This window comes from Microcoleus sp. AT3-A2, assembly GCF_036705685.1.
GTDB lineage: Bacteria > Cyanobacteriota > Cyanobacteriia > Cyanobacteriales > Microcoleaceae > Microcoleus.
This window is the reverse complement of the sequence record NZ_JAUBVF010000027.1, coordinates 1-57671: the sequence shown is the minus strand read 5'-3', so window position 1 is coordinate 57671 and position 57671 is coordinate 1. Positions and strand designations below refer to the sequence as shown.

56 protein-coding genes, 2 tRNA genes and 1 pseudogene (1 of these 59 running past the window's edge) are annotated in these 57671 nt (G+C 45.5%); 25 read left to right on the top strand and 34 right to left on the bottom strand.

Annotation, left to right across the window (positions count from 1 at the left end; all coding sequences use genetic code 11):
- A protein-coding gene (locus tag QUB37_RS16660; protein ID WP_333163884.1) for a ketosteroid isomerase family protein crosses the window boundary here: on the top strand, positions 1-118 show its end. It extends 317 nt beyond the left edge of the window; only the last 118 of its 435 coding nucleotides appear in the window; its start codon lies off the left edge, out of view; the stop codon is at positions 116-118.
- A gap of 478 nt (positions 119-596) precedes the next feature.
- Here the strand turns inward: QUB37_RS16660 and QUB37_RS16655 are convergent, their stop codons facing one another.
- The 3 genes from QUB37_RS16655 to rsmH form a co-directional block, all read right to left on the bottom strand.
- Positions 597-1019, bottom strand: a complete 423-nt coding sequence (locus QUB37_RS16655; RefSeq protein WP_006633914.1) for an ATP-binding protein — start codon at positions 1017-1019, stop codon at positions 597-599.
- Positions 1020-1531: 512 nt separating this feature from the next.
- Entirely contained in the window at positions 1532-3205 is a 1674-nt protein-coding gene (locus tag QUB37_RS16650; RefSeq protein ID WP_333163881.1) for a SpoIIE family protein phosphatase, read from the bottom strand.
- A 565-nt stretch (positions 3206-3770) separates the two neighbouring features.
- The gene (rsmH, locus tag QUB37_RS16645) at positions 3771-4673 is read right to left on the bottom strand and encodes a 16S rRNA (cytosine(1402)-N(4))-methyltransferase RsmH (protein ID WP_333163879.1); all 903 of its coding nucleotides are present in this window, start codon (positions 4671-4673) and stop codon (positions 3771-3773) included.
- Positions 4674-4730: 57 nt separating this feature from the next.
- On the opposite strand from rsmH, the gene QUB37_RS16640 reads away from it, so the two are divergent.
- The 4 genes and pseudogenes from QUB37_RS16640 (at position 4731) to QUB37_RS16630 (ending at position 8481) form a co-directional block, all read left to right on the top strand.
- On the top strand, positions 4731-5915 hold the full coding sequence (locus QUB37_RS16640; RefSeq protein WP_333163876.1) for an NAD(P)H-quinone oxidoreductase subunit H: 1185 nt from the start codon (positions 4731-4733) through the stop codon (positions 5913-5915).
- A gap of 243 nt (positions 5916-6158) precedes the next feature.
- Positions 6159-7394 (top strand): class I SAM-dependent methyltransferase, encoded by a 1236-nt coding sequence (locus QUB37_RS16635; RefSeq protein ID WP_333163874.1) that lies wholly within the window; start codon positions 6159-6161, stop codon positions 7392-7394.
- Between the two features lie 242 nt (positions 7395-7636).
- Positions 7637-7867, top strand: a pseudogene (locus QUB37_RS29865) (DUF6766 family protein).
- Between the two features lie 383 nt (positions 7868-8250).
- The gene (locus tag QUB37_RS16630; RefSeq protein ID WP_333093183.1) at positions 8251-8481 is read left to right on the top strand and encodes a KGG domain-containing protein; all 231 of its coding nucleotides are present in this window, start codon (positions 8251-8253) and stop codon (positions 8479-8481) included.
- A 237-nt stretch (positions 8482-8718) separates the two neighbouring features.
- Here QUB37_RS16630 and QUB37_RS16625 read toward each other — a convergent pair whose 3' ends face one another.
- From QUB37_RS16625 to QUB37_RS16600, 6 genes are all read right to left on the bottom strand, one after another.
- A complete protein-coding gene (locus QUB37_RS16625) occupies positions 8719-9366 on the bottom strand; it encodes a hypothetical protein (protein WP_333163871.1) in 648 nt (215 codons plus the stop codon).
- Between the two features lie 113 nt (positions 9367-9479).
- Positions 9480-10580 carry a DNA cytosine methyltransferase gene (locus QUB37_RS16620; RefSeq protein WP_333163869.1) on the bottom strand — a complete coding sequence of 367 codons (1101 nt, stop codon included), beginning with the start codon at positions 10578-10580 and terminating at the stop codon, positions 9480-9482.
- A 96-nt stretch (positions 10581-10676) separates the two neighbouring features.
- Complete coding sequence (locus QUB37_RS16615; RefSeq protein WP_333163866.1) at positions 10677-11447, bottom strand: Uma2 family endonuclease; 771 nt, start codon at positions 11445-11447, stop codon at positions 10677-10679.
- A 197-nt stretch (positions 11448-11644) separates the two neighbouring features.
- Positions 11645-12919, bottom strand: a complete 1275-nt coding sequence (gene hisS / locus QUB37_RS16610; RefSeq protein WP_333163864.1) for a histidine--tRNA ligase — start codon at positions 12917-12919, stop codon at positions 11645-11647.
- Positions 12920-13028: 109 nt separating this feature from the next.
- Positions 13029-13310, bottom strand: a complete 282-nt coding sequence (locus QUB37_RS16605; protein WP_333163930.1) for a hypothetical protein — start codon at positions 13308-13310, stop codon at positions 13029-13031.
- A gap of 34 nt (positions 13311-13344) precedes the next feature.
- Entirely contained in the window at positions 13345-13620 is a 276-nt protein-coding gene (locus QUB37_RS16600) for a photosynthetic electron transport-dependent transcriptional regulator PedR (RefSeq protein WP_006633901.1), read from the bottom strand.
- A 60-nt stretch (positions 13621-13680) separates the two neighbouring features.
- On the opposite strand from QUB37_RS16600, the gene QUB37_RS16595 reads away from it, so the two are divergent.
- Entirely contained in the window at positions 13681-13878 is a 198-nt protein-coding gene (locus tag QUB37_RS16595) for a hypothetical protein (protein ID WP_333163862.1), read from the top strand.
- A gap of 185 nt (positions 13879-14063) precedes the next feature.
- Positions 14064-15041, top strand: a complete 978-nt coding sequence (locus QUB37_RS16590; protein ID WP_333163859.1) for a carbohydrate kinase — start codon at positions 14064-14066, stop codon at positions 15039-15041.
- Between the two features lie 445 nt (positions 15042-15486).
- On the opposite strand, the gene QUB37_RS16585 is transcribed toward QUB37_RS16590, so the two are convergent.
- The 5 genes from QUB37_RS16585 to QUB37_RS16565 all read right to left on the bottom strand — a co-directional run bounded on the left by QUB37_RS16585 (position 15487) and on the right by QUB37_RS16565 (position 20170).
- A complete protein-coding gene (locus QUB37_RS16585; RefSeq protein WP_333163856.1) occupies positions 15487-15975 on the bottom strand; it encodes a gluconokinase in 489 nt (162 codons plus the stop codon).
- A gap of 128 nt (positions 15976-16103) precedes the next feature.
- A complete protein-coding gene (aqpZ, locus tag QUB37_RS16580; protein ID WP_333163854.1) occupies positions 16104-16802 on the bottom strand; it encodes an aquaporin Z in 699 nt (232 codons plus the stop codon).
- Between the two features lie 341 nt (positions 16803-17143).
- Positions 17144-17908, bottom strand: coding sequence for an HIRAN domain-containing protein (locus QUB37_RS16575; RefSeq protein ID WP_333163851.1), 765 nt, complete (start codon positions 17906-17908; stop codon positions 17144-17146).
- Entirely contained in the window at positions 17905-18813 is a 909-nt protein-coding gene (locus tag QUB37_RS16570; RefSeq protein WP_333163849.1) for a hypothetical protein, read from the bottom strand. Before QUB37_RS16570 ends, QUB37_RS16575 begins: the two co-directional genes overlap by 4 nt.
- A gap of 34 nt (positions 18814-18847) precedes the next feature.
- On the bottom strand, positions 18848-20170 hold the full coding sequence (locus QUB37_RS16565) for a 3-isopropylmalate dehydratase large subunit (protein WP_333163846.1): 1323 nt from the start codon (positions 20168-20170) through the stop codon (positions 18848-18850).
- A gap of 101 nt (positions 20171-20271) precedes the next feature.
- On the opposite strand from QUB37_RS16565, the gene QUB37_RS16560 reads away from it, so the two are divergent.
- On the top strand, positions 20272-20859 hold the full coding sequence (locus QUB37_RS16560) for a Uma2 family endonuclease (RefSeq protein ID WP_333163844.1): 588 nt from the start codon (positions 20272-20274) through the stop codon (positions 20857-20859).
- Between the two features lie 116 nt (positions 20860-20975).
- Here the strand turns inward: QUB37_RS16560 and sfsA are convergent, their stop codons facing one another.
- Complete coding sequence (gene sfsA, locus QUB37_RS16555; RefSeq protein ID WP_333163842.1) at positions 20976-21698, bottom strand: DNA/RNA nuclease SfsA; 723 nt, start codon at positions 21696-21698, stop codon at positions 20976-20978.
- A 407-nt stretch (positions 21699-22105) separates the two neighbouring features.
- On the opposite strand from sfsA, the gene murJ reads away from it, so the two are divergent.
- Positions 22106-23719 carry a murein biosynthesis integral membrane protein MurJ gene (murJ, locus tag QUB37_RS16550; protein ID WP_333163840.1) on the top strand — a complete coding sequence of 538 codons (1614 nt, stop codon included), beginning with the start codon at positions 22106-22108 and terminating at the stop codon, positions 23717-23719.
- 78 nt (positions 23720-23797) lie between these two features.
- Here murJ and QUB37_RS16545 read toward each other — a convergent pair whose 3' ends face one another.
- From QUB37_RS16545 to moaC, 3 genes are all read right to left on the bottom strand, one after another.
- Positions 23798-24100 carry a DUF3181 family protein gene (locus QUB37_RS16545; RefSeq protein ID WP_333163838.1) on the bottom strand — a complete coding sequence of 101 codons (303 nt, stop codon included), beginning with the start codon at positions 24098-24100 and terminating at the stop codon, positions 23798-23800.
- A gap of 65 nt (positions 24101-24165) precedes the next feature.
- Positions 24166-24423: a 2TM domain-containing protein gene (locus tag QUB37_RS16540; RefSeq protein WP_333163836.1), complete on the bottom strand. Its 258-nt coding sequence runs from the start codon at positions 24421-24423 to the stop codon at positions 24166-24168.
- Positions 24424-24511: 88 nt separating this feature from the next.
- Positions 24512-25033, bottom strand: coding sequence for a cyclic pyranopterin monophosphate synthase MoaC (moaC, locus tag QUB37_RS16535; protein ID WP_333163834.1), 522 nt, complete (start codon positions 25031-25033; stop codon positions 24512-24514).
- Between the two features lie 78 nt (positions 25034-25111).
- Between moaC and QUB37_RS16530 the strand changes: the two genes are divergently transcribed.
- Positions 25112-25185 (top strand) — tRNA-Arg (locus QUB37_RS16530).
- 109 nt (positions 25186-25294) lie between these two features.
- Here QUB37_RS16530 and QUB37_RS16525 read toward each other — a convergent pair.
- From QUB37_RS16525 to QUB37_RS16515, 3 genes are all read right to left on the bottom strand, one after another.
- Complete coding sequence (locus QUB37_RS16525) at positions 25295-26539, bottom strand: MFS transporter (protein WP_333163831.1); 1245 nt, start codon at positions 26537-26539, stop codon at positions 25295-25297.
- Between the two features lie 180 nt (positions 26540-26719).
- Complete coding sequence (locus QUB37_RS16520) at positions 26720-27907, bottom strand: glycosyltransferase family 4 protein (RefSeq protein WP_333163828.1); 1188 nt, start codon at positions 27905-27907, stop codon at positions 26720-26722.
- Between the two features lie 250 nt (positions 27908-28157).
- On the bottom strand, positions 28158-29882 hold the full coding sequence (locus QUB37_RS16515; RefSeq protein ID WP_445300032.1) for a DUF2079 domain-containing protein: 1725 nt from the start codon (positions 29880-29882) through the stop codon (positions 28158-28160).
- Positions 29883-29935: 53 nt separating this feature from the next.
- Between QUB37_RS16515 and QUB37_RS16510 the strand changes: the two genes are divergently transcribed.
- Complete coding sequence (locus tag QUB37_RS16510; RefSeq protein WP_333163822.1) at positions 29936-31174, top strand: histidine kinase; 1239 nt, start codon at positions 29936-29938, stop codon at positions 31172-31174.
- A 67-nt stretch (positions 31175-31241) separates the two neighbouring features.
- Here QUB37_RS16510 and mutT read toward each other — a convergent pair whose 3' ends face one another.
- From mutT to QUB37_RS16475, 7 genes are all read right to left on the bottom strand, one after another.
- The gene (gene mutT / locus QUB37_RS16505; RefSeq protein ID WP_333163820.1) at positions 31242-31646 is read right to left on the bottom strand and encodes an 8-oxo-dGTP diphosphatase MutT; all 405 of its coding nucleotides are present in this window, start codon (positions 31644-31646) and stop codon (positions 31242-31244) included.
- Between the two features lie 226 nt (positions 31647-31872).
- Positions 31873-32214, bottom strand: a complete 342-nt coding sequence (locus QUB37_RS16500; RefSeq protein WP_333163818.1) for a DUF760 domain-containing protein — start codon at positions 32212-32214, stop codon at positions 31873-31875.
- Between the two features lie 230 nt (positions 32215-32444).
- A complete protein-coding gene (locus QUB37_RS16495) occupies positions 32445-33404 on the bottom strand; it encodes an RNA polymerase sigma factor, RpoD/SigA family (RefSeq protein ID WP_333163816.1) in 960 nt (319 codons plus the stop codon).
- A gap of 747 nt (positions 33405-34151) precedes the next feature.
- The gene (locus QUB37_RS16490; protein ID WP_333163814.1) at positions 34152-34928 is read right to left on the bottom strand and encodes an RNA methyltransferase; all 777 of its coding nucleotides are present in this window, start codon (positions 34926-34928) and stop codon (positions 34152-34154) included.
- Between the two features lie 73 nt (positions 34929-35001).
- Positions 35002-35083, bottom strand: a tRNA-Leu gene (locus tag QUB37_RS16485).
- A gap of 274 nt (positions 35084-35357) precedes the next feature.
- The gene (gene ald, locus QUB37_RS16480; protein ID WP_333163811.1) at positions 35358-36446 is read right to left on the bottom strand and encodes an alanine dehydrogenase; all 1089 of its coding nucleotides are present in this window, start codon (positions 36444-36446) and stop codon (positions 35358-35360) included.
- 103 nt (positions 36447-36549) lie between these two features.
- The gene (locus QUB37_RS16475; protein WP_333163808.1) at positions 36550-37395 is read right to left on the bottom strand and encodes a class I SAM-dependent methyltransferase; all 846 of its coding nucleotides are present in this window, start codon (positions 37393-37395) and stop codon (positions 36550-36552) included.
- 439 nt (positions 37396-37834) lie between these two features.
- Here QUB37_RS16475 and QUB37_RS16470 point away from each other — a divergent pair, with 439 nt between their 5' ends.
- The 6 genes from QUB37_RS16470 to QUB37_RS16445 all read left to right on the top strand — a co-directional run bounded on the left by QUB37_RS16470 (position 37835) and on the right by QUB37_RS16445 (position 42922).
- The gene (locus QUB37_RS16470; RefSeq protein WP_333163805.1) at positions 37835-39373 is read left to right on the top strand and encodes a DEAD/DEAH box helicase family protein; all 1539 of its coding nucleotides are present in this window, start codon (positions 37835-37837) and stop codon (positions 39371-39373) included.
- A gap of 320 nt (positions 39374-39693) precedes the next feature.
- Positions 39694-40155 (top strand): DUF3598 family protein, encoded by a 462-nt coding sequence (locus QUB37_RS16465; protein ID WP_333163803.1) that lies wholly within the window; start codon positions 39694-39696, stop codon positions 40153-40155.
- Between the two features lie 15 nt (positions 40156-40170).
- The gene (locus QUB37_RS16460) at positions 40171-41388 is read left to right on the top strand and encodes a DUF790 family protein (RefSeq protein WP_333163801.1); all 1218 of its coding nucleotides are present in this window, start codon (positions 40171-40173) and stop codon (positions 41386-41388) included.
- A gap of 178 nt (positions 41389-41566) precedes the next feature.
- A complete protein-coding gene (locus tag QUB37_RS16455; protein ID WP_333163798.1) occupies positions 41567-42286 on the top strand; it encodes a DUF2786 domain-containing protein in 720 nt (239 codons plus the stop codon).
- Between the two features lie 70 nt (positions 42287-42356).
- On the top strand, positions 42357-42590 hold the full coding sequence (locus QUB37_RS16450) for a DUF433 domain-containing protein (protein ID WP_015174497.1): 234 nt from the start codon (positions 42357-42359) through the stop codon (positions 42588-42590).
- Positions 42587-42922, top strand: a complete 336-nt coding sequence (locus QUB37_RS16445) for a DUF5615 family PIN-like protein (protein WP_333163795.1) — start codon at positions 42587-42589, stop codon at positions 42920-42922. The genes QUB37_RS16450 and QUB37_RS16445 overlap by 4 nt, the downstream gene beginning before the upstream one ends.
- Positions 42923-42991: 69 nt before the next feature.
- On the opposite strand, the gene QUB37_RS16440 is transcribed toward QUB37_RS16445, so the two are convergent.
- Both QUB37_RS16440 and QUB37_RS16435 read right to left on the bottom strand, forming a co-directional pair.
- A complete protein-coding gene (locus QUB37_RS16440; RefSeq protein ID WP_333163792.1) occupies positions 42992-44836 on the bottom strand; it encodes a tetratricopeptide repeat protein in 1845 nt (614 codons plus the stop codon).
- Positions 44826-46226, bottom strand: a complete 1401-nt coding sequence (locus tag QUB37_RS16435) for an ATP-binding protein (protein WP_333163790.1) — start codon at positions 46224-46226, stop codon at positions 44826-44828. The genes QUB37_RS16440 and QUB37_RS16435 overlap by 11 nt, the downstream gene beginning before the upstream one ends.
- Positions 46227-46442: 216 nt before the next feature.
- Here QUB37_RS16435 and QUB37_RS16430 point away from each other — a divergent pair, with 216 nt between their 5' ends.
- The gene (locus tag QUB37_RS16430; RefSeq protein WP_333163788.1) at positions 46443-46760 is read left to right on the top strand and encodes a hypothetical protein; all 318 of its coding nucleotides are present in this window, start codon (positions 46443-46445) and stop codon (positions 46758-46760) included.
- A gap of 150 nt (positions 46761-46910) precedes the next feature.
- Here QUB37_RS16430 and QUB37_RS16425 read toward each other — a convergent pair whose 3' ends face one another.
- From QUB37_RS16425 to QUB37_RS16410, 4 genes are all read right to left on the bottom strand, one after another.
- Positions 46911-47471 carry a Uma2 family endonuclease gene (locus tag QUB37_RS16425; protein ID WP_333163784.1) on the bottom strand — a complete coding sequence of 187 codons (561 nt, stop codon included), beginning with the start codon at positions 47469-47471 and terminating at the stop codon, positions 46911-46913.
- 229 nt (positions 47472-47700) lie between these two features.
- Positions 47701-48417: a GUN4 N-terminal ARM-like repeat domain-containing protein gene (locus QUB37_RS16420; RefSeq protein ID WP_333163782.1), complete on the bottom strand. Its 717-nt coding sequence runs from the start codon at positions 48415-48417 to the stop codon at positions 47701-47703.
- A gap of 233 nt (positions 48418-48650) precedes the next feature.
- The gene (locus QUB37_RS16415) at positions 48651-49223 is read right to left on the bottom strand and encodes a hypothetical protein (protein WP_333163780.1); all 573 of its coding nucleotides are present in this window, start codon (positions 49221-49223) and stop codon (positions 48651-48653) included.
- Between the two features lie 289 nt (positions 49224-49512).
- Entirely contained in the window at positions 49513-49716 is a 204-nt protein-coding gene (locus tag QUB37_RS16410; protein ID WP_333163777.1) for a hypothetical protein, read from the bottom strand.
- 1075 nt (positions 49717-50791) lie between these two features.
- Here QUB37_RS16410 and QUB37_RS16405 point away from each other — a divergent pair.
- From QUB37_RS16405 to aroF, 7 genes are all read left to right on the top strand, one after another.
- Positions 50792-53428 carry an AAA-like domain-containing protein gene (locus tag QUB37_RS16405; protein WP_333163775.1) on the top strand — a complete coding sequence of 879 codons (2637 nt, stop codon included), beginning with the start codon at positions 50792-50794 and terminating at the stop codon, positions 53426-53428.
- A 72-nt stretch (positions 53429-53500) separates the two neighbouring features.
- On the top strand, positions 53501-53755 hold the full coding sequence (locus tag QUB37_RS16400) for a type II toxin-antitoxin system RelN family antitoxin (RefSeq protein WP_333163773.1): 255 nt from the start codon (positions 53501-53503) through the stop codon (positions 53753-53755).
- Positions 53745-54110, top strand: a complete 366-nt coding sequence (locus tag QUB37_RS16395; RefSeq protein ID WP_333163771.1) for a type II toxin-antitoxin system RelE/ParE family toxin — start codon at positions 53745-53747, stop codon at positions 54108-54110. Before QUB37_RS16400 ends, QUB37_RS16395 begins: the two co-directional genes overlap by 11 nt.
- Before the next feature lie 21 nt (positions 54111-54131).
- Complete coding sequence (ruvA, locus tag QUB37_RS16390; protein ID WP_333163769.1) at positions 54132-54755, top strand: Holliday junction branch migration protein RuvA; 624 nt, start codon at positions 54132-54134, stop codon at positions 54753-54755.
- Between the two features lie 150 nt (positions 54756-54905).
- Positions 54906-55175: a 30S ribosomal protein S15 gene (gene rpsO / locus QUB37_RS16385; RefSeq protein WP_006633863.1), complete on the top strand. Its 270-nt coding sequence runs from the start codon at positions 54906-54908 to the stop codon at positions 55173-55175.
- Between the two features lie 95 nt (positions 55176-55270).
- A complete protein-coding gene (locus QUB37_RS16380) occupies positions 55271-55744 on the top strand; it encodes a PAM68 family protein (RefSeq protein ID WP_333163767.1) in 474 nt (157 codons plus the stop codon).
- 205 nt (positions 55745-55949) lie between these two features.
- Positions 55950-57011, top strand: a complete 1062-nt coding sequence (aroF, locus tag QUB37_RS16375; RefSeq protein WP_333163763.1) for a 3-deoxy-7-phosphoheptulonate synthase — start codon at positions 55950-55952, stop codon at positions 57009-57011.
- Positions 57012-57671 lie beyond the last annotated feature (660 nt).

Sequence of the window (57671 nt, the reverse complement as noted above, 5' to 3'; positions counted from 1 at the left end):
TGTCGGATGGCTGTTGTTGCTTAATTCTGACCAAAAAATTCTTTCTGTCACAGTCAAACTGTTAGCTTCTCCCCAAGAATTGCTAAATCTGCGGTCGCAGACGAAATTTGATGTTTGATAAGCTGTTTCACATTTAAATTGTCTATTTTGGTTTTACCTGTCGATCGCACGTAATAGCTAAAGTCGTACGATCGACAGGTTAATCGGCTTTTTATCGCCAGAATGAGGCAGAAACTGGGTTTTTCTCCAAATCTTTGGTGAAGTGCCACTCACGCTATAAAAATCCCGTTTCTGCGGTATTTGTGCGATCGGGACTGGGAGCATCTCAATGAAAGCAGCCAAGCCCAAAATTGGAGTTAGGAGTCAGGAGTCAGGAGCCAGGAGAAAAGAGAAGGAAGGAAGAAGGAAGGAGCCAGAAGAAATGTTTTTACAAATATGAGATGCTCCATCGGGACTTTACCCCTACAATCTTACAGTCTCGCCTTGGGCGGACGATACTGCACGAAAAATTGGCTGTCACCGCACCGTGCGACAGACAGCCAAAGCGAGTCAAAAAGTGCATTGCCAATCACTAATCACTCCTGACTAATGACTAATTAAGATTTTTCCGGCAAACTCGCTTCCAACTTTAGACAGTTGCGACCGTCTATTTGCAAAGTGTAGTCCACCCGATCCATAAGTCTGCTCATAATCAGCCAGCCGTAGCCGCTTTCCTGTTTAGCTTCCGGCCTCGGGGGATTGTAAGTATCCATTTCGTAACCTTTACCGTAATCCCAAATTTCTAAACCAATATCCCTATTTTTTAAATTCAAGCGAATTAACACGGGCAAATTGGGTTGATCTTTGTGAGCATGGCGGATCACGTTAGAATAGGCTTCTGCTAACACCAAGCGCAAACGATTCGACTGACGCGGCCAATCGACGTGCTCTCCTAGCTCTACTTCCAAACTGCTCAGCAACCAATTTTCAACAATTGTTAAAAACCGCAAGTCGCTTGGCACATGAAGCTCAGTATTCATAAAAAAATCCCGTAAGTTTGAAAACCCTGTGTCTTCACACCAGGTATGAAACACGACGCGCCGAATGGATTCGGCCTCAATACTTGTCGCTACTCGGAGGATACTAGCCTTTTCTGTTTAAAAATCAGGCATTCGTCATTGGGTAGAAGGCAGAAGTTAAGAGTATAGTTGAAAACTTTTGTTATGGGCCTAAAGCCCCTTAACAATTGATAATTACACCGAGACTGCAAGCAGCGAGGTATAAAAAATCTGTGTTTCAATCCTTGGCTTTTAAGCGTTGGTTTTTTCTGCTGACGAATGCCTTCTACCTTAACCCTTTACAGGTATTTAATCCCCCAGGAAAGCGATTCAGGAAACTAGCTGCGCCATCGCCGGCTAGGTTTTTTACTGTGGTTTTTGACTGTTGACGATAACGCCGTCCTTTGCAGGACTACTCTATGGGCCGTCAACAAGCAGGGCTTAAGTTTTTTCGGCTCTCACCCCCGACTATGCGTCGGGAGTCGCTGACAGATTCAAAGAACCTCCAGAGAGAGTATGGTTTGGTCGTCTTCCTGAACGGGATTATCGGCTCGGATGTGAGCCAACAAATTGTCCAAGTTGAAAGAACCAGGTTCCTGAATCAAGAGTTGCCAAAGCCCTTCTTGTTGTAGCATAGAACGGGTTGGTACACCCCCTGCGACCGCTTCAGTGGTCACGGTAGCTTCAGTAATCCCGTCACTCGTCAGCAGAAATACATCTCCTGACTTTAATTCGATCGTACCTGCTTTGCCTCTCCAAACTGGTAGTATCCCCAAGGGAATGCCACGAGCTTTCAGGAAATTCGGCTCGGCTGGCGTTTTACCGCTAGCAGCTTGAGCTTTGACCTCCGAGTGAGACCAAACAATCGGGTAAATGTGACCGGCATTAGCAAATGCCAGGTGTCCCGTTGACGGAGTGTAACGAGCTACAACCATTGTAATAAAATGGTTGTTGCCGATCAGGTCGTCAGACATACTGCTATTCATGTTCTGCATAACTTGATCTGGCTCTGGAGAAACTTCTTGGGAAAGTTCCCGCCGCATCACCGAAATCGCGCTCGCCATAAATAGAGCAGCCGGAACTCCCTTACCCGAAACATCTCCCACCGCTATCCAAATATCCCCTTGGGAGTGGACGTAGACTTCAAAAAAGTCGCCACCAACTTCCCGCGCGGGATAGCAGCAAGCCTGCACCCTGACAGTTTCAAAATCCGGCCAACTTTGACGCAACAAGTTTGTTTGGATTTGGCGAGCCACTTCCAACTCATTTTGCATCTGCTTGGCTAAATCCAGAGTGCGCTGGTAGAGCTTAGCTTGAGACAGGGCGAGAGCAGCTTGAGCTGCTACACCTTCTATTAACTCTATATCTTCTGCCGACCAAGGGTTAGTGCCGCCAATCTGGGACAAAGCCAGTACCGCCAGCAATTCTTGCTGGTAAGTCAAGGGCACGGCAATCTCAACCGAGTTACCATTCCCCCCACTGTTTGAGTTCACTTGAGTTTGGCGGGTGGCTACAGCTTGAACCAGCAAATTTTCATCAAAAGAAAAGTTACTGGCATCGTCGGTTTGGGCTTGGTAGGGGAAGGTACTGGGCAATAGTCGATCGGTCTCTACCGGCCGCAGCATACAATAGTTGGCCTCAAAAGTTTGACCTACGGTTTGAACAATAGTTTGTACCATACTAGAGTAATCTAGCGACCCGCGAATCACGCTCATTACCTCATTGAACAGAGATTCCTTGCGTAAAGCGCGGCGCAATGCAACGCTGCGCTGCTTGTAGTATTTGTAAGTATCTGAGGCTTGATTGATCACCAATTTGAGTTCTTCTGGATTCCACGGTTTGGTGATGTATTTGAAAACTTGACCTGAGTTGATGGCCTCAACCAAATCTTCAACATCGGTGTATCCCGTTAGCAGAATCCGAATCGTATCGGGAAATCGCTCGACAGTTTTCCCCAAAAACTCGGTGCCATTCATTTCTGGCATCCGCTGGTCAGATATAATCACCGCCATCTCGCCCTGTTCGTCTAGAACTTCCAGGGCGCTGAGGGCGCTATCTGCTTTGTAAACCTGAAAGTCGCGTCGAAACGTCCGGTACAATAAATCCAAGTTGTCGGGTTCGTCATCGACTACCATCAGTTTCAGCTTGCTTCCATCTCCCCGACTCATCTTTCTTCCCCCTTGAAAACCCCCACCATAGCTGTATTCAGCAAGGTGGCGGGAGGAAAAGGGGGGCTGGATATATGCAACATATCAGTTACGTCAAGTTGAGTTAAAGAAACCCGTTTTACCTTAAGGTGAGCATTCCTTTCGCACCATCTGTTCGCACAACAGATGAGAGGCTTTCGATACTGTAACCCGCCTCGGTAGGCCGCTTCAATAGGGAAAATTCCCGAGTCAGCTTTCGCGCTTTGATACGAGCAACGACCGTGTGAGCAGTCGGTACTTTTCTAAACACACCAGCCTCCCCAATGACTAATTAATCCTCTGATTGCAGAGTTCTTAACTAGCTGGGCACTGTCCTCGGTGTGAATTTTAACACTTACTACTAACGCAGGTATTGCTACCTAAGTCTGGTCAACACCGGCTATATTTCAAGCCCCACTGTACCCGGAGGGTTAGTGGTGGGTTGTTGGCGCTATTGCCTACATCTTTGCCGAATCGTACTTGATTGCTGCATACAAGTCTCCCTAATCTCTGAACTTTTTGCAGCAAGCATATTACTACTGCCGAATCAAGTTATTCTTTCTGCCAGTCTGAGCTTAGCAGAACGAGAGCGGGGATTTCTAGCTACTTCTTCGGATTGCGGCACGATCGGCTTTTTTGTCAGTACCTGCAAACTGGGTGTTCCTCTGAGTTGGTGCTTGACTGGTCGGTCTTCCAGACTGTGAAATGTAATGATTCCGATTCTCCCACCGGGTTTTAACCACCTTGGCGCCTGGTGGAGGAAAGTATCTAAAGACGCTAGTTCGGAGTTGACGGCTATCCTTAAAGCTTGGAAAGTACGGGTGGCCGGATGGATTCTGCCGTTGCGCTGCTTGGGGGGGAAGCTGGAGGCGATCGCCCCTGCAAGTTCTGTTGTAGTTTGAAAAGGACGGCTTTGCACAATCCGCCTTGCGATGCGCCGCGACAGTCGCTCCTCACCGTACTTGTAAATAATATCTGCTAGTTTAACTTCTTCCCAGTGGTTGATAATCTCTTCTGCCGTCAAAGATTGCTGCTGGTTCATACGCATATCTAGTTGAGCTGGGTGGCGAAAACTAAATCCTCGTTCCGGTGTATCGAACTGAGCCGAGCTGACGCCCAAGTCTGCTATGATACCATCAAATTCGGCTTCTGAGGACTGATATTCAGCAAAGTTGCCGTGCCAAAACTCAACGGGCGAGTTGGCAAATTGGGCTTGGCAAAAACGGATGGCTTGTTCATCGCGGTCGATCGCCACCACTGTAACATCGGCCGCCGCCGCTAAAATCAAACTGGTGTGTCCGCCGCCCCCAAGCGTCGCGTCCAAATATCGGCCGCCTGGACGCACAGCCAAACCCGCAATTAACTCGCTTCCCAAAACTGGAACGTGATAGGTGTCAATACTGACATCTGATCCAAGGGTCTCCTTCTCAGAGAGCTCGATATCCTTCATAATCATAAAAGCCAAACAAAAATCAACAATAGCTAGTAATCATTAATTCATTTAATTATGTCAAGAATTGAGACTAGAACCGAACCGATGGTGCTCAACATGGGGCCGCACCACCCATCCATGCACGGGGTACTCCGGCTAATCGTCACCCTAGACGGGGAAGATGTGGTGGACTGCGAGCCTGTTTTGGGCTATCTGCACCGCGGGATGGAAAAAATCGCCGAAAATCGCACCAACGTGATGTACGTGCCCTACGTGAGCCGCTGGGACTATGCCGAGGGGATGTTTAACGAAGCGGTGACAGTAAATGCGCCGGAAAAGTTGGCGAATATTGCTGTCCCCAAACGGGCGAGTTACATTCGGGTAATCATGCTGGAGTTGAACCGGATTGCTAACCATTTGTTGTGGTTGGGGCCGTTTTTGGCGGACGTGGGGGCGCAAACTCCTTTTTTCTATACTATGCGCGATCGCGAACCAATTCTCGACTTGTGGGAAGCAGCCACAGGTTATCGCATGGTGAATAATAACTATTTCCGCATTGGCGGAGTTGCCGCAGATTTGCCTTACGGTTGGGTAGATAAGTGCCAAGATTTCTGCGATTATTTCGTTCCCAAAATTGACGAGTACGAACGTTTAATTACTAACAATCCAATCTTCCGCCGCCGGATTGAAGGCTTGGGTACTATTTCTCGCGAAGAAGCGATTAACTGGGGACTGTCCGGTCCCATGTTGCGGGCTTCCGGCGTTAAGTGGGATTTGCGGAAAGTTGACCATTACGAATGTTATGACGACTTCGACTGGGAAGTTTGTACCGAAGCTGCTGGCGATTGTTTAGCCAGGTATTTAGTGCGGATTCGGGAGATGCGCGAGTCGGTTAAGATTCTCTATCAAGCCTTGAAAGGACTCCCCGGTGGCTCTTACGAGAATTTGGAAGCGAAGCGACTCGAAAGCGGGCCAAAATCTGAATGGAATGGTTTTGACTATCAGTTTATTGGCAAAAAAGTTGCGCCGACTTTTAAGATTCCCAAGGGCGAACATTATGTCCGCGTTGAAAGCGGCAAGGGTGAGTTGGGGATTTATATTATCGGGGATGATAGTGTGTTTCCTTGGCGCTGGAAGATTCGGACTGGGGATTTTAATAATTTGCAGATTTTGCCTCACATTGTGCGCGGCGTGAAAATTGCCGATTTGGTGGCGATTTTGGGAAGTATCGACATTATTATGGGATCGGTTGATAGGTAGGTTTGGTCGGTTTTAATCTGAGAGTTTAACCCGGTTTTTTTGTGGAAACCGGGTTGAATTTTTTTTGCCGCAGATGAACGCGGATAAACGCGGATGGATATCGATTAATATTGCTATTAACGTCGCTAAAATGTATCTTATTTCTCTCTTCTCTCTTCCTCTGTGCCCTCTGCGCCCTCTGCGGTTAATAAAAAAAATCTCTCCTTCACAAAGGAAATAACATCAACTTTGATTCGATAAATTATGAAAGTTCAGCAATCAGATATCAATGACAGCAACCCGGAACTCTGCGCTTTAATCTGCGAAAGAATTGCGGCAACTCCGCAGCAGCGAATTACTTTTGCTGAATATATGAATTTGGCATTATATCATCCGCAGCACGGTTATTACAATAGCGATCGCCAGTCGATCGGCAAACAAGGCGATTTTATCACGTCGTCTCATTGGGGTGCTGATTTTGCGGAGGTTTTGGCGGATCAGTTTGTAGAAATGTGGGAATTTCTCGTTAGCGGAGCCCTCGAAGAGGATCGACCTTTAAATTTCGCGATCGTAGAAATGGGCGCTGGGCGGGGAACTTTTGCAGCCAATGTGCTGCAATATCTGCAACGGCAACATCCCGATTTCTTTCATATTTTAGAATACATTATTATTGAAGTTGCCCCTGGACTTCAAGCGGAACAACGCCAAAGGTTAAGTGATATCAAGTGTGTTAAGTGGTGTAATTGGGATGACATAGTTAATAATTCAATAGTCGGTTGTTTCTTTTCTAACGAGTTAGTGGATGCTTTGCCCGTGCATCAATTCATTCTGGAATCAGGGCAAGTTAGGGAGATTTACGTTGCCGCAGAAACCCCAAAAAATGAACAAGAAGAGATAAACTTTGTTGAAGTAATTGGCGAAGTTTCCACGCCTAAAATTGCCGAATATTTGGATTTGGTAAGCATCGATTTGTCGGCGAGTGTTTATGGGGATGGTTATCGCAGTGAGGTGAATTTGGCGGCTTTGGACTGGATGAGTACAGTTGCTCAAAAGTTGCAGCGGGGATATTTGTTAACTATTGATTACGGTTATCCGGCGCACCGCTATTACAATCCGAGGCGCAGGGAGGGGACGCTACAGTGTTATTATCGCCACCGATATCACAGCAATCCTTATATTAATGTGGGGCGGCAGGATTTAACGGCTCATGTTAATTTTACGGCGTTGGAAAGGCAGGGTGAATTGTGCGGTTTGGATGTGGTGGGGTTTACTCAGCAGGCTCTATTTTTGATGGCGTTGGGTTTGGGCGATCGTATTGCTTCTCTGTCTACAAATGATGCGGAAGTATTGGATTTGGCAACGTTTTTGCGGCGCCGGGAGGCTTTGCATCAATTGATCGATCCGATGGGTTTGGGGTGTTTTGGGGTTTTGGTGCAGTGTAAGGGGTTGAAGGAAGAGGAAAAGGGGAGAATATTGAAGGGTTTGATGGTGCCTAATTAATTATTTTGTGGAAATGTACCTGCTCTCATCTTGAGGAACGATATAGGCTTCACCTATGAGAACGTTGTCCTCCTCTGGCTAGATGATGACCTAGAAATTCTCCTCATAACATCACGTTAGTTAGAGCAGGCGTTAAGTATAAGGAATGATAAAGGCTCTACGCCGTAGGCTTTCGAGTAGGGTAAGCTCGATCGCACTCTATCCTTATCCCCCGCCCTGTACCAAAATCCCTACCCACTCCTATGCGACGTTTTTTTCGAGAAAACAGTCTCAGCCTAGTCATGTTCGGGCTGTTCTTTTTCTCACTGGTAAGTCAAATCATCACCGGTCATCACGACTACAGTCAAGAACTAAAAGATCGCTAGCAGCCCCAGATTGTTGTTGTTGAGTATCTTGGAAGCGGTCACTTTATCGAAGCGCTCTTTGAAAACTGGGAGAGCGAGTTTTTGTTGATCGGCACACTCGCGGTTTAGTCTGTTTTATTGCGCCAGAAAGGTTCGCCCGAATCCAAACCAGTCGTGAAGCGAAGCTATCTTCCCGCAGGGGTTCCCGTTCCCCGTAGGGGTTCCCGTAGGGTAGGGTAGCGAATCGCCCGAATGACTAAACTGGAAAAGATTGACAAAGCCTTTTGGGGCGTTTAACTGCTACCTGAATTAGTAGAGCTAGGTACAATAAATCGGTTTTGACAGCGACATCATCATTAGTTCAAAACTACTCTTTTAGATAGAGGTTTCCATGTTTTTAGTTTTTTACAATGACCTATAACTTGCAAGTAATTACTATCAGTCAAACAGGTTTTGCAAGTTTTTTGACCTGTAAACCAAAACGAAAAAGTTGAGTATAAAGGAGTTGCATCATGACAGATACAAGCAACCGTGGATTTGCTTCAATGGATGAAGATAAACAGCGGGAAATTGCCAGCAAAGGCGGCAAAGCTGCCCACGAAAAAGGAACAGCACATGAGTTTACTTCCGAGGAAGCGAGAGAGGCTGGTCGCAAGGGTGGTGAAACAGTCAGCCAAGATCGGGAGCATATGTCAGAGATCGGTCGCGAAGGCGGCAAAAATTCTCACAAAAACGATAAATAGCTCTTGAGTGCGTCCCCTTATTCTTGTCCAAACGAGTCTAGAAGTTTCAATCCGTATTGGAACTTCTAGTTTGGTTTGGGGGGTTTTGGGGTTTTGGTGCAGTGTAAGGGCTTGAGGGAGGAGGAAAAGTCCGCGCGAGCGAAGCTATCCCGTAGGGAATCGCTCAAAGGTTTCACGGTGCCTTAAGTTAACTACAATCAGCAACACGCACTCTTTTCCAATTACTTTTGTCATCACTTAAGCGCACTGACTCAGTGGCGGAAATTCCCATTTTCCAGAATATAAAGTAGATGGCAGCTTTAAACAATAAGCAGCAGGAGTTACTTCTATCAGCCACCAATTAAACATATCTCGTCTGGCTTCAGTAAAACCAGAAATGGCATCACCAGTAATCGCATCATACAGAATATCTAAGATGGCATTATAAGCTGTTTTCGTATTGAGTGTTTGCAGCAAGCCGTAAAAGATATTGTAAGCTTCGTCAGTAGCTTGATATTTTCCGATTTTGTTGATGTTAGGAAACAAGGTATCAGCCCAAGTTTCTGGGATTTCACAGCTATCCTTCAGCCAACAAGATACAATTCCTTGAACGATATCAGCCTTGTGTTCTTCAGGAAAGTAATGTTTAATGGTCGGTTTGGCTGCTAATGCTATTCCATAAGCCATATAGACGTATCGCTGATGGGATATTGCATCATTAGGAATTCCAAAGGCTGTCATTACTTCTACAAAGGCTTCTTCTACATCGCTGTTTCCGCCTCGTTCGTATAAATCGTCATATTTTCTGTCCCAAACTGTGTGAAGTGTTTGCTGTAACTGCTCTGGAATAGTTGAGTTGCTGGGCAATTTAAAATCAGTGTAGTAGCCTATGTCAAACTTGATCATTGACTTTCCCTCCTGATGTATTTTCTTTAATCGTAAACCAAGATCCAGCTAATGTTAAGCTTCAGATATACCGCCACATTGGAAATTAACTGTAAACTATGCTCGCACACCTCTTATTCAGCCCATTTTAATCGTTGTTGAATTGACATGCCCTGCAACTTTTTACTCATTTCATATAAATCCACTTGCGGATAATTCCCCTTAAATAGCGGAATCAAAGACTCAACAACAGCAGCAATTCCCTGCGGCGGCACTGCATTGCCAATCTGCCGCCGTACTTCAGTCGTAGAACCTTCAAAAACAAAATCATCGGGGAATGTTTGCAATCTTGCCCTTTCACGATTTGTCAAAGAACGCGGTTCTAAATAATGATAACCCCAAGTTCCGCCACCTCCACCAGCAATGATTGTCGATGATGGTTTATCTGGATGAATTCGCCGATAAACATGACTGATCATGCCTTTGACATAGTATGGACTATCCTTGGGAATATCAGAGAAATTTCCCCCCGGTTTAATTCGATTTAAAATTTCAACGGTGCGGGCTTGAATTTTATGATGTTGGTTATTGTCAAGAACTGCTTCCACATTTTTGAGTGCTTCGCCCGCTGTTCGATAGGAATTTTTGCGATTTTGACCGTATTCTGGCTGAGGATGCACAAAGTTAAATCCTGTATCCATCCGAATGCCAACTAATAACACTCTTTGGCGAAATTGAGGAACTCCGTAATCCGCAAAGTTGTAGAGTTTAGGTTTAACTAAGTAGCCCGGAGCGATACTTTCAAAGTCAGAAATTATTTGTTTTATTGCTTGATAATTATTTGCACTTAATAAGCCTTTGACATTTTCTGCTACAAAAGCTTTGGGCTTTTTTTTATTGACAAAATCGAGAAAGTATGTATATAAATTGCCTCTGGTTCCTTCAAGTCCGGGGCGTTTCCAAATTAGGGAGAAATCTTGACAGGGGAACCCTCCTATACATATTTCTGCTTCGGGAACTTGTGCAATGTCTATATTTTCTATGCTGTCGTTGATAATGACATCAGCAATGTTTCTGCTGAATGTTTTGCAGGCGTGTTGATTGGAGTCGATCGCCCAAACTACCTCAAATCCGGCTTGGTGGAATGGCAAATCCATGCCGCCGCAACCAGAAAATAAGGATATGAGTCGCGGTTTTTTTGTCCAGGCGATCGCCTGGAGACGTTCGATTAACATAGGAGTGCAAAGTTAGCCAAGGGCGGGCTGGATGCCCCCACCACAAGAGTGTCATCATACCAAAACACGATCGAACTCGACCGATCGGTTAATATTTCACTCTTCGTCATCTAACTCAATCCCGGCTTGACGCAGTTTTTCGGCCAATCTTTCAGCGCGGAGTTTTTCGCGATCGGCCCGTTGGCGTTCTTGTTCTACTCTTTCTTCCGACCAAAGCAACAACTCGCCTTCTGCATTCCACCACCTCAACCAACAGCCTGTCCTTCCTTCGTGCGTTCCTTGCCACATTCCTAAAAACAAGTCTAATCCCGGTATCCAATAACGTCCGTTTTCATCAGGTTTTTGCAAGTTGTAACGCTCTGATTCTAAAGCGTAAACTTCTACATGAGCTGTTTTCGCTCGGAATATGACGTATCGGGGGACTTTGATTACTTGCTCGTAAAAAAACCACTTTCCCACCCGCGAGGTAAACTCTACGGAGTATTCTTCTCCATAGGTTTCTGAAAGAAATTCCATCACGATTTGGGGGATGGTTCCTTCTGTGTGTGGCGTGTAACTACGGCGGACTTGCGAGACATTTTTTGGATTAACGGGTTTCACGTACATCCAATCTGGTGCTTTACAGATAATACGCTGTTCGTCGCTGCTTGAACCTGGGAAACTTATGCCGGCACACAAGGCAAAGTTGGAAACAATTAAGGCCTCCTGCATTAATTCAGGAAATCCTGTTAGTGGCTGGCGCAAAGCGGCGGCTAATAATGGTTCGCTTTCGTCTTCCACTGGGTCGTCTGGTAGTTGAAAATCTTCTGGTAGTAGCGGCCAGGTGATTGTGAGTTGTGTTTCATAATTTTTAGTGGCTACAGACATAGTTTATCAGAGGTTAAATGTTTTAATGTTTAAATTATATCTCTTGGTTTTTGGGATTACTGTTAATGGCTTAATGACGAGGCAGAACCTCTGGATATGCGTTACCGGGCAGAGCCTGGTAAGGAGAGGATGGGAATTCAAAATCCCCCTGATTAAGGGGGATTTAGGGGGTCTAGACTGGGCTAAAACCGAGAGTTCTAAGGGTTGTTAATTTTCTGCTGTAGCTCGTTTGTCATTGCTAGTAGTTCAGATTGGGCGATCGCACTTTGTTCGCCACTCGCCAACCACTTCAATTGTACCGTCTCATTTTCAGCTTCCGCATCACCCAAAACCAAACACCCAACAGCACCGCTTCTGTCGGCTCTTTTAAACTGTTTTCCGAACGCACTGCCGCTCAAATCTATCTCAACACTAAACCCAGCACCCCGCAATTTTTGCGCTAACAAGATTGATTGCTGTTCGGCTTTATCGCCCCTAGATACCAAATAGAAATCTAACTTCGGCGCGGGCAAAGGTTGCAACTTTTGCAACAGGATAATCAACCTTTCGATTCCCATTGCCCAACCGACTGCCGCCGTATCTGGGCCGCCCAATTCCTTGACTAAACCGTCGTAGCGGCCACCACCACAGACTGTTGCTTGCGCTCCCAAATCGTCGGAAATGATTTCAAAGGCGGTGTAAGTATAGTAATCTAAACCGCGCACTAATCGGGGATTTAATTGATAGCTAATTCCTAAATTTGTGAGCATTTGCTGCACTTTATCGAAGTGATCTCGCGATTCGTCACCCAAATATTCTAAAATACTCGGCGCGCCCTTAACAATTTCTTGAGTGCGCTGATTTTTACTGTCCAATATCCGCAGCGGATTGCGAGTCAAGCGGTCTTGAGAATCGGCGTCTAATTCGTCTTTGTGCGGTGTAAAATAATCTATTAATGCTTGCCGATAATTTTGTCTGTCTTGCTTATTTCCGACGGAATTAATATCGAGGCGCAAATTGGTTAAACCGATCGCTTGCAGGATGTCGCAGGCGATCGCAATTACTTCGACATCCGCACGAGGATTCGCACTCCCCAAGACTTCCACGCCAATTTGATTGAACTGCCGCTGTCTTCCCTCTTGCGCGCGTTCGTAGCGAAACATCGGCCCCGCATACCACAGACGCTGCACGTCTCCCACCGCGTACAAACTGTTTTGAATAAAAGCTCGAACTACTCCGGCGGTGCCTTCTGGTCGCAAAGTAGTCGATCGATCGCCCTTATCCTTAAAAGTGTACATTTCTTTGCCTACAACATCGGTAGCTTCGCCGATGCCACGTTCAAATAAAGATGTCTGTTCAAAAATTGGCGTCCGAATTTCTCGATAAGCCGCTTTTTTTAAAATGGTTCTAGCGACTTCTTCTATATTTTGCCAATATTGAATTTCAGCGGGCAAAATATCCCGCGTTCCCGGTAAAGTTTTAATTGCACTCATTTTGTTAGTCAGTTGTCAGTTGTCAGTTGTCATTAGTCATTAGTCATTAATTATTAGTTAACAGTCAACAGTCAACAGTCAACAGTCAACAGCTAACAGCTAACAATAACTAATGACTTAATAATTCCCACGCTCCATAACGATCGCCATAATAAGCCAAAATGCGATCGACCCGCTCGCGACCTGTCAAATCGAACCCTTCAGGATACAGTATCCACAAACCCCCAACTTGGCTGTCGTAGTAATCAAACCGCTGCGACTGCTGCGGAATTAAACCGGTTTCCACCCCTTCAACTTGACGCAAATGGATCGCCACTTCGCGATACACCGCCAGTGGCAATCCAGGGCATTGAATTTGATAGCGGAGTTGTTTTTCTTGTGCCGTTTGCATCATTTCTTTGCCTGTCCCCAACCTGATCCCCTACTTAAGATACTTCTTTATCGATCGGCCGCGGTAGAGGACAACAGTTAATATTGTCCAAACATACCTTTCCCCACTGCAACGCCCAGCGTACAAGCGTAACTCGATTGTCAGCGCGCGTCTTGTTCAAGATATTGCTAATGTGATTGTCAACTGTACGCTTGCTAATCTCTAACTTTTCGGCGATTTTCTCATTAGTCAATCCCGCCGCTACTAACTCTACCACTTGCAATTCTCTGTCCGACAGGGTGACAGGGGTTCCAGAGACAATCCCACTCATAAATTTTTCCTATGTCTGCATATTTACCTATCTACAATTCTAAAGGATGAGGGATCAAGTATGAAGAGAAAATTAAATTTGCTGTGCTACTTTTTCAGGCCAGAAGCACCAACTCGCTTGCAGAATCGCCACAAGTGCAAACCCAGCGCGCACAAGGCAAGACGGGCAGCCACTACTCCTTGTGCGTCGGGTGGCGGATGCTGCCTTTACCTACCTCCATCTGACATCCGGGCCCAACCTGCAGATGTTGGCGCGTAAAACAACTAACTGATACCCCCGCACTATATTTGAGCCTTTAGGGAGTAACTGCCAATATCAGTAAGTCTGATATTATAGGAGCAGCTATTAAAAAATAGCTTGCAATTTTTCTGGGATGGGTTAAAAATAATTATTGAGCTGTCTACTGCTGGTCTAAAATCTAAAATCTAAAATCTAAAATAGATATGACTTATCCTCGCGTTCTGTGTCTGGGTGAAATCTTATTTGATTGTTTAGCAGACAAACCAGGAGTATCTCTCGAAGAGGTAGAATCTTGGACGGCATATCCCGGCGGTGCTCCTGCTAATGTTGCCTGTGCTTTGGTTAAATTGGGGACGATGGCGGGATTTATCGGTGCTGTAGGTGGGGATGAATTGGGGAATTCCCTAGTGCAGGTATTGCAAGAAGTAGGGGTTGATATCGCTGGAGTGCAGCGACATCCAAGTGCGCCTACGCGGCAAGTTTATGTCTTGCGGAATGAAGCGGGCGATCGATCTTTTGCCGGTTTTGGCAAATTTGATACTGCTGATTTTGCTGACACCCGCCTCCTCGCTGCACAACTACCCGAAGTGCTGTTTGAAAATGCCGAATATTTAGTGCTAGGCACTTTAGAATTAGCTTATCCTGAAAGTCGAGAGGCGATCGTCCGAGCGATCGAACTAGCAGAACAGTACGACGTTAAAATTATACTTGACATCAATTGGCGTCCCGTGTTTTGGCCTAATCCAGACGAAGCAAAAGCGCGCATTAGAAAAATATTAAAAAAAGTTGATTTTGTCAAGTTATCTGAGGAAGAAGCCGAATGGTTGTTTGACACTACCGACGCTGGAGCTATTACCTACCGCCTCGATTCTGTAGAAGGCGTTTTGGTGACAGCAGGCGAGAAAGGTTGCGCTTATTGTATCTCGGAAAATGAAGGAAAAATCCCCGCATTTACAGTAGATGTTGAGGATACAACAGGTGCAGGCGACGCATTTCTGGCTGGTTTTGTGCGACAGTTGTGCAAGCAGGGAATTAAGAATTTAGCCGATCCCAAAATATCCCAAACAATTGTAACTTATGCCAGTGCGGTAGGTGCAATGACAGCGATGAAACCCGGGGCAATTAGATCTCAACCAACCGCGGCTGAAGTAGAAGCTTTCTTATATTTGTACAAAAATTAGGGCCGCAAACCTATCAGTCTGGAAACGGAGAGGGGGCTAATTTTGGTTCAGAAACTCGGTTAATCAGAAAAAAAAAGGCGTTGCTGAATACAGGTAGGAATTCAGATTTTCCAATTGCTATAAGCCAAGTATGGTGAGTTTTGTAACATCAAGCGAAAAGTTGATTCATACCGTGAATCAGCAACGCCAAAAAAAATAACTCTTATACTAAATCCGCCTTAAAAAACATCAATCCGGCTGTTTGAAATCCATACTATATATCAATCCTTGCAGGAGTCGTAAATTTTTTACCCCACCCCAACCTTCCCCGAACCTGCAGAGAGTCCGTAATAAATTCACAAATGATGTGAGGATTCCTATACAAACTATCCTCCTAGCTGAGAGAAACTAAGAAATCAAGGGGTATTTAAGCCAGATTTGGTATTAGAGGTTTTATTGTGGGCAATTAACCGCACATCAGATGATTTTTAATTTGGCGCAAGATTAACTCTAACGGCTGCGAAGCATCTATGATAATTGCATCTTCAGGTTCTTCGAGACTGTCTAACTGACTTAACAGCAAGTCTGCTTTCATGTAGTGATTTTCGCGAGTTTTTAACCTTGTGGCTAATAACTGAAAAGAACATTTTAGATAAACTATCTTCATGCGCTTTTGGTCTCGGTAGAGCATTTCGCGGTAAGATGTTTTTAAAGCAGAACAAGCCAAAACGACATTTTTATTTTCCAACAGCCACCTGTCTATTGTACCTTGCAATTGTAATAGCCAAGGAAGGCGATCCGCATCTTCTAAAGGAATGCCCCGACTCATTTTATCGATATTAACTGATGGGTGAAAATCGTCAGCATCGCTGAAATCCCAGTTGAGAGATTGCGCCAGCAACTTGCCAACAGTAGTTTTCCCAGAACCTGAGACTCCCATCACGATCGTAATCATGGCACCTATTTACCGAATACTTGCAATTTTATCAAGTTGTGCGATCGACAAACCGGGTTTCTTAAGTTGCCGGATGAATTCTACCACCCTAAAAAAATCAATAAACCCGGTTTATTTTTGATCCTCGATCAAATTTCTTCCATAGTGGGTTTAATGAGATTATAAGCCAAAACGCCGATAATTCCACCAATCACTGGGAATACAATAAACGCCCACAACTGTTGGATTGCCCATCCGCCTTGAAAAAGTGCAACACCGATACTTCTAGCTGGGTTAACTGAAGTATTAGTTATGGGAATTCCGACTAAGTGAATCAACACCAGCATCAAGCCGATGGGAATTCCGCCCAAACCGACGGGATATTTGGGATGGGTAGTACCCATGATTGTAAATAACAGAAAAGCAGTCAGTACAATTTCCGTCAAAGCTGCTGCCAAAAGTCCGTAACCAGTGGGAGAATGTTCTGCAAAACCGTTAGATGCAAATCCAGACGCAGCAGCATCAAATCCTGGTTTTCCTGATGCTATCATGTACAAAACAAGACCGCCTAGAATTCCCCCTACAATCTGACCGCCTATATAATAAGGAAGCAAAACAGCATCGATCAGTTTGGCAACTACTAAACCGATGCTTACCGCCGGATTAATGTGGCATCCAGAGATAGGCCCGATCGTATAAACCATGATTAAGAGAGACAGGCCAAAGGCGATCGAAACTCCCAAAAAGCCGATTTTGTCTCCAGCTAAGACCGCACTGCCACATCCACCTAATACCAACACAAAAGTACCAAAAGCTTCAGCAACCCCAATCTTTATTTTTTTGTTCATACTCACAATTTGCGGAAGTTTCTAATCGGTCAATTTCGCACCCATACGAGTTCTAAGTATAAAAAATAGAACTCGAATTTGTTTCATTTAGCGCAACAATACTTATGAAAATTATTAGCAGCGTATAGCTCTAATGATTTTCATAAATTGTATGGGTTTAACTGAGAACGCGAAATTGGGAATCGATAAATTAGCTCAAACATACTCTACTATGTAAAAAATGTCAACACTTAGCTAATTATTGGTCTAAATTGTGCAATTTTCTATATTCAATTTACAATAATTAACTTGACTTTTTCCCTAATTATGCCATCGTAATTTTACTTACTTATTGTTGCTGATTATCCGATCGCACTTGCAGCTAAAACATCATTGCTAACCGGCTGGTACATCGGGCCTTTGAAGGGGCGAAAGTCTTGCTGGCAATCGGCAGTAATCTTGCACAGCAAGCGGAACTGTAGGGGTGTTGGGGGTTGGTTGAGGCGATCGACTTCTACGCGAACTAATTCTCGATCCTGCGAGATAATTTTCAAAATATCCCCGCAAAGATAGCGCGGACAATAGCCTACAATCCAGTGATCTTCAGTACACAGAAGCAAAGCAGAGGAATCGTGCCGATTTTGAAATTCGTGGGCTAAATACAAAAGTTCGCCCACTTGAAGCCCATTAATCCGTTCAATTGCCGGCTTGGGAAGGTGTCGCAGTCCATGTGCAAAAAAATGGATGCGGTAACGTCCATTTTCATCCGGTTCGGGACAGGGGAATACCTCAAAATTATCAGTTACCCGTTTCCCTCCGCTGCGGGCCAATAAAGCAATTGGGTCATCTTCGTGTTGAGGGATATTCAACCACTGTACAAATTCAGGGTAGTCAGGGCGCGATCGCGGCCGCACTCGATTGGAAAACAAGGGAAACAGTTTCTGTGAAGTGTAAACCTTACTGAAATCAGGGAAAGATGGCAAGGGTTTAAACCAGCACTCAAGTAGAGCTTTTAGAACACCATTTGTATAATTGAACTGGTATTCTTTACCGTTAAATGTCAATCGACCAATCGGAAACCAAGAACGGCTGACCGGGTCTTGCCAAGCCAAAAATAGTGTTTTCAAAGCAAATCTCCTGTCAATTCAAGTAGCCTTTCTCTGTTAAAATTAAGTATTTGTTGAGAAAAGTCAATGGTAATTTGTGAAATGCGATGGCGCGGTATCCGGTTAAAAATGGCTAGCGTATCATTAGATGAAATCCTCGCAAGGCAATTTAGCCAAACTTGGGCTGCTTGGGGATAGTATAGCGCTGCTTCCCAGAATGCCTCAAAAGTCTTGAGACGCTTTGGTCTATTATCGCTAGCATATAACTGAGAACAGCATCTTTTAGCATAAGCTTGGACAGAATAGCCAGTATCTTTTGTAATCAGTCTCTTTTGCCGTTGTTCATCAGATATCCGCACTCCCAAACTAGAGGCATGGTCGTGAGTTGGTGCTAGATATCTGGCGATATTTAAAGTAGGATCACTTTCTGGTTTATCTAATACACCCCAATTTTCTGAGTGACGGTCTGTATTGCCAATCCAGGCATCTAATAGCAAATATCCGATAAAAGTTTCTATTGCTGTTTCTATCCCGACTGGCGGAACCCAATGGAGGGGCAAATTAACAGAATTGTCTGCGATCGCATTCAACACAATATCAACTTTGTGCCGTGCGTTCGCAGACAAAACTTGATTCCCAGGAATGAAACTGCCACCATCGGGCAAAAATGATGGTGAGACAGTTCCGCGTTGACTTCTCCAAGTTGCCAGTTCATATTGAGCATGGGGCAGTCCGAGCAATTTGCACAACTCGGCTGCAATTTTTTCTGCCCAATCTTCACCTGTATTCGGTCGAGACTGTTTGTACAAGCAGCGACCAAATTCTGAGTGAGGGAACCAGAATTTATTCTTAGTTCCCATTTGTTCTTCTTCAGATAGATCGTAATCAGATTCTGGAACAACAATAACCGGAAACTCATCAGCCATTGTGTCAACCTTAAAGAATGCTAAAAGCAACTATCTAACACAGGAATTCGCGCGGATCTGTGACGTGCCCAGTCAGCGCCGAAGCGGCGGCCGTATAAGGCGAAGCTAGATAAACTTGCGCTTCTTTATTCCCCATCCGACCGGGAAAATTGCGGTTAGTTGTAGACACGCAAATTTCGGGTTCATTCATCCGCCCGAAAGTATCTTTCGGGCCGCCCAAACAAGCGGCGCAAGAAGGCGCTGCGGGTTCGATGCAACCAGCCGCTAAGAAGATTTCCGAAAGCGTTTGACCTTCGTATTTGGTGACAAACAAATCTTCGTAAACTTTCTGAGTTGCTGGTACTAAATAAGTCGGAACTTTGACTTGATTTCCTTTGAGAATGCGGGCGGCATTCAGAAAGTCGGAGGTTTTGCCGCCGGTGCAGGAACCGATGTAAACTCGATCGATCTTGACATCGCGGCAGTTGCGGGCTAAGTCGCGGTTGTCGGGAGAGTGCGGTTTGGCGACGACTGGTTCTAATTTGCTGACATCGTAGGTGCGATCGCTATAAAATCTAGCATCCCCATCGCTGTAAAATGAATCGAAGGGTTTGTCAGTCCGCGAAGTAACGTAATCAAACGTAGTTTTGTCGGGCGCAACCGTACCGTTTTTACCGCCAGCTTCAATCACCATATTGCACAGCGTCATCCGTTCTTCCATCGTCAAACGCTCAACTGTATCGCCAGCAAATTCCATCGTCCGGTAGTTAGCACCAGCAACGCTAATATCACCAATAATCTGCAAAATTAGGTCTTTTGCTAACAAATAATCCGGCAGTTCGCCGTTGAACACAAAGCGCATGGTTGCGGGAACTTTGATTAACAGTTTGCCGGTTCCCATGATAAAAGCCGCGTCTGTATTGCCGATACCGGTGGCAAATTGTCCGAAAGCGCCGGCATTGCAGGTGTGGGAATCGGTGCCGAACAGCACTTCGCCCGGTCTGGTGTGACCTTCTTGTGCTAGCGCGATGTGGCAAACTCCTTTGTAGTCGGGATTTGCTTTGAAGTCCGATCGATCCGTGATGTCGTAAAAGTATTTTATCCCTTGTTCTTTGGCAAAATCACGGAGAATATCGACGTTGCGGTTAGCGCGTTCGTCGTTGGTGAAAATGTAGTGGTCGGGAATTAGGACGATTTTGTCGGGGTTCCAGACTTTAGCATTCTCACCGAATTCGCGTTTGAAAACGCCGATGGTGCCGGGCCCGCAGACATCGTGGGTCATCAACACGTCTGTTTCTACCCAGATATTTTCTCCGGGCTCAACTTTAGTGCGGCCTGATGCTTTAGCTAAGATTTTTTCGGTCAGGGTCATTCCCATAGTTCGATCGCTCTTTTTTATTAGATGCTACAAGTGTATTGTAAGCGAAACATTATCTTAAAATAGAAATTATCAGGTCTCAAAGATCGGGAGTAATGACGATGACCTTGCTGACGTTACCCCTAAAAGTTAATCTCGATCGCGTTCAATTTACCGATGAGCAGTTTTATCAACTCTGTCTCAGTAATCCTGAATTGACCATCGAGCGCGATGCTGAAGGAAGGTTAATTGTGATGTCTCCAGTTGGCGGCGATAGCGGTAGTCGCGAGATGGATCTCGGCGGTGAAGTTTATATTTGGAATCGCCAAACCCAACTAGGTAAGGTGTTTAGTTCTTCCACGTTATTCAAATTGCCCGGTGGAGGATCTCGTTCTCCTGATGTAGCGTGGGTGGAATTGTCTCGCTGGGAAGCACTGACTCCAGAACAACGACAGAAATTTCCCCCCATCGCGCCGGATTTTGTGATTGAACTGCGCTCGCGATCGGATAATCTGCAAACCTTACAAGATAAAATGCTGGAATACCTGCAAAGTGGGGTGCGGTTGGGTTGGTTGTTTAATCCACAGAATCAGCAGGTAGAAATTTATCGACAGGGACAAACAAAAGAGGTTCGCTCTTTACCAACACAACTTTCTGGAGAAGATGTTTTACCTGGATTTGTGCTGGAATTTCCATTATTTACCGACTGAACGATAAGAGGCGATCGCTCTTGGTTAAATGATAGTTTTACCATGCCCGGTTGTTGATGGCGATCGGGTTTTAATTGTGGGTGAAAAAAATTTAATAATACAAGACGATCGTGTCCTCAAACATCAAGCTTTGCCAATCCCAAATAGCGCACACCTTCCGGCGTCACGTCAAACCGGCAAGGCAAAATCTCTACACCTTCACCCATCGCCTGTCTGAACAATTCTCCGTAAATGCGATCGGCACTATCCCCCGGAGCAAAATCAGTACAATCCCCACGATTAATAAAATACAGCATTACAGCCCTCGAACCCTGCCGCACCACTTCTATCAATTCTCTCAAATGTTTCTGTCCCCTCTCCGTCACTGTATCGGGAAATAGAGCCAACTGCTGTTTTACCCAAGTTGTATTTTTCACTTCCAGAAAAATCGGTTTTTCCTCACCAGTTAGCCAAAAATCTACTCTACTTTTTTTATCAGTGCCGTAAACAACCTCCGGTTGAATTAAACTGTAATTGCCCAACTCAGGAAACAAACCTAATTCTAAAGCTAACTTAACTACTCGATTTGGCAGCCCAGTATTAACTCCCACCCAAGTTGGCACAGTGTCGCAAACTTTAATTAATTCCCAAGTATAAGCTAACTTGCGTTTAGGATTGTCGCTGGGAGATACTAGCACTGGATTGCCCGGAATATAAACACCAGTCATCGGGCCAGTATTCGGACAGTGCGCGGTGATTATTTCTCCCGAATCTAGTTCGATTTCTGCAAAAAATCGCTTGTAACGTTTGATGAGAATTCCGGGTAAAAGAGGAGGATATTGGTAAATTAAACCAGTCATTCGATTTTAGATTTTAGATTTTAGATTTTAGATTTTAGGTTTTAGATTTTAGCTATAACAGAATACCTGGCTCCGAACTTTTGAAATAAGTTTTGGAACTCATACAATCAGTCATCAGTTATCAACTATATGTTATTTATATGCTTTTTTCAACTCATTTGTTTCATCATTTGTAGATTGTAGATTGTAGATTGTAGATTTTAGATTGAAGCATCATAGCACGAAACGGCGGTTGGTAGTTAGGACGAATAGTCCCGATCGATTATTGAATTGCCGCAAGTCAGTGATATCGATAAAATTGGTATAAACGCAATTCCCCCTAGAAGTTTTATCAGTTCATGATATGATTCTCCCGATTCGCGATTAAAATAAGTGAATCCTTTTAGCACTAGCGTTTGTAACCATTTGTGTCCCAATTACAGAAGCCCTCTCGTTCCCTCGCAGGGATTGCCGGCATTGTCGCAGTCGCCACTCTAATTAGCAAAGTCTTTGGATTGGTGCGCCAAATTGCGATCGCCGCAGCCTTTGGAGTCGGTGTCGCCGTCGATGCCTACAACTACGCCTACGTCATCCCTGGTTTCTTATTTATTTTGCTGGGAGGGATTAACGGGCCATTTCACAGCGCCATAGTCAGTGTTTTAGCTCGCCGGGATAAAAAAGAAGCAGCACCCTTAGTCGAGACTATCACCACCTTAGTCGGGGGCATATTGCTGTTGGTAACAGTCGCTTTAATTATTTTTGCAGATCCGGCGATCGATTTGGTGGCACCGGGATTAAATAGGACAACAGAAGGTTTACAAATCAAAGCAATTGCCGTCCAGCAATTTCGGATTATGGCGCCGATGGCGTTACTTTCAGGCTTAATCGGCATTGGTTTCGGCACTCTCAACGCTGCCGATATGTACTGGTTGCCTTCGATTAGTCCTTTATTTTCTAGCGTTGCACTTGTCGGCGGTTTAGGGATTCTCGCACTGCAACTCGGAGACAAAATTATTCAACCAGAATACGCACTAATTGGTGGCTTAGTGTTAGCTTGGGGAACTTTAGCGGGCGCAGTTTTGCAGTGGCTGGTGCAACTGGTGGCGCAGTGGCGCGCCGGCTTGGGAACATTGCGTTTGCGGTTTAATTTTAAACGGCCGGGAGTGCAAGAAGTAATTAAGGTGATGGTTCCTGCGACCTTATCATCAGGAATGCTGCAAATTAATGTCTATACTGACCTCTTTTTCGCATCCTACATCCCTCAAGCTGCCTCTGCGTTAGGTTACAGTGGCTTGTTAGTTATGACGCCTTTAGGCATTATTTCTAATGTAATTTTAGTGCCATTTCTACCCATCTTTTCTCGCCTCACCGATCCGAGAGATTGGCCGGAATTAAAAGCTCGAATTCGTCAATCTTTAATTTTGACTGCCCTTACGATGCTGCCTCTGAGCGCTTTAATGGTAACACTTGCCGGGCCGATCGTCCGCGTGGTTTACGAACGCTATGCTTTTGATCGGGAGGCTTCGCTGTTTGTCACGCCGATATTGATGGCTTACAGTATTGGAATGTTTGTGTATTTGGGACGCGACGTTTTGGTACGGGTATTTTACGCTTTGGGAGACGGGGAAACGCCTTTCCGCATCAGTATTATCAATATCTTTTTGAACGGACTGCTAGATTATTTGTTAGTTGGAGCTTTTGGCGCGCCCGGATTAGTTTTGGCGACGGTGGGAGTGAATCTTATTTCGATGATTATGCTTTTGTACTTATTAGATAAAAAGCTGGGCGGCCTACCTTGGGGAGAGTGGAGTTTACCTTTCCTGGGGTTAACTTCTGGCAGTTGTTTAACCGCTTTCGTGACGTTGGCTACTCTGCAAGGCTGTCAAAGAGTTTTGGGTACTGAAGGTTTGGTAATTCAATTAGTGCAGTTGAGTGTGGCAAGTTTTGTAGGGTTAGGGGTTTTTGCCCTGTTTGTCAGTCAGATGAAATTGCCGGAAGTTAATATGTTTGTCGATCGCATTCGGGCGCGTTTTCGCAAATAAATAAAATTGTCGGGGCGGGTTAAGGGCGAAATACCAGACACAACGCCCACAATCTGCGTACAAAACCCGCCCTTTACTTTACATTTTCCGCTGAAATTCCTCAAGAACATCCATCAATTGAACTTGACACTGCATCGGAATTAAATCTGCCAGTGGCACTTCCCGCTTGCCGCCGCCCAACTTGACTTGAATTCCTTGCAAAACTTGTCCCACTTTGTCAGCATCAAACTTCCCATCTTCCAGCATGGGGTAAAGTTGTTCAGCAACAACTGTATGCAGGTGAGCATCATTGAGATACAAATGCCATTTGGCAATATCAATGTAGACATTTTCGCCGATTTCGGCTGCTAAGGATTCGATCGCCTGTGTAGTATTAGCCATATCAAAAAAAGCCGAAAGTTATTGGTTATCAATCAAAAGACTTAACCAATCGCCGACAACTGCCTTCACCCAGAATCTTTGGTGAGGGGCGAATAATCGGCGATCGCAAAATGGTAAATCGCGTGGGCAAAAACTACTAGAGCCCATCCACCCGTTACCGAAATTGCCCAAGGCCAATCAGCCTTTTGCAAATTGTGAACAAACCACAAACCAGAATTGGTAGCAGAAAAAAGACCGACGTGGATAGCAAAATTCATCCGGTCATCTAAGCGGCGGTACTCTGGATCATTGCGATCGGGTTTGCGGGGCCAACGAGGAGGCATAGTTTTTCACTTGATGTTAGTAGTTCTCTGCCTATTTTAATCTTAAGTGCAGCTTTTTGAATTCTACATCCCTCTCAAGGCAGAAAATTTAGGCCTCTAAATTTTCATAGTCGCCTGACTTGCCGCCGCTTTTGCTCACCAGTCGAATTGACTCAATGGCGATCGACTTTTCCAATCCTTTCGCCATATCATACAAAGTCAGCGCCGCCACCGAAACCGCCGTCAGCGCCTCCATTTCCACCCCTGTTTCCGCCTTAATTTTCACCGTCGCCCGAATTTGATACCCCGGCAACCCAGCATCCGGCATCACCTGCACCTCCACGCTACTCAGCGGCAGAGGGTGACACAGAGGAATCAAATGCGCCGTCTGCTTAGCCGCCATAATTCCAGCCAGCCTTGCAGTGCCCAACACATCACCTTTCGGCGCATTCCCCGCTTCAATCGCCGCAAAAGTCTCCGGCAACATCCGCACCCGGCCTGCAGCCACAGCTTGTCGCACAGTCTGCACCTTCGCCGAAACGTCCACCATTTGGGCTTCCCCGCTGTTGTTGAGATGAGTTAGCTGTGCCACATCGGGCAATTTAGAAAAAGTTTGCGAAAGGTCTTGCATTATTTTGGTAATGGTGTTACTGTTAGATTCTGTGAGAAAAGAACTTAATCAATTTTAGATTAAATCTTAACTCAACAGGGGCTTGTAGCTTAGTTGGATAGAGTGCATGGCTACGAACCATGAGGTCGGGGGTTCGAATCCCTCCAAGCCCATTTAAAAACGTTATAAGCTGTGAGTTCTGAGTTATGAGTTTAGAGTTTTGAATTAAGAAATTAATTCAGCTCACGACTTAAAACTCAGAACTTTTTTGATTGAGTCCGTTTACTGATTCAAAGCATAAATATCTTTGCCTCGACCGATCGCAAATTTCATCGAATTAGACAAGCCCTTGCTAGACTGAGTAATAAAAATCAGCAAAGCCAAGCCAGCGAGTCCAGCCGCAAAACCAAACATATTTCTGTAGCCAACTTGTTCCGCAACAAAGCCTAAAGTCGGCCCAGCAATCGCAATTCCCAAATCAAATCCGCCAATACAAAGCGAAAACAAGCGGCCCCTTTCATGAGGTTCGCACCTGTCCGACATCAGCGTTACCATCATCGGCAAAACCGTACCGCCCGCGCAACCTTCAACCAAAGCTGCCATTAAAAAAGCATTGCTGTTGTTAGCAAAATACAACAATAACATAGATACGGCATAACAGATTAAGCCGCCAGAAATAAACAAGCCGCGACCGTATTTGTCCGAAGCCCGTCCCGTGAGCAACCGTATACCGAAACTGGCGATAGCCGCCGTAGAATAAAATAATCCAGCATTCAAATTAGCCTTGGTTTCTTGGATAAACAAAGGCATAAAAGTGCTCAAAGTTCCAAATACTAAACCAACCAGCAATAACACTAAAGCGGGAATCCGCACTCTAGGATTCCAGAGCATTTCCCAGTATTTTTGGCTATTTGTGTCGTCAGATAGCGAGTCAGATTTTGTTAAATCCGCAAAATTCGGTTCCGCAATTTGGCAGGTAAAAAATACACTTATTGCAGCGAAAGCTGCCGACATCGCAAACAAAGGAGTATAGCCAACCCAAGCTTGCACAAATCCGCCAATAGCCGGGCCCAATGCTAGACCAATAGGATTCACCAAACTCATATAACCGATTAATTCGCCCCGCTTTCCTGGCGGCGACAAATCTGTTACCAAAGCGCTGTAAGCTGTGGTAAAAGCGGCGATGCTAAGGCCGTGAAAAGCGCGAATAACTAACAGTAAGGGGATAGATTGAGCTAACAGGTAGCCCAAAGGGGCGATCGCAGCGACTGACGCACCTAGAAGCAAAACTTGTTTTCGCCCCCTGCTGTCGGCTATTTTACCCAACTGCGGCCTCGATAGCAAAAGTCCGATCGCAAATGCACCCATCACAAAGCCAATTTGCTGTTTTGTACCGCCCACAAATTGAACGTACAGTGGCAAAGTTGGCAGTAGCGAAGCCAAACTCGACCAGAATAGCAGCCCTGCGGTGAATAAAGTCAGCAAGCTGCGTCTGGGTTGGGGATCGATGTCCCTAAAAATATTCAAGATGCTAATTCCCTTTAAATCTTCTGAGTGCACTCAAAGTAAGTTCGAGTGTCTCTATCATTGTGTTACAAATCCTTAAGATTTGCACCAAAAAAACTTGATATTCTACTCACAGTCAACCGTGAACAGTCAACAGTCAACCGTGAACAGTCAACAGTCAACCGTGAACAGTCAGCATTCTTACCAATCAACCTCAGCCCTTTCCTCCACCACCCGTTCATAAACCCACTGGGTTTCTATCGCCAACTTCGGCCAACTAAACCGGCGTTCCAAATCTTGATAAGCATTGTCAACCAACCACTGCGCGTAACCCGGATTTTTCAAAACCTCCAAAATTCCCCAGGCCAAAGAATCCCGATTGTTGGCCTCAGTAACAACGCCAGTTTTAGTGTGCAGTACCACCTCTGGAAGTCCGCCCGCATCCGAAACCACCACAGGCACTCTTGCAGCAAAGCTTTCTAACGCTACAATCCCAAAAGGTTCGTAAAGACTGGGGAAAACCGCGCAGTCAGCCACGGTCTGGAATTTGTCGAGATGTTCCTCAAACATGAACCCAGTAAAATAACACTTATTCCAAATTCCTAAATGCCAAGCTAAATGTTTGAGATGGTCTGTATTGCCGCCCCCAACAATTACAATTTTCGCTTTGCCCCCCATTTCCCAAATTACTTTAGGTGCCGCATTTAGAAATACACCAATGCCTTTTTCATAGCTAATTCTTCCTACATAATAGACAATTTTCTCATCATCAGCAGCAAACCGGCGGCGGAAATCCATCGCGTCAAATTCGTGCCAACGGGGCTTTTTATCTGGTCTAATTCCGTTGTAAATTACCTCTATTTTGTTCCACGGAGTCGCTAGTACCCGTTCGGCTTCCCGCCGCATATAATCACTGCAAACAATTACTCGCCACGCATTGTAAGCGAGGTCGTTTTCCTTGGCGTTAATGTAGCGCTGCCCTTCATTGTGGATGCCGTTGAAGCGCCCGTATTCCGTGGCGTGGATGGTGGCAATTAGCGGTACTTTAAAGGTATGCTTGAGGGCGATCGCCGCATCTCCCACTAACCAATCGTGAGCGTGGATGATATCAAAGGGGCCTTCCTCCAGCATCAGTTTCCCGCCTTGGTGGCCCATGCTTTGGTTGAGGTTCGCCACCCAGTGAAAAAAGTCCCTGGCGTGCCCCACCACCACCCGATGCACACGTATTCCTTCCACCACTTCGTACATCGGTGCGTGGCCGAACTCTACTGTAATTAAGTGAATTTCGTGTCCCTGCTTCACCAATTCTGGATATAGTTCCGATACGTGGCGGGCGATACCGCCTACGATTCTGGGAGGAAACTCCCATGCCAATACCAAAATTTTCATCTTTCTCCCTCCAAATAATTTATATAACTTAATGTTTAGGATTAACAGATTTATTGTATAATTATCACCCTTAAATTTAAGTTGAGCGTAAGTTGATGCCCAATGCCTGACTTTTGGCAGCAACAAAGACAGAAAATCATGCCTAAATCTGGTTTTTGCATGAAATTGCTCGATCGCCATTACCTGAAAACAACAGGTTTCCTCAAGATTTGAGCCACTGAGGGAAGCAATGGCGATCATAACTACCCGCTTACCGTTTCTTCAAAATCGGCTCCAATTCGCCGCGAAAACGGGTCCAAGCAGCAGCCGATGCAGAATCAGAAACAGCACCCTGACGCATCAAAATCGCGCCGTCTTCAAAGCCAACAATTCCGTAATCTCCCGATTTGGACATTCGCTCGATCGCCGGTACGATTTCCCGCAACTGTCCGCGTTCCCCGCGAAACGCAGCCTGATACTGCTGCAACTGCCACAAATCGGCAATTACATATTGCATCTTCACTGCCTTCCCCGCATCATTGCGGAGTTCAAACATCGGAAACCTGAGAATTTCCCGCCTGCTTGACAAAATCGGCACAATAGTATTCGTCGCTGCCACGCTAGCATCAGCAGGAATTTGAGCCAATAGCGGCCGCACTTGCAAAACGTGCTGCCATTGTCTGACGAGAGGAACCTGCACCCAAGGATCGATCGCATCGGGCAAAATCAAAGAAAAAGTCCGATTTGGGTTAGAAGTGAAGGTAAAAAATAGCGACAAACAGATGCAAAACCCCCAAAAGCGGCGAAAATTTGAAGAAGAAGGCAGAGGAAATAAAGCAGAAGGAAAACGCAAAAACATTCTTTCCTCTCTCACCATTCTATCTTCTTCCTTTTGACGCTGGGCCCACCACAGAATCGCCCCATAAAAAAGCCCTGGAACCACAGTCATCGCATAGCGAATATTAATCGCCAGCACCGACTCTCCTTTCGCTAAAAATAGCTTCAGCAGCGGAAATCCAGCTATCATCCAAGACGCAGGCGCGAAAGCAGGAACCAAAGCTAATGGCAACCACTGGCCAAGCAGGTATCTAATCTTACCAAAAAACGGCGTAAATAACTGAGCCACCAACCGCCAGGGATTGCTCACCATTCCCCAAATAATTTCTAGAGTAGAAGCTTCATCTCCATCAGCATATTGACCGAAGCGCTCCATCATAAACCGCTGGGATATATCAGCAGAAAACAAAGGCATAATCAGATTGGTCAGGACGATCATATAACCAAAACTGAGTATGCAGACAGCCAAACCAGTCCGAGGGTAGCGCCGGCTCAAAATCAGGTAAACTCCGACGCCAAATAAAACAACTCCCCCATCTTCTCGCACGGCCAAAATTAAAGTTGCCAGAATCCCAAACAAGGGCCACCAGCGCTTCTCCATTGCCAGCAGCAAGCCAAAGACATACAGCGGCATTTGACAAATATCGTGAAAATTGCCCAAAGTCGGGCCGATGACCGCGTTAGCGCAGTAATAGCTCACAACAATTGTCGCCGACAGCCTCGGTTCCAGATAGTGTCTGGCGAGAGCATAGAGCACTCCTCCAGCCGCCGTAATTAAAGTCACCTGCAACACCGTCAAAGTGACGGGCGAGGGAAACAGCGAGTAAATTGGCAGCCACAGCATCAGGGCCGGGGTGAAATGCTGCCCCAACCGGTAGTAAGATACTTCCGGGAGCTGATTTTGGTGAACCACATTAGTGGACAACGCCGAAGAGAGGGAACTCTCAAACAAGTGACCCCGAGTGCCGTTCCAAAAAACTTGATTGAAAATGCCTTGGTCGTAAGTAGCGTAAAAGCTGTAGTAGCGGTGCAGCGTCAGCAACAGGCACAGCACAAAAAAGGCGGCCGCCACTTGAACCACCACCCGCAGCGACTCATTTTTCTTCCATCTCAAAAATACCATCTGCCCGCCTGTAATGAAATTATCGGACAATAGCATAAATCTAAAGTAAGTATTAAATTAAAGTAGAAGTGAAATAACTCGGCTCGGCAATGCTCAATTATTTTCACCCGATCGAAAAGCTCAACAGCGTCCATTCAACATCAGGCACCAGCGGCACTGACTGTTCTCCCGAACAGCCGGCCAATTCCGCACCACTTTTACAGCTTTTGCTGTTTGTAGACAAGCGTCCCTCTTCCAGGGAACAGACCAGACACATCCGCAAGTCCCTAAAGGATTTGAAGGCAGAGTGGGACTTTGAGCTTCAAATCATTGATGTAGGAGAACAGCCCGATTTAGCCGAACACTTTAAACTTGTAGCCACTCCCTCGCTGCTCAAAATTCATCCCGATCCGCGACAAACTCTCGCCGGCAGCAATTTAATCGCCCAACTCGAACACTGGTGGCCCCGCTGGAAGCTTTCTGTAGAAGAATACGCAGCTCAGCAGCAGTCGGCCGCAGCTATTGCGGAAACCCTGACTGACGCAAAACCCATCTATTCCGTTGCTTGCGCCGCCGAACTTGTGCAGCTTTCCGATGAAGTTTTTCGCCTCAAACAGGAAAAAGAACACCTGCAAGAGCAGTTGCAGTTGAAAGACCGGATTATTGCGATGCTAGCCCACGACTTGCGTAATCCCTTGACGGCAGCATCTTTGGCTTTGGAGACTTTGGAGTCAAGTCAGAAGGTGAAAGAGGGGGAAAAGTCGCGTTTGACACCGAGTCTGGCGGCTCATTTGATGAAGCAAGCCCGCCGCCAAATCCGAATTGTCGATCGTATGATTACAGATATCCTGCAAGCAGCCCGGGGTACAAACGCTCAACTCCACATTGAACCAAAAAGAATCGAACTGGGGGCGATTTGTCAAGATGTAATCTTGCAGTTTCAAGACAAATTTCAGGCGAAAAGTCTGAACATAGAAACAGACATTCCCGCAGATTTGCCCTTGGTTTATGCCGATCCCGATCGCATCAAACAAGTCATGGTCAACCTGCTTGACAACGCCAGCAAGTACACCCCAGACCAAGGAACTGTTAATCTGTCCATTCTCCACCGCACTGCTTACAAAGTTCAAGTCAGCATTTGCAACAGCGGGCCGGGAATTCCTGAAGAAGATTGCGCGAGCATTTTTGAAGACAGCTTTCGGTTGCAGCGAGATAAATCAAAAGATGGTTACGGCATTGGACTGTCTCTGTGTCAAGGCATCATCCGCGCCCACTACGGTCAAATTTGGGTAGACTCTGTACCCGATAGAGGCAGTTGTTTTCACTTTACTCTGCCTGTCCAAAAATAAAAGTTAGCTGTCAGCGATCGGCTAACTGTTGTCTGTTGTCAGTAGCAACCGCATTTGATATTACAGTTCAACTTTTCCGCAGTGCAGCGATAATCTGTGCGTTTGCCTGGGGGAAAGTAAATTGGTCAATTTCATCGAGTGTGACCCAGCGAATTTCATCGCATTCGATCGTTTGCGGTTCCCCGCTGACGTGGCGGCAGTGGTGTACGTATAGTCTAACTGTAAATTTAGTGTAGTCGTGGTCAATTGTAATCAAGCGATCGCCAACTTCTACGACAATCCCCAACTCCTCCATAATTTCCCGTTTTATGCAAGCTTCGATTGTTTCCCCAGGCTCTATTTTTCCGCCCGGAAACTCCCAGAAACCCCCGTGCAGTCCATGTTGTCGGCGCTTGTCAATCAAAATTTGTTGGCGATCGTTCCAGATTGCAGCAACGCCGATAACTTTGTGGGCACAAGGAGGAAGAGACATATTAATTATGAATTGGGAATTGGGAATTGGGAATTGGGAATTGGGAATTGGGAATTGGGAATTGGGAATTTAAGAATAATATCAATAATTATTCAATTATTATTGAATCAACAATCTAAAACCTAAAACCTAAAATCTAAAATTTAAAATCTAAAATCTAAAATATTAAGCCCCCATCTTGCGAGGGGGGGCTTGACACTTGGATCACTTAAATGTTAACAATCTACTAATCGTCCGAGCCATGTCTCTCACTGGCTTGTAGGGACTTTTCAAAAGTCATTCGCTGTTCGGCATTTTTCAGAAAATAACCGCTAATCATAGCCGAGGCGAGCAATCTACCCAAATGTTCGCGACTGGTAGTCACTGTCACCCCGAAGTGTTCCGAAGGCAAATTCCCCAATAGTCCAACAATATTTCGCTCCATTACTTGAAACACTTCGTGAGAAGTCGGCTTAGACAACTGAGAAACTGTGTCTGGAGCCATTGACTGCACGTATTGCCATAATAAGTTAGCATTTTCTCCGTCTTCTTCAAAGAATTCTGGGGATTTATTAGATGAGTTGCTCACGAGTACCTCCGTTTCAGACACAGCTTGTTATGTTAGACGCGGGCGGTTAAATTAAATAACCCTTATCCGCTGGCTGCTGATCTTTATTACTAAGTAATTACTAATGTAGCAGGACATTTGTAGCAACCAAGTGGGCACAACCGAATTAAAAGCGGCGGTTTTTACGATTTTAGATTGGGGATTGCGAGTGGGCGAAATGTCCGATCGCCAATCCCCAATCCCCAATCTACCTAGCTGGCTAGATAATCGTTGATATCTTGCTTGCGCTTGCGGAGTTTGGTCAAAGCTTCCCGTTCTATTTGCCGCACTCGTTCCCGACTGATGTTGAGACGATCGCCTATTTTGGCCAAAGTTAAGGTTTGCCCGTCTTCTAAACCGAACCGCAAGGCGAGCACTTCTCGCTGTTGCTGAGTCAGTTCCGCCATTAGCTGCTCTAAGTCAGTCCGCAGGGAAGATTGCAGGGCAAAATCTTCCGGGGTAGTACCCGTATCTTCCAACAAATCGCCCAACTCTGTATCTTGATTGTCTCCCACGCGCAAGTCCAGGGAAAGTGGCAGGCGCGCGCGATCGAGATATTCGCGAATCTGTTTGGGAGTCAATTCTAACTCTGATGCCAATTCAGCAGCCGTGGCCGCGCGACCGAGCTGTTGAGCAAGTTGGCGCTGAGCCTTTTTAATTTTGTTGAGCTTTTCGGTGATGTGGATCGGCAAGCGGATGGTGCGACCTTTTTCGGCGATCGCCCGAGTAATTGCCTGACGAATCCACCAATAAGCATAAGTAGAAAATCTGTAGCCCTTAGTCGGGTCAAATTTTTCTACTCCCCGCTGCATCCCGATCGTGCCTTCCTGAATAAGATCCAGTAAATCTACGTTGCGCTTGATATATTTTTTGGCAACAGACACTACCAGGCGGAGATTCGCTTCCACCATTTGGCGCTTTGCCCTTTCCCCGTGTTCGATCGTCCGCTGCAACTGTGCCTCAGACAGACCAACTGCCTGTGCCCATTCAGCCGCCGTCGGGTCGCGGCCTAACTCTTCGGCTAAAATATTTTTCTCCTGATGCAGTGCGGTTGAGCGCTGTACCTGTTTCCCGTAGAGTATTTCTTGCTCATGGGTCAACAAGGGAACGCGGCCGATTTCCCGCAAGTAAGCGCGAACAGAATCTGTATCTGAGGACTTAAGAGTTTTCATGAGCTTTTCCCGCTGAGGATCTGTGCCTCTAAAGGTTTGCGGTAGTCGCAAACCCCTAGCTTTAGCTGGGAAGGAAAGCGGGCGGGGACTTGCGCTTTCCTTCCATTTAAAGAGGCTTAATTTTATGGTAGCTAGCTACTACTCCCAGTCAGCACCGTCTCAGGTTAGGTTTTGGTTGGGGTGTGCACAATACTACGTTATGTTAAGAATCTTAACATTTGTGAGAGCACTTGGCTACACTTCTTCATATTTATTTCATGTAAGCCAGGAATGTTGGTACGAGAGTACCCGCTTTCCTAGCTTCACAGTTGCATCAATATAAACAAAATCGGCCAAATCTCAGAGGGGGAGAGGGGCACAGGGGCACAGGGGGATATGGGGAGGGAACACTGTTGGCACAGCGCAAGTGAAAAATACCAAGTGAAAAATACAATTTAAAGACCCGGCAGCTTCTGTTGGCGATCGCACTCCGACCCCAGCAACCGGGCTTTTAACGGAATCTGCGAGCTGTAACGAGGTATTTTGGTTAAAAAACCCGATTTCAGGCCACCCGTCTGTCCAAGGGTATAAATGTGAAGTTACAGGTATTGATGAACCCGCCCTACAGATAAGGATTAATTAATAATTAAATAAGAGATTTGAATAGCAGACATTCGCTCTCCTATCTGGAAATGAATCTGCGTTGCATCTGCGTTGCATCTGCGGTTTCCCTATGAATCAAAAATTTATGCAATAAGTCTAATCAGTCTAATCAGTTCTTTGCCGTTGAGCTTCGTACAAGATGAGGGCTGCAGCGATCGACACATTTAAAGATTCTACGCCGCGACTCAGGGGAATTTGGATTTGTTGATCGGCCAAACTCCTCAATTCTTCCGACAAACCAGAGCCTTCGTTGCCCAAAACTATCAGAGTCGGCACTCGCAAATCTACTTCCCAATAACTTAAACTGGCCCCGGCGACGGTTGCTAAAATTTGCATTCCTCGATTTTTATACGCGGAGACTTCGGCGGTTAAATCTGGACTGACTGCCATTGGCAGCTTAAACCAAGCTCCTGCCGAGGCGCGCAGCACTTTGGGATGGTCTAAATCGGCGCTGTCTGCGCTCAGCAGCAAACCGTCGGCATTAGCAGCCGCAGCCGTGCGGACGATCGCCCCCAAGTTACCTGGATCTTGGATTGTTTCTAGGGCTATTCCTAAAGTTGACAATTTTGCGGGCTCTGTTGCGGTGCGGGGTGCGGTGGCGACAATGCCGTCGGGTTGGACTGTAGTGGCGATCGACTCTAACACCTTTGCACTTACTAATTCTGTGCGATCGGCTAAATTACCAACTTGCTCCCAAAGTTCCCCGTGCTGATCCAGCCATTCGGGAGTGCAGCAAACCGTTGCTAGCGGGTATTTGGCGGCGCAAGCTTCTTCGAGCAAGTGCGTCCCTTCGAGTAAAAATAATTGTTGTTCCCTGCGTCCCTTCGAGCTGTGGAGCTTGCGGATTTCTTTAACTAGGGGGTTTTGAATACTTGTCAGCATTGTTTAATTCAGCAGAGCGAATGGGGTTATTGCCTGTATCGGGTTAACCCCAAACTTCCTTCTGCCTTTGGAATGCGGAACCCGGGACTTGAACCCGGAAGGCTTGCACCACATGAACCTGAATCATGCGCGTCTACCAATTCCGCCAGTTCCGCATCGGTCACGAATTACTACATTGCCATATGTTCGCCAGTTTGTCAAGTGTTTTGAGGAATTTATTTTTTCTGGGCTGCGAGTAATATTTGGCACAAATTACTGTTCGGGTTGAGAAATGCTTTAGTTTCGAGGATTTACTGTTAGCCAAACATCGCAAAACGCTGTGTAGTTGAGTACGGTGCATCAGATCGTGTCCGGTTATTAATAATCCACAAGATAATCCACAAGCTTTGATCTGACGCACCCTACAGGATTTGCTGAAAAAATGGGAATCTAATCAGCCAAATCGGGGAAAACCTCGCGCACGGCCGGGTGCACCAATCGGTGATTCTGCACGTTCAATCCCTTCGCCAAACTCGGATTCATTTCCAAAGCTTTAATCCCGTTATTTGCCAACTGCAAAACATAAGGCAAAGTGCTGTTATTCAAAGCTTGAGTCGCAGTCCAAGGCACGGCACCGGGCATATTCGGTACGCCGTAATGCACAACTCCTTCCTCAACATAAGTAGGATTTGTGTGAGAAGTTGCCCGCAAAGTTTCCACGCAGCCGCCTTGGTCAACGGCTACGTCAACAATCACAGAACCGGGGTGCATCTTCGCAACAAGTTGGCGAGAAACCAGCACTGGAGCTTTTTTACCTAAGACCAAAACCGCACCGATTAACAAATCAGTATCGGGAATAACTGCTTCTATTTGCAAAGGACTGCTGTAGAGGTATTCTACTCGGGAACCGAACAGAGTTTCTAAATAGGCTAGGCGATCGACATTTACGTCTAATATCTGCACTCTCGCGCCCATTCCTACAGCAATTCGGGCTGCTTCTGTGCCGACAATTCCGCCGCCCAAAATCACAACTTTACCCGGTCTTACCCCCGGTACGCCGCCCAAAAGCACTCCTCTACCACCTTGCTGTCGTTCCAGAAACCGAGCTCCGAACTGCACGGACAAACGCCCTGCAATAATGCTCATCGGCGTTAGCAGTGGCAATTTTCTGTCCGGGAGTTCGACGGTTTCGTAGGCGATAGCCTGGACTCCGCTGCTGATTAAATGCTCCGTTAATGTGCGATCGGCCGCCAAGTGCAAATATGTAAACAGCAACTGCTCTTTTTGAATCAGCGGATACTCAGCAGGCAGCGGTTCTTTAACTTTAACAATTAGTTCGCGCTTCCAGACATCGGAAGCCTTTAAAACAATCTTAGCCCCTGCTTCAACGTAGTCCTCGTCCGCAAAACCGGCCCCAGCACCAGCATTCGTTTCCACAAAAACTGTGTGGCCTTTGTCCGAACAAGCCCGGACACTTGTGGGGCTGAGCCCGACTCGAAACTCTAAATCCTTGATTTCCTTGGGGACGCCTATTTCCATCTATAACCTCTAATCTCAGGCATACGTAGATCGAATCTAACCTAAAAACCATCCCCAGCGGGACAATACCATTGTAGATTTTAGATTTGGCAATCCGGCTGGGCTAGGAGAATTTTTGTTGGATTTTCCGCCAGATCGATCGCAATTTCCCAAATTGATTGTTTTCCATCAAGTCGATCGTTTTTTTAGCTTGTTCCAACTGTAACTGTAGCTGTTGAATTTGATATTGGTAATTCTGCACTTCGGAATTCGCTTCCTCCAACGGAATTCGCAGTGCCGTTTCCCCAGTATTTTTCCTGATTGCAACATCGTGATAGCCTAGGGACTGAAAGGCAAAAAATACGATTTCCCAGTTATTCGCAATACAAAACTCATTGACTGCTTTCGCCACACCGTAAGGCATCACCTCGCATACCGACCAATTCGTGTAATCGTTAAAAACCATCATTCCTTCGGCTTTAACTTTAGTATAACCTTGCTGAATATCTTTGCAGACACCTTGATATTCGTGGTCGGCATCGATATATATCCACTCAAAATACTCGTCAGGAAAGCTCTTTAAAATTGTCGAAGAATCCCCTTCGTGAAGCTCTACTGTTCCATTTTCTATCCCTTCTTGAACTAGACTTTTTTCTTTTTTGCTGATTTCTGCTTTGAATAAATCAAAATTATAATCGATCAAATGCAGCTTTTTGGGCTTGGCAATAGCAAGAATTTTTTCCGCAAAGCGCCCGTATTGAGTTCCCACCTCAGCCACCACACTATTTTTAGGCAGATATTCCAATATCTTTAATCGACTTTCAACAAAGCGACAATTCTTAACGTGACAATCTTGAAGCATTGGGGCAGAAAGCAGGAATGGATTCTCATCCAAATTATTCCACTTCTCGTTATTCCAGTCCTTAGTCGCTTGTAAAAATTTTTTTTTGTATTGTACAAAATCAAACATATTATTCCGCTGATAGTTGAACTCGAAGCCGTGGGGAAAATATCTAATCAATACCAAGCATTGTGTAGTCAGTACCTACGTTTTTTTGTCAATTCATAAGCAATGACTAAAGTACCTACTACATTTTTTTGACATTTTTGACATGAGGGCAATTTGGTCTGCTACAAAAAATGCTAGGGTAATCCTATTTGATTTGTGAACGAGATTTTTTGTAGAGGAAACCCTGATGGTGTATAGAAGGAGAAAAGAAAGAAATATTGACTTTGACAAAAATTTTCAAAGGATTACTATTTAATTTTAAGTTAACCCTATTTTAGATTAAAATACATTAGGGTTTAATAGATGTGATTAAATAATAGCTGATAGAGACTCTGCTGTCAATATATTTGATCTGTCACTTATAATTTAACAGGCATAACTCGTCCCCTTATCTAAACAAATGCCACGGATACCTACCTTAACATTCGATCGCGGAACTCTATTGCTGCACCCGCCGCCCAAAGGCAGAGACTGGGTGGACTTTGCGACATGGGACGATCGCGTGGAAAAATACCGCATTCGGGCAATTCACTACCGCCCGCTGGTAGAATGCCTCCAGGCCGAGTGCATTCACTTCACGGACGAAGCTAGGGGATACGAACTACTCGAACTCGTACCCAGTGTGGAAATGCAGCCTTACCCACATCAAGAAGAGGCCCTCGCAGCTTGGCAAGAAGCAGGAAGCCAAGGAGTAGTCGTCCTCCCTACCGCTTCCGGCAAAACTTATCTGGCACAATTAGCCATGCAAGTCACTGGTCGCAGTACATTAATTGTAGTACCAACTCTTGATTTAATGCACCAGTGGTATGCTAATTTAAAAGCAGCTTTTCCCGACATCGAAATCGGATTGTTGGGCGGAGGTTCGCGAGACAAAACGCCAATTTTAGTGGCTACCTACGACAGTGCAAGTATTCATGCAGAAACCTTGGGCAATAAATACGGTTTGCTGGTTTTTGACGAATGCCACCATTTGCCAACGGATTTTTATCGAGTAATTTCCGAATATGCGATCGCGCCTTTTCGATTGGGACTGACAGCCACACCCGATCGCACAGATGGCCGCCACAGCGATTTACATTTCCTGGTTGGCCCGACAGTATTTAGCAAAAGACCCGAAGATTTGGCAGGCGATGCTTTAGCCGATCATAAAATAGTTCAAATTATGGTAAAACTGTCAACAGAAGAAACCCACCGCTACGCCGAATTAATCAACATTCGCAACGACTTCTTAAAACAGTCTAACATCAGAATATCCAGCCTCGAAGGTTGGAAACAGTTTATCATGGCAAGCGCGCGATCGCCCCTGGGACGGCGCGCCATGCTAGCCCACCGCCAAGCCAAAGAAATCGCCCTTTGTACCGAAGGGAAACTGCGAATCTTAGCCCAAATACTAGCAGAACACTCTCCCCAGCGCACCCTAATTTTCACCGGAGACAACGCCACAGTTTACCGAATTTCCCAAGAATTTCTCATCCCCACAATTACCCACCAAACCCCTGTCAAAGAACGCCACGAAATCCTCGATCGCTTTCGCAGCGGCGAATACAAAACCCTCGTCGCCTCCCACGTCCTCAACGAAGGAGTGGACGTTCCCGACGCCAGAATTGCTATCATATTGTCAGGAACCGGCAGCGAACGCGAATACATTCAGCGATTGGGTCGAGTTCTCCGCAAAAGCAGCGATGTAAATAAGTTAGCAATTCTCTACGAAGTCGTCACCGAAGACACCAGCGAAGAAAGAACTTCTCAGCGCCGCCGAGGAGGAATGCAGCCTCACAAACCCCAACCACAAACACAAATAGAACCGCCAAAGCCAGAATATCAGAAATTAGAAACTGTCAAACCGACACCCATTTACGGAGTCAACCGGGAGACAACCAAAAAAGCAGCAGAATCACCCGCAAAATGGGGAGAAGACAATGATGAAATTCCCTGGTAGTAAGCTTAGACTATTTCTGAACACTCTCTTTCTCTCTTTTCCCTTCGCGTTCTTCACGACGAAGAACATCCCAACGCCGCTGAGGAGGAATGCAGCCTCACCAACCACAACCACAAACACAAATAGAACCGCCACAGCCAGAATATTAAAAATTAGAAACTGTCAAACCGACACCCATTTACGGAGTCAACAGAGATGCGACTAAAAAAGCAGCCGAATCACCCGCAAAATGGGGTGAAAAAAATGATGATTCCAAGGAAGATTGAAGATTGCCCAATTAGTGTATAATCTCAATATTAACTAATTTACTTTACCTAAAAATGAGCGAAACTGCACAAATAACTAACTTTAAAGTCTTCCCCAAACATACTGGAGTTTGGGAGGGAAACTGGACAATACTCGATGCAGACTGCAAGGAAATGCAGAAGTTTACAGCAGTGTTAACCCAGAAAATTGTTGACAACCAGTGGAGGCAAACTAACGTTCAAACTTATGCCAATGGCAAGAGTGAAACCCAAAATTTTGTGGGTCATGTGGTAGGTGAAGGGCAAGTGCAAATTGAAAGTCCAGACTCGGTTTTTTCCAACTACAAGACACTAGCGACAGAAGTTGGAGAGAATTTGGTAATTTTTCAAATATGGGACAAAGCAACTGGCATTCTGAGGGCTGTTGAAACAATCAATCTTGTCAGTTCCGATCGGAGAATTCGGACTACCCAAAGCTTGACAGAAGAGGGAAAACTTAGGGGAGTTATGGTGATTGTTGAACAAAAAATTGAGTAAAAGTTTTCACTGCTTATGTTACCCACTGATTTATTAAGTCACCGCCAAAACGGAGAATCAATCGTCCCGCTACGCCTCAAGATAGATGCTAAAAACTTAGAAGCAGCTACCGAAACAATAAACTGCTTTCAAGAGTCGATCGGCAAAACCCAAGGCGAGCTCGACGGACGGTTGCTAGAGTTAGAAGGCGACAGCCCGGATTATCGGCTGAAACGGGGATTAGCGCACCTGCTGAAAGGCGGTTTCTGCACCTTGGAAGTCATCAGTCCCCTAGAACCCTCAGAGTTGAGACAGCGGGTTTTTGCCTTGTCCGCGCGATCGACTCCCAGCCCTCAATCCACCCAATTAACCCTGGAAAAAGTAGCAACTGAGCTCAGCCAAGACTTAAACAGAGAAGTTTTTCCTCACGAAATCACTACAGGTTTATACGCCGATTTAAACGAAAACAAAATCCTCACTGAGTTTAATGCACCAACTCCCGAAAACTTGCTTCACAAATACAATCTTTCTCAAGTTCAAGGCATATTTTACCGAGCAAGTCAAGTCCAATTAACCGCCCACCGCAACGATCCAGGAGAATACAAACTCTTATTTCGCTATCTGAAACTCTTTCAATTAATGACTTACATTGAAGGCGATGCCGACCACGGTTTTACACTGACAATAGACGGCCCTACAAGCTTATTTAAACCCAGCACCCGCTACGGCTTAGCCCTGGCGAAAATGCTGCCGGCACTGCTGCACGTCACCAAATGGAGTATGCACTCGACACTGCACACAAAAGATCCTTTTAGCGGCGTTTTGAAAACAGGTAAATTTACTCTAAATTCCGACTGCGGTTTAGTCAGCCACTATCCCCCTGGCAAGCCTTATGATAGTATGTTAGAAGCCGCATTTGCTGAAAGATGGAATTCCACAAAAACCGAGTGGCAACTAGAGCGAGAAGTTGATTTAATTCCGATTCCAGGTAGTGTGATGATTCCCGACTTTCGGTTAGTGCATCCGGACGGGCGAGTGTTTTTATTAGAAATAGTTGGCTATTGGCGGCCGGAGTATTTGCAAAAGAAATTTGCACAAGTACAGAAGTCTGAATGCGATCACTTGATTTTAGCTATTTCCGAACGGCTGAATTTAGAAAAAGCCGGGGTAAATGTAAATGACGTGCCAGCAAAAGTAGTCTGGTTTAAAGATAAATTGTTGCCCAAATCAGTCCTGGAAGTCCTCGAAGAGTAACCAATCCGCGCATCAGTTGCAAACATCTTTCTTTCTTCCTCTCTCTCTGCGCCCTCTGCGCCCTCTGCGGTTCAAAAAAATCCTCCTCAAAAAACCTCCCACATTCCCAGCTATACTAAAATAGGAATTCACCCAAATCCTTGCCACCGCATACTCTCACCCTAAAACCGATTGAAAAATGGCAGACACAAGTATTGTCGAAAGAATCAAAAAGCTGTTAGCCCTCGCCACCTCATCAAATGAAAACGAATCGACTGCTGCAGCCGAAAAAGCTTCCGTTTTACTGGCACAGTACAATCTCAGCCTCGCGGATTTAGGGCCAAATCACCAAGAAGAGATTGACGAAGACTCAGTTGAAACAACATCGAAATTTGTAACTTGGAAAATGATGCTGCTTTCAGGAATTGCCGACGCTAACGGTTGCAATGCCATGCGAAATACTTATAATGGCAGTATGTTTTTGGTGGGAACTTCTACAAACCTGATTGTTTGCAAACACCTGTACGAGTATTTGAGTTCTGCGATTGAAAAAAGGGCTAAATACCGCAAAGGAAACGGCAGGGGGTTGGCGTATCTGAATGCTTTTCGGGTTGGATGCGCGACAAGGTTGAGACAAAGATTGTTGGAACAAAAACAGGAGATGGAAAAGTCGGGGATTCCGGGTTCGGGGGATGCGGCGGCGACTCCAGGGATTGTAGTGCGATCGATGTTTGAGAAAAATCAACGGGCGATCGCGGATTATCTAGAGGGCCGAGGGGTTAAAATTAGAACGAGAACAGATTCTCAAGTCAGCAGCGCGGCGGGTTTTAATTCGGGGTATGAAGTGGGCGACAAAATTAGTTTGCACAAGCAAGTGCAGCCGCAAGGGGATATGAAGCAACTTAATGAATGTCTTTGAGTAGGAGGTGCGATCGTGAAAATCAGCTTCCTAGGTTAGAATTAAAAACAGAAACTAACAGAAGAGAGCCATGTCAGACCAAGATATCGCTAATATAATTACTATCGAGCCGGGTAAACGAGGTGGTAAACCTTGTATTCGAGGCATGAGAATTACAGTCTATGACGTGCTGGAATATCTTGCTTCTGGTATGACTTATCAAGAAATTCTAGATGATTTTCCCTATCTCACCCAACAGGATATTTTAGCTTGCTTGAGTTTCGCCGCTAAACGCGAACAGTTTATGTTAGTCGTTGGGTCATGAGACTACTTTTGTTTGACCAAAATCTCTCTCCTCGTCTTGTCGATCGCCTCGCAGATATCTACCCTGGTTCAGTTCATGTTGATGGGATTGGATTAGCTACTATACCAGATCGCGAGGTTTGGGATTATGCTCGTCAGCATGACTATATTATTGTTACCAAGGATGCGGATTTTAGTGAATTGAGTCTATTGTTAGGATTTCCCCCAAAGGTAATTTGGATACGTCGCGGAAATTGTTCAACAGGGAATATAGAGAGAATGCTAAGAGAAAACTATGGTGCGATCGCAGCTTTAAGTGAGACTCCTAATACGGCAATTCTCACTTTGTTTTAAGGGAAGTGAAAAAGCGTTGCTTATCGAGCGCTTACCACAGATACGTTACACCTTTTAGATACCGATACCTCACAGGTTATGTTTGCTCAGTAATTGTTCCTTCAGTTCCTGACAGTGTTTTGCTAGCGGGATGCCTAATTCTGTAGCGATGGATAAAGCGCGATCGCAATACTCAAGCGCTAGAGTGCGATCCCCCAACCTCAGATAAAGTTCTGCTTGGGTTGCTTGCACGATGGCTAAATGCTGCTGATTGTATGCGATCACTTTATTGTAGTCTTCCAAAGCACAGTAAACTTTACCTAAGTGAATTAAAGCATACCCCTCTTCTTGGCGATTTTGGAGTTCCTGCATAACGGCTAAAGACTCTTGAAGCAAATTAAGAGCTTGGGGATAATCTCCTATAGAGAAGTAAGCATTTCCTAAATTTCCTAGCGCTTTTCCCTCATCAAGGCGATTGCCACTTTCACGAAAAATGGTCAAACTCTGCTGGTGATACTTAATCCCTTGAAGATAGTTGCCTCGAAAACGACACGCATTTCCCAAATTTCCCAGTACAATTCCTTCACCGTTGCGATCGCCTATCTCTTGAGCAACTACCAAGGATTGCTGATAAAATTGAATTGCTTGTTCAATTTGTTCTAAATTAAAGTAAGCTAAGCCCAACTTACGTAAATAGGTAGTTTCACTCCAGCGATCGCCCATTTCTTGTGTAATTTCTAACCCTTGCTGATAAAACGGAGTTGCTTGGTTGTAATCTCCTAAATAACAATAAGCATCAGCGAGATTTGACACAGACATACTCTCGCCTCGCCGATCTCCTATCATCCGTTGAAGCTGCAACGATTGCTGATTGAACTGAATTGCCCGCTGGTATTCTCCCAAAAGGAGGTAAGCAACACCTAGATCCAAAAGTGAATCCGCTTCACCTTGGCGATCGCTTATCTCTCGTGTAATCTTCAGCCGCCTCTGATGAAGTTCAATTGCTTGTTGAACTTGCCCCAAACAGCGGTAAGCATTAGCCAAATTGCCTAAAGAATTTGCTTCACCCCAGCGATCCTCTCTTTCGCGTCTAATCTCTAAGGACTGCTGATGGCATTCAATCGCTTGCTGGTGCTGCCCCAATGAATTGTAAGCAGCTCCCAGATTCACAAGAGATATAGCTTCAAACGAGCGATCGCCACTCTCTCGCGCAATCTCCAATGCTTGTTCCAGTAGTAGAATTGCCTCCTGAATTTGCCTTAAAGAACGGTAAACGTTACCCAAAGCACATAAAGAATGAGCCTCACCTTGGCGATCGCCAATTTCTCGCGTAATTTCCAATGCTTGTTGATATAACTGAATCGCCTGTTGAACTTCTCCTAGACTGTAGCAAACATTGCCAATATTATGCAGAGAATCAGCCTCAAATGAACGCTCGCCAAGTTCCCTGTTAATCTCCCGTGCCTGTTTAAAAAATTCAAGAGCTTGTTGATGTTGCCCTAGTTGTTGATAAGCACCACCAATCTCAGTCAGGAAAGAACAATCAAGGCTTGGATCAATTTTATTTAAAAGGGCCTTATTTAATTCAATCACTTCACTATAATACCCCCAAAGGCGCAGTTGATTATGCAGTTCTGCTTTAGCGGGTGTATTAATTCTTATGTAGAAAATAGTACCTGCTGCTATCCATTCTTCTATTTCACAAAGATGATGAAAAGCCTCCAGATATCCCCGTACCTTTTCTAAGTGGGAAGCATCCGACTTAGGTTTGTAATTTGTGAGCCAGTTTATTGAGGCTCTGTAGTGAGTACGCTTCCAAAGTGGTTTAATAAATTTGACAGATGCTAAATTAACACTTAAAACAATTTTTTCTCCAGATGGTGTATCGCTAGCCAACACAACTGAGTTTTCAGGTGGTATAAAGTTACTCATCATTTTCGCCCAATTGCTTTAAGTGTTCAAGTGCTACGCTGCGAATTAAATTGTGCTGTCGCAAGTGTATCTCATCGTCAATTAATTCTTCTTCTACCAAAAAGCGATCGCGCAACGCATCCAACGCTAACTCTTGCTTCTGGTCATCGCAATCCCAATCTTCCAAATGACTCAGCCAAAACTCCTCCGGTACTGCACAGCGATACACAGAAGCTTCGCAAAGCAATCGATAGGCATTCACAATATCTTTTTTCAATCTCTCAAACGTCTTTTCCAGCCGGAATCGCACATTTTTTCGCAGTTCGCGAGTATATCGATCGAGTCGCCAGTCGTCATCTGCTGATGCGGTTATTCCTTTAGTCTTAGCTTCCTCAATTGCCTTCTCCACTTCTTCAATTTCCTGCCCGTATTTATTCCAATAACCCGCCACGTTACCATAAAAAGGCTTACTGCCAATTTCCCCAGCAATCACCCGCAAAGCCAATGGATGCCCTTCATAAGCAGCGCCGATTCGTTCTAAATAAGGTTTGTTTGGTGAATCTCTATCAACCTCTAGTCCAGTTTTCTCGAACAATTCTAACTGTTCTGATGCTGTCAGTCCCCTCAATTCTTGATAATCCCAGAAAATTTTATAACGGGCCGGAATTTGCTCTGGCAAATCCTGCGATGTTACGATGATACGACTTTGGGAAGATTCTACTGCCAAAAAAGTTTCAAAAAATTTTGCCCACAACTCATCCTGAAAACCATTCCAGCCTGTTTCTTCATTTCCTTTTAAAATCAGTTCCAGAGAATCTATCACCACCAAATACCGATTTTCTCGCAATCGCTTGACCAATCTATTCAACAACCGCTGTGTATCTTTGCGGTCATCTGGCGTAATCCGTTCTCCCCACTTTTCCAACCATCGAATCGCCACACTAGCAAAATCAGAAGCTTGCTGCTGGTTTTCAAAATTCTCCTGATGAAACTTACGACCGTCGTCTTGTAACTCCACCGCCAATCTTTCAGCTAAAGCCGTTTTACCAATTCCCGCGATGCCAAGCAGAATTAACAGGCGACACGAACCCTGAACCTTCTGGGCGAGTTGACTAATCAGGTCTTTTCGACCAACCCAAGCATCGTCACAAGCAAAAAACTCTGCTCTCGAATCTGTCTGAGACAATGGACTATCATCAACAATATCTTCCCAGTTATCCAATTCTACAGCCTTGCAAATATTGACAAAAACCTCCTGCCCAATAGCCTTCCCCTCCCAAAACCGCTTTAAAGTCGATAGTGAAGTTTGGGCATCTCCGCACAAGCGAGAAGCTTGTTTGTTCAAGCCTTTCTTTCGCCTTGCCCGATCGACTATTTCCAACCCAGATACAGATGCTCTTAGACTAGCTGCCATGCTGATTTTTTACCCTTCAGTAACCATATTTAACTTATAACATCTGCCAATTTGTGGCGCGGCTCAATTTTGGCTCACTTTTGGATACAGCGCCAGAGGTGCGTTGAAATTGAGCCGTCAAACCTTTGCTGTTCAAGGAATATAGAGATGGGAAGCAATTTAGCCAATCGCTCATTTCCCAGTTAAAACAATCACTTTTTTATCAGGAGTAAGACTATGCAAGCACCGAATTTCGTTCAACTGGAACTACCAGGCGTTTTACCTAAAAAAAACGACACCCTCAAACGAATAGAAGAAGCAATGCAAGGAATACTAGACCTAACATGGAAAACTGTGCTCCCTCACATATCAGCACGCAGCACTAAAGAACTGATGCGACAGCACGGTAAACTGATTGCTATCCATGATGGCGAAGCCCGGATTAAAGTCTCGTCAAAACCACTTTTGCTAATGGCAATTCAAAAACTTCCCGATGTTGAATCAGCTTTCAGAAAAGCTTTCGGCACTACAGTCAAAATCCGTCTCGAAGTGTAAGTGATATCGTTTCCGGTGACAACGTATTATTCAATGCTTTGCCCGCGTGCGGTGCGTGACAGTCAATAGTCCCACCGCCGCTCCTTCAAAGTTTTCCAGTTGTCACGCACCCTACGACTGATATCTTGCACAGAGTACGATTGCCCTCAATCAATCAATCAATTCCGCCTCTTCAAAAATCTGTCTAGTCGTCAACTCCAAATCAGGCAGCAACTCATCCACAATCGGTGTATTATCCGTATAAACTTGACTCAAACCATTCGTCAAAAAACTTTTAATTAAAATAGCTTCTGGATCGATTACCCACACTCGCGGAACTCCCGCCGCCAAATAATCTTTCGCCTTCTCTTCAAATTCCTTCATACTTTGCTCCGGCGATCTAATCTCAATCACCAGTTCAGGAATTGCGGGACAAGCTTCATTTCGCCGCCAACTTTTCGGCAGACGTTCATAAGAAATGTAGGTTAAATCGGGAACAGGTACCCAATCTTTATCCTGACGTTTTAACAAAATTGCCCATTCTGGAAGCACTCGCCCGCGTCCTTTACACCATACACGAATCAGGCGACACAAAGCTCCCTGTAAACTGGAATGAAAAAATTTTGGAGACACTTTAGGAACTGCTTCACCATCTACAAACTCACAATATACATCTCCGTCGGGCAAAGCTAGAAATTCTGCTAAAGTGAGTTTGGTTCCGATGCCTACCATGAATCCCAGCCCTCTCGCTAATTAACTCAAATATCAATTATACAAAATTTTCCAACATTCCTAGAAGTACGATCGCCCTTCTCCCTCTATGCCAAAAGTGGAACAGGCGTCCCGCCTGTGAATTTCTGTGAATTTCTGCGCCTCAAAAATCAAAATCCCAATTCCCCAAAAACAATAGCGGGGCCTGCCATCCAGCCCGCCCCACATTCTCCCAAAGCCCCAAAACCATTCACTTCACCCAGGCAGGATGAGCCATCAAAGCTGCAAACGGCTGCACTCCTCGCAACTGATTCGACAGCGGCAAATGACCCCTAGGCGCGCTCAAATCCCAGATAAACTCTTGCGGATACCGCGTCCAATTATTCCCTTTTTTCCAGCCAATTAGCGGCCACAATTTATCCCAATTCTTGCCCGAACTCAGCCAAATTTCCCGCTGCACTGAAAAGCCGAATTTGCCCTCAGAATGAACTTTCCACAGCGTATTAATTGTTTGTAAATCCGCCACCGGCAAACTCTCAACTTGCGTAAAATACAGCCACTTTCTCACGGAAGCTGTATCACCAGCCAATTCACAAAGCTTGTCTAAAGTCAAGCGATCGGCTTCTTGAAATTCCTGTAACGCCAATAATTGTTGTAGCGGAGTGTAATCAATGTTAGAGTCCGATCGCAGCGGCACAACCCCAGTCGGAAAATTCGCTTGCAAAAACTCCGCCACTCTCGGAGAACCAGCACTGTAAAGAATTTGGTAAGCTTTACCCATTACCGCAGTCGGTGCATCTGACTTGCGCTCTAATAAAAATTCCATCAATACATCCCAACCGGAATCTGCTATTTGTTGTTGCAGCAGTTGCAGTTGAGCTTTTTCCGAACCAGACCTCAACTGAGAGCGGAGTTCGGCTGTATCGGCCGCCGAGTCTAGAGGAGAAGTAGAAATCGAGTCAGTCATGAGAAACTATCAGCTATCAGCTATCAGCTATCAGCGATTAGCTGAAGCCCTGGTTTTCCCCCATTGTACAATGGTACTGACTCCGATTCACTTCTCTGTACTCGGATGCCTGCGTGCCACGCCCCCTAGTTGAGCCGATCGCCCCCACACTTATTCGCCCATGCCAGCAATCGCAAATAAGTCTACCATCTGAAATTTACGATCGATGCCATACCAAAGAGTTTTTCTTGAACCTAGTCGTCCACGATCGAAACCCATGCAGGGAAGGAAGGCGGAAAAAAGTTTATGTCATATTCCGACTCTTCCCACTCTTTGACCCAAAGCGGCACCGCGCCGGGGCTAGGAGTTGCAGAAAAGGTGCGTTCTTTGACTTCGATCGAGTGAAATAGCTGTTTTAAAGTATCTCCCCGATCCAAAGCTTCGCTGAGGATGTCGTCCAACTCAGGATCGACCCGTTTGACGCGGTTTTTGTCCTCCTCCAGCCACAGAAGTTTCAAAGACTTCAAATCTCTCGGACTGAGGATGCTCTTGTAGTACACGCGCTTAAGGGTCGCTACGGGTTCCAATGAGCGTTCGATCCGGCGAATTTGCTGAACTCGCAGGTAGTGCCATTCCGCTAAACGCTTGCGTTCCGAAGGCGGAAGGGTTCCCTTCCCTGCTGCGTGTTTGTAGTCGTATTTAATCAAACTGCAAGCCATATTGGCTAGCAGGTGAATCAACTGTTTTTCTTTGGGTGTCGCCTGACGCCGTTCCTGGGTTCTTGTCAATACGCGCTGTCTGCGGGTAGTTTCGAGAGTATTTTCCATTGGGTTTTTACGAGATGAAATACGATTGTGCCAGATCCGAATCCCGAACATCAGAAGGTAAGGAAGTTGATAGGCGGGGAAACTCCACCGACAGACTCGCCTTACCTATTTATTTTCCCATTCACCGTTCTCTGAAACTGATTCCCACCCCTGGGATTAGGTAGACTGATCTTGGGATCGAGTTTTAACCGCCTCGATTAGAGGCCGTTGCGACAACAAACACCACCACAACTAAAACCACAACCACAACCGCACTCCGGGGGAACCACACAAGAGCGCCAATTATTTCCTAGCCTTTACCGGTTTTTACCTCTTCTTTGTCCCCATCCTCATTCGTTCCAGTGTAGTTAAAGTCGGGACGACTCTCCCAAGCCGTCAAACTCCTGGCTGATGAAGGTTCTGTGGGGATGGCTGAAGCGCTGGCGCTGCCTGCCTGGAAAAAGCCAAAGCCAGCCGAGGCAATTACCCCTAATACTAAGATGCTGTTTTTCATGTTCGATGACCCTGATTTGCGTAGATTGACACTTTTTGGCTCACCCGATCTGTCAGAAATGGGTTGATGCAATAGCCCACTTGTCTTCTGATAAATCTGCCTGCCATAATCAATTCAGACAGGCACACCCGCTTGTGATCGGAAACGCCGGAAGTGACGTGTTACTAATGTCCACGATCATCCATCAACCCGAATTTTTTGGGTAGTGGAGCGAAAGCCATCAGGGCGTCGATCCAGCAGGGAGTTATGCCATCAGGGTGCTAATCCATCGGGTAGTTAAGCCATCAGGGCGCATCTTCTACAATTAGCCACAGACTTAACTTTTATAGTTGAGTAAGTGGTTAGCCTGGTACTGACAAAGCCTTTAAGAATTAAACTTTTTGTGGATGCATCCTGAAAAGTTTGTTCTGAGGAATCCCCGAACGCGAAAGCCCGGGGAAAGTCAGCAGCATGGAATTCCATGCAATCTAAGTCAACTAAAAAAACGCAGATTAACGATATCTCCCACTCAAGCAGTCCTCAGCAAAACGCTGGGGTTTTTTATTGGCAGCCATTGCTCGACCTTTTTCTCCGGCATCCGGCAGGCGGATCTGAAGGCAGAAGGTTGACGGCGCTGTGGTTAGGAGTTTCCCTGCCCACATCATACCACCGGGTGAATTTTAAAGTATTATTGTAAAAAAATGTGAAAAAAAGGGCGTTTTAGCGTTTTCAATCCGATCGAGTGAAAATTCATCTAATTATGTGAACGAGTGTAAAAAAGCAAGTACCCCACTACGATTCAGCCGATCGTAGGAGTTGGGGCGAACTCTTGCAAAGATACGGTAAAGATTGACAAGGAAAAAGCTGAGCTAGTAGACAATAGAGAAAGAGGAACAAAAATTTTCTACCATAGTAAGGCCGATTCAAAAAAAACAATGCAAATGCAACAGGCTAACTCCAAACCCTTATTGAATAAGTCATTGCCCAATCTAAAATCTAAAATCTAAAATCTAAAATGGTATCAGCGGGCAATAACTCCAATTTGTAACCTTTCGATCGCACAGCATAGGGGTGTAAAATCTTGATGAATTCCCAGATGACAGCAGAAGTCAACTCAACGTACCAATATCAAGTCGGAGGATATTTGCCTGCCGGTGCGCCCACCTATGTCAGGCGATCGGCCGACAGCGAACTCTACGAAGGACTCAAAGCCGGGGACTTCTGCTACGTGTTGAGTGCGCCGCAAATGGGAAAGTCGAGCCTGCTAGTGCAAACGGCCAAAAGGTTGCAAGCCGAAGGTACAGTTTTTGCCGCCATCAACTTGAGAAGCATCAGCAGCCCAGATATCTCCCCCCAAAAGTGGTATGGGGGAATCATGTACCGCATGGCAAGCAATTTACACATCACAAACAGGTTTGATGCCATCAAGTGGTGGAACGATCGCGAACTGCTATCGCCGGTGCAGCGATTGGAGATATTTATCGAAAAAGTTTTGCTCAAGTCACTTCAGCAAAATCTGGTAATTTTCCTAGATGACATTGAAAGCATCAGCAGCCTAAATTTCAGTACCAGCGATTTTTTTGCTTTGATCCGGGCTTGTTACTCCAAGCGGGCAGAGCAACCGGAATACGATCGCCTGACTTTTGCTGTTATGGGAGTAGCAGCCCCCTCAGAATTGATCCGAGATCCAAGATGCAACCCTTTTAATATTGGACGGCAGATTCATTTAAGTCGATTCCAACTGCACGAAAGTTCGCCGCTAGCAAAAGGATTAGCCCTCAAAGCTTTTCGCCCCCAAAAAGTTCTCCAAGAAATATTGGCTTGGACGGGCGGCCAACCGTTTCTAACTCAAAAAGTTTGCCACTTGGTACTTGAATACGGGCCTTTTATTGGCAGAAATTCTGAAGCTCAGCAGGTTGAAAAACTGGTCAAACACAGAATTATTAAAAATTGGGAAGAAGAAGACGAACCCCAACATTTGATACCAATACGCGATCGCATTTTCCATAGCCACTGCGACCTCACGCGGCTGTTAACCCTGTACCAGCAAGCTTTGCAACAGATCAAGGCAACAAAACCGGGGGAATCGCAGGGACTACCAGCAGATTACTCTGCCGAAAAAATCGAATTGCAACTGTCAGGACTGGTTGTTAAATCTCACGGTAAATTAATAGTTTCCAACCTAATTTATCAGTCAGTTTTTAATCAATTTTGGGTACAAAAAGAGCTGGGAAAATTGGCTCCGTACCGCTTGGCGCTAGCAGCATGGCTGGCTTCAGACCGCGAAGATGACTCGCTTTTATTGACAGGGGAAAGTTTGCAGTCAGCTTTGGATTGGGCTGCGGACAAACAATTAAGCCAAGAACACTATTGGTTCTTGAATCCCGATCGAACTTTTGAGGAAAAACCGACAGTCGTTGTCGCACCAGTTGCAGACAGCAGCCTAGACACCGATGCAGACAGCAGCATCCTTACCCCACCCTCAGAGAGTGTTCCAACTGGCAGCAACGAACAGAGATTGTACGATCACATCGTCTCCTGCGTGGAAACAGAATCCCCCGCACAGGTGATTGAGCGGTTCCGAAAGCTATTTATCGACGGCATGGGCTATCCCGATCGAGAGATTGAAGCAAGTTTGTATAGTATAGTCTCCGTCAAGCGATTGGATCAGGACTTTAAATATCTCCTCCACCGCTGCTGCTACATCCCGATCAACCGATGGCAACTGCATTCTCAAAACCAATTCGCGATCGCCAAGTTGGTAGCTTTATTTAAGCATACCTCTCCCCGATTCGGGATGGAATTTTACATAGTCAAGCGCTTACAAGAACAAATAAAATTCTTTACTAAAAGTGAAGAATTCCAGACCATAGAGCGCTTAGTAAAAGCCTTAGATAGAGAGGCGGAACAGCAGAAACAAGATACAGATTCTCCTTTGGGCGAATTGATCTGTCGGTATCCTTATTTGTACGGCTATTCTCTACTGAGCAAGGACAGCATTGAGGAAGACCAACAAACCATCAAACAACTGGCTTTTCAAAGACAGCGACAATTTGAAACACATTTGTCTCAATATTTGAATTATTTGGTTGAGCCGAGAAATACAGAAATAGGCATTGTGCAGCGGGCGGCTAATCCCACACTTTTGAACGATGCAGAACTGCACTTAGCGGTCAGGGAATTTGCAGGAAAAGTAGCAGGCGATCGCAGCTACAAAGAAGCAGCTCAATTTTTCCTGAGAGATTCCCGACAAACTCCATCTTACGCCTCATTTAAAGTGGATTTATATGAATATTTAATATCCTCGGTTGAACCAGAATACGGCGGGCGTCAATTTAATGACCGTTTGTACAAACAAATCAAAAATACATTGCGAGAAAATGACTCTGTGAAATTCAATAATCCCTTATTAGTTCGTACTTGCCACCAGTTGTTCAACTTCTTAGTAGTGGAAAATTCCCAACATCCCAGCCACTACGTTTTTTACGATTTAGTGTACAACCTCGGCGCCAGCAGGACAATGGGTTTACTGATGAAACTTGTACTGCTTTCGGGCAAAGTCAAACCAGAGTTGGAAAAGCGATTTTCTATTTTGTTCAATCACTATGAAGGTAAAGCTTCTAATGAAATTATGTGGTTTGTCAAATCGTTGGAAAATTTCAATGTGGCTTTGGTTGTGAATTTTGGTAAGACGGATTTGTCTTTGGTTAAAGAGCATCTTATTTTGACTTGAGAATAACAAAATCGCTCGAACTCGAACAGAGTTATATAATATTATTAATTTAAAAAAATCCCGGAGAAACAAATGAAAGCCTTTGAAGTCACAGGAACGATCGACGAAAAAGGTCAATTAATTCTCGATCGACCTTTAACACTAGACACTCCGGGCCCCGTGCGAATTATCGTCCTCTTTCAGGAATCTACAGATGAAGGTGAAGACGACCCCGACGATACTCCAGTGGCAGAAGTGAAAGCTAGTCTCAAAAGGGCATTCCAGGAAGCTAAAACCCGACAGCGAATACCTCTTTCTCAAATGTGGGAGGGCATCGATGTCGAATGAACCAGATCATCTAGTTCAAATCGATTTAACGCCTGAGTATAAGCGAAATTTGCGTGAATTATCCAAAAAGTATCGACAAATCCGGCTAGATACTCAGCCCGTAATTGAACAAATACAGGCTGGCAATTTTATTGGCGATCGCATTCCCGGAATCGGCGAAGATTATATCATCTTAAAAGTCCGAGTGAAAAACAGCAACATCCAAAAAGGGAAAAGTGCAGGGGATCGCATGATTTATCAGATTGAATCGCCCGTCAGCGTACTTTTGTTAACCATTTACTCAAAATCAGATGGGACAGATATTAGTCTCAACGAAATCCGCAACATCATCGCCGAGTTTGATGAAAACGAATAGCGGTGTATTATTATTAATTTTATGATTAGCTATCTCAAAGGCACAGTAGCCGATATCGCCAAAGGCAGCAACCGCGTCATATTGACTCTCGAAGTCAATCAAATCGGCTATGAAATCCAAATTTTGCCCCGCGTGACCGGTCAATTGCCAGCATCCGGCGAAGTCGCCCAAATTTTTACCCACCAGCAAGTTAAGGAAGACCAAATCGTATTGTACGGTTTTGGCAGCGCGGCAGAACGCGATTTGTTTCGGCAGTTGACGAGTGTTAGCGGTGTTGGAGCTCAACTGGCGATCGCACTTCTCGATACTTTAGGATTGCAAGATTTAGTCCAGGCGATCGTCGGCGGTAACACCCGCATTTTATCCAAAACCCCAGGCGTGGGTACAAAAACCGCAGAACGTCTCGCCCTGGAACTCAAAAGCAAACTCTCGGAATGGCGACAGCAAGCAGGTTTGACAACTTCAGTCGCCGCCGGAGTCCCCCCAGCTATTCAAGAAGAAGTCGAGATGATCCTGCTGGCGATGGGATACACTGGGGCGGAAGTCTTGCAAGCGCTGCAAACCCTCAGTCAAGACAGCACTTTGTCCGCCAAAGGTAATGCGGATGATTGGATACGTGAGGCGATCGCCTATTTGAGCCGATAATCGCCTACCACATCCCGAAACCGGGAATAAAAACCAAAATTCGGCCGGCCCAACAAACCTATCCTTGGCAAAAATTTTATCGTTTTTATGCTTCCCCTGTGATAACATTGGAGATTGTGACAATCGTACAAAAAAAACTAAAATCAATTCATGGCTCTTACACAACAGCGCAAACAAGAAATCATGGGCGACTTCCAAACCCATGAAACCGATACCGGTTCAGCAGATGTCCAAGTCGCCATGCTGACAGATCGCATCACCAAACTCAGCGCCCACCTGAAAATCAACCAAAAAGACTTCGCCTCCCGGCGCGGTTTGATGATGATGATCAGCCGCCGCAAGCGCCTGCTGGCATACATCCAAAAGCAAAATGTCGATCGCTACAAAGCATTGATTGCCCGTCTAGGCATTCGCGGCTAAACACCACAGCCAAAATTTGCGACAATATTCTTTAATCTTGGACAAACACCAAGACTTATTGAAAAATGTTCGAGATTTCAGGTTAGAGATAAAATATGTCCTCCGAACCACCCCGCAAGCGCTTGCCCTTTGAACCGGCAACAAATCGTAAAAAAACGCCTAAAAAGCCCCCAGAACCCCAAGCAAGCGTAGCCTTAGAGTCGGATTCTCCCGACAAGCAGCCGAAAGCTAACAAAACCGGAAAAGAGTCGCAATCCATCCCAGAAGTAGTCAGCCAACGCATGATATCTCGCATAGCGGTATTCTGCGGCATACCGACAATCCTGGGAATTTGCACATTTTTTGTAAGCTATTTGGTAGTCAGCAAAGGCTTGTTCGATCTGCCCAACACAGCAGTATTGCTGGTAAGCATGGGCTGTTTTGGTCTAGGCGTTCTGGGATTAAGCTACGGAGTCCTCTCGGCTTCCTGGGATGAAGAAGTTTCAGGAAGCACTCTGGGGTGGGAAGAATTTAATACCAATTTTGGACGGATGCGAGAAGCGTGGCGCGCCGCGAAGCCAAAAAGTTAGTCATTAGTCATTAGTTATTAGTCATTAGCTAAAAACTAAGCTGTTAACCATCTAGAGTTTGTCTTTGGGGAGTGAATAAGAACTCGCCCCACAACAATGCTAATAAAACTGATATAAATAGATTCTCGATCGCCATTGCATCTATTTTTCTCAGTGCATCAGAGTCATCATCCGTTTCTAGCCCAACTAAAAAGGCAAAAAAAATATGATTATTGTAATGAAAGCCGGCACTCCAGAAGCCGAGATCGATAGACTAGACGAAGACCTCCGCACTAACTGGGGTTTGGTACCCGAAAAAATCGTCGGCCGTTACAAAGTTGTTATGGGTTTGGTAGGCGACACCGCCGAGCTCGAACCTATGCAACTGCGCGAAATGAGCACCTGGATTGAAGAAGTGCTGCGCGTCGAAAAACCCTACAAACGCGCTTCTCTGGAGTACCGCCAAGGAGAAGCCAGCACAGTAGAAGTTGCTACTCCTTTAGGAACTGTGATGATCGGCTTGCATCACCCGATCGCGATCGTAGCAGGCCCTTGCTCGGTCGAAAACGAAGAAATGATTGTGGAAACGGCAATGCGCGTCAAAGCTGCTGGAGCTCATTTTCTCCGTGGTGGCGCGTACAAACCGAGAACTTCCCCCTACGCTTTCCAAGGCCACGGCGAGAGTGCTTTGGGATTGCTAGCGGCGGCCCGGGAAGCTAGCGGTTTGGGAATTATCACGGAAGTTATGGATGCGGCGGACTTAAGTGCGATCGTAGAAGTAGCCGACGTAATCCAAGTCGGGGCGAGAAATATGCAGAATTTCTCACTGTTGAAGAAAGTCGGAGCTCAAGACAAACCGATTTTGCTGAAGCGCGGCATCTCCGCCACCATTGAAGAATGGTTGATGGCTGCTGAGTATATCATGGCTTCTGGCAATCCGAACGTGATTTTATGCGAGCGCGGAATTCGCGGGTATGACAGGCAATATACACGCAATACCCTAGATTTGTCGGCAGTACCAGTATTGCGAACTCTGACTCACTTACCGGTGATGGTTGACCCCAGTCACGGCACTGGTTGGGCGCAGTTTGTACCGTCAATGGCGTTTGCTTCGATCGCCTCTGGTACAGATTCGCTGATGATTGAAGTGCACCCAAATCCGAAAAAAGCTTTGTCTGACGGGCCGCAATCTTTAACACCGGATCAGTTCGACAAGTTGATGGAAGAATTGGCGGTGATTGGTAAAGTCATGGGACGTTGGCCGCAGCCCGTGCCAGTTTTGGCATAAAAACAGGCGCAAAGCCTAACCTAAAATGCGATCGCGGCACGGCTGTTTCATTCTCGTATCCGATCACCAACCAAAAGTAAAAGCGATCGCGCTATCTGATAAGATTTTCAGCGATCGCTTAACAGTCAATATACAGCACTTCCGGATGTTATAAGGTACGATAGAATCGACTAAAAATAATATACCAATGAAAGCATACTCAGTAGATTTGCGAGCCTTTCATAGTAGCAGCCCATAAGCGAGCAGAAGCTGTCGATCAGAAAAACAGCAGAAATATTTGCCTGCAGTAAAATCTTAGTTCAAAAACTTGTCAAGCAACAAAAAATCGAGGGGAATTTACAGCCTAAACCCAGGGGGAAACCCATATTAACTCAATAGTCCGGACAATTTTTATAGAGTCCAATGGCTTATTCTCGGTTGACTTTAAGCCACTATGGATAATTAAATCAATGTCAGCTCCACCCGGCTCGTTGCATTTAATTGGACTTTATTTAGGGTTTGCTGAATAATCGATCGCTTTCCCAAGAGCAAGAGCGATCGATCTAAGTAGTCAAACAAAATTAATTACATAAACAACTAATATGATATATAGCCTTTCTCAAAAAGGTGAGGTACGAATTTTGACCTGGAAAGCTTGACAATACAGGGTTTCTGTATACC

Bases quoted from the DNA above. Each gene is read 5' to 3' on its own strand.
- QUB37_RS16655 (WP_006633914.1), bottom strand. From the start codon at position 1,019: ATGAATACTGAGCTTCATGTGCCAAGCGACTTGCGGTTTTTAACAATT.
- QUB37_RS16650 (WP_333163881.1), bottom strand. From the start codon at position 3,205: ATGAGTCGGGGAGATGGAAGCAAGCTGAAACTGATGGTAGTCGATGAC.
- rsmH (WP_333163879.1), bottom strand. From the start codon at position 4,673: ATGAAGGATATCGAGCTCTCTGAGAAGGAGACCCTTGGATCAGATGTC.
- QUB37_RS16640 (WP_333163876.1), top strand. From the start codon at position 4,731: ATGTCAAGAATTGAGACTAGAACCGAACCGATGGTGCTCAACATGGGG.
- QUB37_RS16635 (WP_333163874.1), top strand. From the start codon at position 6,159: ATGAAAGTTCAGCAATCAGATATCAATGACAGCAACCCGGAACTCTGC.
- QUB37_RS16630 (WP_333093183.1), top strand. From the start codon at position 8,251: ATGACAGATACAAGCAACCGTGGATTTGCTTCAATGGATGAAGATAAA.
- QUB37_RS16625 (WP_333163871.1), bottom strand. From the start codon at position 9,366: ATGATCAAGTTTGACATAGGCTACTACACTGATTTTAAATTGCCCAGC.
- QUB37_RS16620 (WP_333163869.1), bottom strand. From the start codon at position 10,580: ATGTTAATCGAACGTCTCCAGGCGATCGCCTGGACAAAAAAACCGCGA.
- QUB37_RS16615 (WP_333163866.1), bottom strand. From the start codon at position 11,447: ATGTCTGTAGCCACTAAAAATTATGAAACACAACTCACAATCACCTGG.
- hisS (WP_333163864.1), bottom strand. From the start codon at position 12,919: ATGAGTGCAATTAAAACTTTACCGGGAACGCGGGATATTTTGCCCGCT.
- QUB37_RS16605 (WP_333163930.1), bottom strand. From the start codon at position 13,310: ATGCAAACGGCACAAGAAAAACAACTCCGCTATCAAATTCAATGCCCT.
- QUB37_RS16600 (WP_006633901.1), bottom strand. From the start codon at position 13,620: ATGAGTGGGATTGTCTCTGGAACCCCTGTCACCCTGTCGGACAGAGAA.
- QUB37_RS16595 (WP_333163862.1), top strand. From the start codon at position 13,681: ATGAAGAGAAAATTAAATTTGCTGTGCTACTTTTTCAGGCCAGAAGCA.
- QUB37_RS16590 (WP_333163859.1), top strand. From the start codon at position 14,064: ATGACTTATCCTCGCGTTCTGTGTCTGGGTGAAATCTTATTTGATTGT.
- QUB37_RS16585 (WP_333163856.1), bottom strand. From the start codon at position 15,975: ATGATTACGATCGTGATGGGAGTCTCAGGTTCTGGGAAAACTACTGTT.
- aqpZ (WP_333163854.1), bottom strand. From the start codon at position 16,802: ATGAACAAAAAAATAAAGATTGGGGTTGCTGAAGCTTTTGGTACTTTT.
- QUB37_RS16570 (WP_333163849.1), bottom strand. From the start codon at position 18,813: ATGGCTGATGAGTTTCCGGTTATTGTTGTTCCAGAATCTGATTACGAT.
- QUB37_RS16565 (WP_333163846.1), bottom strand. From the start codon at position 20,170: ATGGGAATGACCCTGACCGAAAAAATCTTAGCTAAAGCATCAGGCCGC.
- QUB37_RS16560 (WP_333163844.1), top strand. From the start codon at position 20,272: ATGACCTTGCTGACGTTACCCCTAAAAGTTAATCTCGATCGCGTTCAA.
- sfsA (WP_333163842.1), bottom strand. From the start codon at position 21,698: ATGACTGGTTTAATTTACCAATATCCTCCTCTTTTACCCGGAATTCTC.
- QUB37_RS16545 (WP_333163838.1), bottom strand. From the start codon at position 24,100: ATGGCTAATACTACACAGGCGATCGAATCCTTAGCAGCCGAAATCGGC.
- QUB37_RS16540 (WP_333163836.1), bottom strand. From the start codon at position 24,423: ATGCCTCCTCGTTGGCCCCGCAAACCCGATCGCAATGATCCAGAGTAC.
- moaC (WP_333163834.1), bottom strand. From the start codon at position 25,033: ATGCAAGACCTTTCGCAAACTTTTTCTAAATTGCCCGATGTGGCACAG.
- QUB37_RS16520 (WP_333163828.1), bottom strand. From the start codon at position 27,907: ATGAAAATTTTGGTATTGGCATGGGAGTTTCCTCCCAGAATCGTAGGC.
- QUB37_RS16515 (WP_445300032.1), bottom strand. From the start codon at position 29,882: ATGCTATTGTCCGATAATTTCATTACAGGCGGGCAGATGGTATTTTTG.
- QUB37_RS16510 (WP_333163822.1), top strand. From the start codon at position 29,936: ATGCTCAATTATTTTCACCCGATCGAAAAGCTCAACAGCGTCCATTCA.
- mutT (WP_333163820.1), bottom strand. From the start codon at position 31,646: ATGTCTCTTCCTCCTTGTGCCCACAAAGTTATCGGCGTTGCTGCAATC.
- QUB37_RS16495 (WP_333163816.1), bottom strand. From the start codon at position 33,404: ATGAAAACTCTTAAGTCCTCAGATACAGATTCTGTTCGCGCTTACTTG.
- QUB37_RS16490 (WP_333163814.1), bottom strand. From the start codon at position 34,928: ATGCTGACAAGTATTCAAAACCCCCTAGTTAAAGAAATCCGCAAGCTC.
- ald (WP_333163811.1), bottom strand. From the start codon at position 36,446: ATGGAAATAGGCGTCCCCAAGGAAATCAAGGATTTAGAGTTTCGAGTC.
- QUB37_RS16475 (WP_333163808.1), bottom strand. From the start codon at position 37,395: ATGTTTGATTTTGTACAATACAAAAAAAAATTTTTACAAGCGACTAAG.
- QUB37_RS16470 (WP_333163805.1), top strand. From the start codon at position 37,835: ATGCCACGGATACCTACCTTAACATTCGATCGCGGAACTCTATTGCTG.
- QUB37_RS16465 (WP_333163803.1), top strand. From the start codon at position 39,694: ATGAGCGAAACTGCACAAATAACTAACTTTAAAGTCTTCCCCAAACAT.
- QUB37_RS16460 (WP_333163801.1), top strand. From the start codon at position 40,171: ATGTTACCCACTGATTTATTAAGTCACCGCCAAAACGGAGAATCAATC.
- QUB37_RS16455 (WP_333163798.1), top strand. From the start codon at position 41,567: ATGGCAGACACAAGTATTGTCGAAAGAATCAAAAAGCTGTTAGCCCTC.
- QUB37_RS16450 (WP_015174497.1), top strand. From the start codon at position 42,357: ATGTCAGACCAAGATATCGCTAATATAATTACTATCGAGCCGGGTAAA.
- QUB37_RS16445 (WP_333163795.1), top strand. From the start codon at position 42,587: ATGAGACTACTTTTGTTTGACCAAAATCTCTCTCCTCGTCTTGTCGAT.
- QUB37_RS16440 (WP_333163792.1), bottom strand. From the start codon at position 44,836: ATGATGAGTAACTTTATACCACCTGAAAACTCAGTTGTGTTGGCTAGC.
- QUB37_RS16435 (WP_333163790.1), bottom strand. From the start codon at position 46,226: ATGGCAGCTAGTCTAAGAGCATCTGTATCTGGGTTGGAAATAGTCGAT.
- QUB37_RS16430 (WP_333163788.1), top strand. From the start codon at position 46,443: ATGCAAGCACCGAATTTCGTTCAACTGGAACTACCAGGCGTTTTACCT.
- QUB37_RS16425 (WP_333163784.1), bottom strand. From the start codon at position 47,471: ATGGTAGGCATCGGAACCAAACTCACTTTAGCAGAATTTCTAGCTTTG.
- QUB37_RS16420 (WP_333163782.1), bottom strand. From the start codon at position 48,417: ATGACTGACTCGATTTCTACTTCTCCTCTAGACTCGGCGGCCGATACA.
- QUB37_RS16415 (WP_333163780.1), bottom strand. From the start codon at position 49,223: ATGGAAAATACTCTCGAAACTACCCGCAGACAGCGCGTATTGACAAGA.
- QUB37_RS16410 (WP_333163777.1), bottom strand. From the start codon at position 49,716: ATGAAAAACAGCATCTTAGTATTAGGGGTAATTGCCTCGGCTGGCTTT.
- QUB37_RS16405 (WP_333163775.1), top strand. From the start codon at position 50,792: ATGACAGCAGAAGTCAACTCAACGTACCAATATCAAGTCGGAGGATAT.
- QUB37_RS16400 (WP_333163773.1), top strand. From the start codon at position 53,501: ATGAAAGCCTTTGAAGTCACAGGAACGATCGACGAAAAAGGTCAATTA.
- QUB37_RS16395 (WP_333163771.1), top strand. From the start codon at position 53,745: ATGTCGAATGAACCAGATCATCTAGTTCAAATCGATTTAACGCCTGAG.
- ruvA (WP_333163769.1), top strand. From the start codon at position 54,132: ATGATTAGCTATCTCAAAGGCACAGTAGCCGATATCGCCAAAGGCAGC.
- rpsO (WP_006633863.1), top strand. From the start codon at position 54,906: ATGGCTCTTACACAACAGCGCAAACAAGAAATCATGGGCGACTTCCAA.
- QUB37_RS16380 (WP_333163767.1), top strand. From the start codon at position 55,271: ATGTCCTCCGAACCACCCCGCAAGCGCTTGCCCTTTGAACCGGCAACA.
- aroF (WP_333163763.1), top strand. From the start codon at position 55,950: ATGATTATTGTAATGAAAGCCGGCACTCCAGAAGCCGAGATCGATAGA.